Origin of the sequence: Lederbergia wuyishanensis, assembly GCF_022900255.1 — a bacterium.
Classification (GTDB): Bacteria; Bacillota; Bacilli; order Bacillales; family Bacillaceae_C; genus Lederbergia; species Lederbergia wuyishanensis.
Genome location: NZ_JALIRM010000002.1, coordinates 1 through 57,671 on the forward strand (window position 1 = coordinate 1; position 57,671 = coordinate 57,671).

Below are 57,671 nucleotides of genomic sequence, written 5' to 3' on the forward strand. Positions count from 1 at the left end.
AGTATTACAACAATAACCGGATTAAGCAAAAACTGGCTGGCATGAGTCCGGTTCAATACCGTCTTCACACCAGCCAACTAGCTGCGTAATATGAAACTCTAACTTTTAGGGGTCACATCAGGATTTTGATTTCCTTGGGTACATTTTTTATTCTGGAAGATTCAGTTGCCATGAAACACCATATTTATCATTCACCCATGCAAACTTCTTGCTAAATCCATACTCACCCAAAGGCATTAATACAGCTCCACCTTCGGACAGTTTTCCATAAAGCTCGTCGAGTTCATTTTCGGAATCGCAAGTTATAAAGATTGAGAAGGAAGGAGTAAACGTGAAACCATGTTTAATACTGCTATCATTACACATGAATTCTTGGCCTTTTATAGTAAAAGTGGCCTGCATGTTGCTCCCTTCTGGACCTCTACGATTTAAGCTTGTAATTTCAGAATCCTCAAAAATAGAAATGTAAAAATTAATTGCTTCTTCTCCATTTCCCTGGAACATTAGGAATGGTTTGGCGTTTGACATAGTCATCATCTCTCCAATTCAATATATTCTCTTAATAGTTTCCATTCATTATTTTCTTTTCTCCAAACAAACATACATTGAGCAGTATAAGGCAATCCACTAATGACATTTGTTTCTTTCCCTAAGACTAAACATTCCTCACCGTTATTGCGTTCAGTGATAGAGACTGCTTCAAAACTTTTTTCTGCATGGTCCATTTGCTTTAAAACACCGTCGAGATCGTAATCATGATAATAAGGGTCTGGTTGAATAATGTTAGATTGTGCCCAAAAGCCAACAAACTGTTTAGACATGAACCTTCTAATTTCATATCCATTTTTTGTGATAAAGCCTTTATTCCATGCTTTGAAATATTCAACTAATACTTCTTCGATTTCCATGCTATGTTCTCCCGCTAACTTAATTAATCTCATAACATAACCATTCCGATTGTTTTCCACCCATTTTATTATAGAGAGATTGAGCTATGATATTATCTTTTGCTGTTTCCCAAGTCATTGAAGAAAATTGATGTTTCCGAATGTAATCCAAGCATGTTTCAAATAGCTTTTCACCAACTTTTTTTCCTCTTTCTTGCGGGGAAACAAATAAGTCATTTAATACGGCTTGTCTCTTCACTTTTAACGTACTGAAAGTGAAATACAAAGTAGTGAATCCTATTAATCTATCATTTTCTATAGCCACAAACTGCATGCCGCTTGAAGGATGCTCCAATAAGTGCTGAATTAAGCTTTTTAAATCAGTTTCATTGGGTTCTGGTTGTTGATAGAAATCAACGATATACTGTCTCATGATTATGTATAACGCTTGGGTATCATCGTTTGTTGCTGGCCGGATTGTAATATTTTCACTCAACTATAACTCCTCCAACATATGGAATTTAGTCAATTATAGCATTTTTCATTTAAGTATTTTTGAACAATTAACAGCCTTAACAAGAAAAAAGAAATCCTACTCTACTAAGTACTGAAATACTTTTTACTTCTTTATATAAGAGATTTGGTTATTGAATTAGAGTGGAGATATTTTATTAGAAGGCATTCTATAAAACTTGGTATTGATTTTTTAACATATCTGAAGTTTAAGAGTATGGGAATCTACTCTATTACGATAGCCTGGTCTTAGCAAATTTCCGGCTAACAGTGATTTTTAACCTAACATAGTTAAATAAAGATATTGCTCAATCTTCCCCTTTTTCCGGCTACTTTTATTCTTTTTCCTCAAATAAAATAAAGTTTTCTAAAATTGTTGAACAAGGAAAAATAGAAAAAAGCAAGACAAGAGAAGAAATTGGACAGAAAAAGACCCAGAAATCGGAAATGTTTATTTTCACGAAATCAGGGTCGGGTTAAGAAATGTTTTTTTGGGTTATTCACCTACATACGTATGCAATGTACAACACTCGACATGCAAAGTGTGTGGAAATAAAACTACTAGTTGAACGATGTCTAATTTATAACTAAAAGGAATGAGCTTCTTAAGACTTTACGTTTAGCTTCGGAACGACCTATCCTGTGCATAACCTTTCCATTGTTTTATACACAATACTATCGATTACCAGGGGCAGGTTGGTCAACGCCCTTTACATGATGCCTATGTCCAGCGTCTTCGGTTGTGTAAAAATCATAGTAATGGACATGCATACCATTTCCTACTGGAATAGCTGGTCCTGAATAAGCCTTATAATGATGGTTATGCCCATCTTCATAGACAACATATCCCTCAGTATAATGGATATGGCTGCCATCCTGAGTAGGAATTGGAGGAGAAGTGACATCCAAACACTGATGAACATGGCCAGCTTCCATTGAAGTGTAATCAACGGAACCATGATTATGATGCGGGACAAAACCATTGAAAAAATCATCTTTTCCTATCTTAGCCATAATAGATCTCCTTCATTTTAGTAACCTTATATTATAAGTGTTGTTCATTCATCTTTTTTGTATTTAATCTTTCTTCTAAAATATGAATCATATAAAGGAAGTGGTTAGCTTCCCTTAAAACGTGATCAGCTAATAAAGGATTAATCACGTTCCTAATTTGGCAGGATTTAATGAGGTCCAGACCAGCCTGCTTAAAGTCACGGATTTCCTGGGCAGCACTCTCACTATCCTTATTCATTTTTCCGATAATTGGGTAAGTCGGCTGTTTCCGGTATAACATTGATTCCACATCTCTTGCTTGGTTCAACAGTATTTCAAAATCATCCCCAAATTTTAAGGCTGCCTTAACCAAGTTTCTTTCTGACTGATCAAGAAGAGAAGCAATAAAGCGGGAGTGTTCCATCATAATTCGTAACCAAAATATATTTTCACTGATAATTGCATCCTGTATAGGGTCCAATATTCCTTGATTAAACTTTTTGAGTGTCCGCATAAAATATTCGGCTTCCCTTGCAATATGGTCAACAAGCAAAGGGAAATTAAAACCACTTATTTTGCAATTAATGATTAATATAAGGAGGTTCCTTTTAAAATTCCGAAACCCAGAAACCAGCTCTATACTTTCCTCGTTTAATTTCCTCACTAATGTCACATTGTTTGGAACTTGATAAGCCTTTTTTTCTTGTTGTTCAAAGTAATAATGAAACCTATCTGTTTGTTGAATTAGATGAGTATCTTTCCGGTTAAATCCTTCACCCAAAAACAAAGCATGCTCCTTCATGATTCTTAGCCAAAATCTATTTTCAGTGAGTGATCGTTCAATAAATATTTGCTCTGTGAGGGATTCCGGTTGTGCAGCAAACGATTCAGGTGCAATTAACATTTGGTTAAACTGATCCACGCTAACGTGACCTGGCAGTTGAGGCTGATTTTGCATGATAGACCTCCTTTGCTGTAGCTTTAATACCAAGATATTTGCAAGTTATTCCAAATATGCTCCGGACAAGATATATATATTCGTTTTTAACATTTAAACAATCGTCAGTATGTTTGATGGTAAAAAACCAATCACCTGACTTAATTCGAATTTTTCTACTATGTGATTAATATGAAACTCCTCCTAACCCCCTCCCCAATCTCCTATTCCACAATCTCCGTTAAAATAAAGTTACCAGGCAAACCCTCAAAATTGCCGATTTTCGATTCAAATTAGTCGTTTGGTTTTATTTAGTTTTAAAAAAAGTTCTCTCAAAATGTTGGAGATAGGAAAGTGAGACAAGACAAGCGATTGGACAGAAAAAGACCCAGAAATCGGAAAAGTTTATTTTCACGAATTCAGGGTCGGATTGAGAGAGATTATTTTGGTTATTCACCTACATACGTAAGCAAGGCACAACACTCAACATGCCATGTATGTGGAAATAGATCTACTGGTTGAACGACTTCTAATTGATAACCAAAAGGAATGAGCTCCTTAATATCTGTCGCGAACGTATCCGGATTACAAGATACATAGACTATGCGTTCTGGTTTGGAGCGCCCAATTCTGCGCATAACCTTTCCGCCGGCCCCCGAGCGTGGTGGGTCAAGGAGTAGCAATTCCGGTTTTCCAAATGTCTCTAGTACTTGGTCAATCCCTAATCTTGCGTCTTTTGCTAAGAAATATGTGTTGGAAATGCCATTGTCCTCCGCATTTCGTTTTGCAGATTCAATGGAAGTTTCTACAATTTCAATTCCTGCAAGTTTAGCCACCTGGCTTGCAAATGGAAGTGAAAAAGTTCCGACTCCACAAAATAGATCAATCATCTTTTCTGTCTTTTTCGGTTTACCCATTTCCAGTGCAAGTTCAACTAATTTTTGCGCCTGTGTAGGGTTTGTTTGGAAGAAGGTATCAAACCAAAGACGATAACGGTATCCAAGTAACTCATCATAAATAAAATCTCTTCCAGCTAATACATGTGTTTTTTCAGCTTGAGTTCTGTCAGCCCATTGAGTGTTTTCTAGCCACAGTAAGCTTTTCACTTGTGGAAAATTCTTCTCAACTCTTTGAACTAAATCTTTCACTGATCCTTCAAGATGGCCAAAAGGAGCTTCTGTAGCGAACAGCGCTAGCATTATTTCCCCTGTTGCGAAAGATTGTCGAACCATTAAGTGGCGAAGCAAGCCTTCATGTGCATCTTTATCGTACCCACTTAATTTGTGTTCGAGTGCCCACTTTGCTACCTCCATTGCGGCTTCCACCATGTCTTTACCAGCAATGAGACATGTTTCTAATGAAATAATGCTGCGGAAATTTCCTTGTTCATGCAAACCTAGTGTCCCATCCGGAGCAAACGTAAACTCCATTTTATTACGATAATGCCAAGGATCTTCCATGCCAATCGTATCCCGAACAAGAGCTGGATCAAAACCTTGAGCTTCAACTGCTTGTTTTACATGATTCGTTTTTTGCTTCAATTGCCCGGAATAATCCCAATGCTGCCAAACACAGCCTCCACAAAGTTCAAAATGAGGACATGCTGGTCCGATTCTTTCAGGATGAACCTCTAATATTTCATCCGCCTTCGCTTTCCATCTTCTTACCCATGGTCTTTCCACAGTGACACGTACTTTTTCACCTGGAAGAGCGTAAGGAATCGTCAACTTTAATTTCTTCGGATTCCCAAGTTCATTTTCTCGCCACACGACCGCCTGCCCTGAGCCTTTTGCATCTAATTGATGGATATCGGCAATAAAGCTCTCACCTTTTATGTTCGTCATGCTGGTCCCTCCTAAAAAATGTTCCGCTTATATCAAATGATGAAATCATCTATCATTATCAACATACTTACCTATTATAGCGAAACAATGACGGAGTGGGAATAAGGGAGAAATGATTGCCATTGAAAGGGCAATTCGTTGCTCGTTTTACAGGAATCCTTATTCATACATTTAAATTTATCTCAGCCTCATTACCTTTTGACGAGAAATATTTTACCGCACCCAAAAAGGAAACAACCGACGTCGCCAACCAACTTAGTAGAGCAATGACCACTAGCATAGCCAATACACTCATTTCAAATATTGTACGTCCGAGAATTGTTTGAACTCCGATCAGTATAATAGAAATCAACCAAAAGGTACTGCCTACATGTATAAGAACTCGAGCTCGTTTATCGTTAAACTTTGCTCTTTCAGTTAACCATCCCAAGATAGGAAGTGTCTGGAGAGCATGAAATCCTAATCCATGTAAAACGATGAAATTTCCATCCGCTCCCGTATATCGACTTTGAAGAACGGACATGCAAATGCCAGCTGCGAAGGAAACCATTGTAGATAAAAAGGCATAACGGATACTTAGCGTAAGAAATGGATGTTGATTCTCATCCTTTATTCGGAAAAATGAAACAGCAACGATGACGGTCAAGGTAATTAGCACTAAAGATATTATTCCGAAGAACGTCCCGACAAATATATCCATGGTAGTACCAACCTGTGTGTATCTAGGATTAAAACCTCGAAAATGCTGTATCGTTTCGATTCCATATCCTATTAGAGTAGTTACGACTAATCCCCAACGAATCCATCTTCGACTGCTCATGTTCAATCCAGATACTTGTAGCAATGCGGCCATGGACAAGGTAAAGATAGCAATTGCAGCGTTAAAGGAAAATGCACTTTGCATGTTTCCTTCAGGATGGATAGTTGCTCCAAATATAGCGACGTAGGAGGCACAGATTGCAGCTAGTAAAAAGCCAATCATGGATACCGTGACTAACAGCTTTTCTTTACTAATCATTTTGACAAACGATTTTAAAACAGCTTTCATCTTCTTACACCCTCTCAATATTTATTTATCAATCAATAAATAATGCTTTGTAAAAAAAAGACAGAATATATTATTCTGCCTTTATTACTTCATTCAAAACAAAGCAATTGCGGTAATTCCAATACCTGTGCCACTGTAACCAAAAATCCTATACCTAAAAATTGAGTAGCACCTGCTTCGGGATTTGGATAGCCTGCCATTTTTAACTTTTCCGTGACTAATTCATGTACAAGCCGAAATTTTTCCTTAACATGATCACGGATAACTGTTTCTGAAATGGCGTGCGACTGCATCACTAAGATGATTTCATCTTTATGTGTCTTCATCATTTTCATAAATTCATGCCCCATCGTATCCATCAATTGGTCCGCGGGTGCATCCACCCCAGAAAAAGCTTCGTAAATTCGCTTAGATGCCCGATCAATAACCGCAATAAAAAGTTCTTCCTTATTTTTAAAAAAGTGAAAAACGTATGGTTGCGTTACTCCTGCCGCTTTGGCTATAAGGGCGGTAGTTGCTTTGTAATATCCATTTTCCGCAAAAATGCCAACAGCATTATCTAATATAAGTTCTTTTTTGTCTTCACGAGCAACCATTGTATAACTCCTTTTATTTATTGATTAATAAATAAATATTATTTTACATCATAAAAAATGTCAAGGGGCATATTTGTACAAATTGAACACTGTCTTTCGACTTCTTTTATACTCTTTTTAGTTCTATAATAAGTTATAAATAGATAGAACGAGGATATTAAAGATGAAAAAGGCGTACTTACGACTTATCCCCATATTAATTATTATACTAACTTCGCTTGGGTGTTCGAACAATAATTCCCACACATTCGACACGAATGTGGAGCTAACCATTTCAGCTGCAGCAAGTTTACAAAATGCATTAAATGATATCAAACTAATCTTCGAAGAGGAAAATCCTCATATAAAATTAAACTTTAACTTTGGAGCTTCTGGTGCACTTCAACAGCAAATTTCTCAAGGCGCACCTGTAGATCTCATCTTCTCTGCTGCAGAAGACAAGTTTAATAAATTGGTAGAAGACGGACGCATTAATCAAGAGCAAGGAATAGATTTAATTGGAAATGAACTTGTGCTAGTCGTACCAGTGGGTTCAAATAAAGGTATTAAATCTTTTGAAGACCTAGTTAATGCTAAGCAAATTTCCATTGGTACCCCTGAAGCTGTACCTGCTGGACAATATGCAAAGGAAACATTAGTAAACTTAAAACTATGGGGAAAGCTTGAAAAGAAAATCATATATGCCAAAGATGTACGACAGGTTCTTACATATGTAGAAACAAACAATGTTGACGCAGGGATTGTGTATAAAACAGACGCATTCATTTCATCGAAAGTTAACATCGTGGCAACAGCGAAAGAAAGTACTCACGCACCGATTATTTATCCTGTCGGAGTGATTAAGGATAGTCCACACCAAAAAGAAGCACAACGATTATACGAATTTCTTCAAAACGAAACTGCAATCGAAATTTTTGAAAAGTATGGATTTAAAGGACTGAAATAATTAAAATGGCCACCAACTTTTGGGCACCTATTAAACTATCATTAGAAGTCGCTACTTTCTCAGGAATCATCGTACTAATTTTAGGATTACTATTCGGAAAGATGATGTCGAATAAAAATTTTAAAGGGAAGACTTTTTTAGAAACAACATTCCTTCTTCCGTTAGTATTACCGCCTTCTGTTGTTGGGTTCTTACTCATTGTGATATTTGGACGAAATAGCCCTGTTGGACAATTAATAGAAACATTATTTAAACAACCGATTATGTTTACGTGGTGGGCAGCAGTTCTCGCTTCTACCGTTGTCGCATTCCCGCTAATGTATCAATCTGCGAAAGCAGGTTTTGAATCAATAGATTATGATATTGAAAATGCAGCACGTGTAGATGGAGCGAATGAAATCAAACTATTTGCATTTATCACCATTCCTCTTGCACATCGAGCCATTATTTCAGGGGCCATTTTAAGTTTCGCGCGAGGATTAGGTGAGTTTGGAGCGACATTAATGTTTGCTGGAAACATCCCTGGTAAAACCCAAACGATTCCAACTGCGATCTATATTGCGATTGATTCCGGAAATATGCAATTGGCTTGGATGTGGGTCGTAAGTATGGTGGGGATTTCTTTTTTGATGTTATTAGCTGTACACTTAATGAAAGGAACTTCCTAATATGAAGTCATTCCATTAATATGGAGTGACTTTTTTCTTGTTAACAGTTCTTATATCAAGCGCCCCATCCCCACACTCAAGGCTCGTCTGAATTTCTCTTTGTCATCCACTGTCATGTACACTTTCATAATCTCTTGCTTTTTTCCTAGAATACCAGTAGTTGTAATCGGTTGTTTGAGAGTAATTTCAAATTGAGGGGTGTCGAACTCAAGTAAAACCCCTTTAAAGACATCTTTATTCTTTTTTTCTTCAAAAAACTTCCCTCCGCCATTAATAGAGGCAATCTGATTTAAAGGGATTGTAATCTGTCTTCTTGATCCTACTCTAATAAAAAGCTCACTATTTTGAAGTAAAATCGGAAGCTGAACGATTGCACGGTAATCACTAATCAGGTAAAGGACACCGTATACATTTAAGACCACATGAATCCATGAGATGAGTGGACTCCATTTATGAAAAAGGAAAAATAGACCCACACTTTCAAGTAGAATGACGGTTAATAAAACAATTAGAATGCCCTTATACCCGACGTTTTTATGATAAGAATAAGGACTAACCATCCCTTTATTGGACTTCCTTGAAAACAAATAATAAAACATCGTGATTTCTCTAGTTACAATCATCGCCACTGGCTTTGGAAGTGATTCCGAAAGAACCGTTTCGACCTTTTCAATAAAGGATTTTTCCTTTCCAAGCTTCTTATAGCTTTTTGATAGTTTATACACTCTAAAAATTAAGAAACTAATTAATATGATTTCGATGACAATAATATAGACCTTCATTCTAAATCCTCTTTTCGAGTTGATTTATTAAAGTATTTCGTATAACATTTAAGTAAACTTAAATATTTATCTAAGTTAAATATTAACATAATTTAATGATTGGAGGGAATAAAAAATGGACCTGAAAAAAATATTATTAGAGGCCAATCAGTTTTCTGAAGAAATTAAGTCTGTTTTTATAAACGAATACAAAAAAATATTAGACGAGCACGACCTTTCTTCTAAGCAATCGCTCGTTTTAAACATTTTGCATAAACGTAAAAAACTGACAATGAACGAAATTGCAGGAATTATTAATGCTACCCCGAGTGCAGCAAGCCAATTTATTCGAAAACTAGAAAAACAACAGTATGTTAAAAGGGAAGTCAATATAGATAATCGAAGAGAAGTATTTGTTTTGTTAGATAACAAAGGGGACGATTTTTATAAAGAACTAAAGGCAGTAGACGAAATGGTTTTGGAAAAATACTTTTTGCAATTGTCAAAAGAGGATCTTTTAAAATACCATGAAATATTAAAAAAGTTGCACGAAATTGTTGTTAAACAGGAGAAATGAACATGGACATTATTATTTGGCTGGTTATTACATTTCTTTTTCTTTACGAACCTATTTATGGCTACTTTGATTATCAAAAATTTAAAGAAAGAGTCCGTAGGAATCCAAATGAACGTACAAAATATTATAAAAAAGTAATGGTAGGTCTGTGGATTCCCACATTGGTCATACTTGGTTTAGTGATATTTGGACCTTTAACATGGCACGATATTGGCTTAAGGGGCATTACATTGGATACTGATCCATTAGGAACTTGGGTTACCTATATCGTGATTGGCATTGCTATTTTATACACCCTCCTACTTATCTATTATTTTGTAGGTTCTAAAGTAAGTAAAAAAATACAACAAGAAATTATAAAAGCAACAAAGCGAGATTTAGAGAAAAGTAAATTTGCGGATATCATGCCTGTAACGAAAGAAGATAAAAAAGTTTGGACGTTTGTTTCCTGGACGGCGGGAATTACAGAGGAAATCATTTACCGTGGATTTTTAATCTTTGCTATACCTCATTTATTCCCATCATTATCAATATGGGCTGTATTAATCATTTCATCTATAATTTTTGGACTCGCCCATACATACCAAGGTTTCAGTAATGTAGTAAGAACAAGTATCGTTGGTTTGTTTTTTGCTGTTCTGTATATGTGTTTACATTCTATTATCCCTGTAATGCTACTTCATTTTTTTATCGACTATATTGCAAAAATCAGTGATAGCGATGAAACATGATAATTACTTCAAGGTAAGTTAGTTACAAAAAGTATACCTAGACAAAAAGATTTCACTACTTACAATTTTCATAGTTGTCTTATACAATGAAAGGGATTACTTGATGAGGAGGAATAACAATGACTATTCAAAATATCAAGGATTATACGGTTTTAAACAATGGAGTACATATGCCTTGGCTTGGACTCGGCGTCTTTCAAGTAGAGGACGGAGACGAAGTGATTAACTCTGTTCAATATGCATTAGAGGCAGGCTACCGTTCGATTGATACGGCAGCTGGATATCGTAACGAAACTGGAGTTGGAACTGCAATTAAGCAAAGCGGGATTGCGCGTGAGGAGCTTTTTATTACGACAAAGCTAGCAAACTCTGATCAAGGTTACGAATCTACTCTACGTGCTTTTGAAGAAAGTCGCCAGAAGCTTGGTCTTGAATACATTGATTTATATTTAATTCACTGGCCGGGAAAAACGAAGTTCGTTGAAACGTGGAAGGCTTTTGAAAAGCTGCAGAAAGACGGATATATTCGTGCAATCGGCGTGAGTAACTTCAATATTCATCATTTAGAAACGCTTAAACAAAACAGCGATGTTATTCCTGCAGTGAACCAAGTGGAATTCCATCCTTTGCTTAATCAACAGGAGCTTCGTCAATATTGCATAAATGCAGGAATTCAATTAGAAGCTTGGTCTCCAATCATGAAAGGAAACCTAGACCTGCCACAACTTACGGAGTTAGCTGAAAAACATGGTAAAACACCAGCTCAAATCGTCCTTCGCTGGGAGTTGCAACACGGAGTTGTAGTCATTCCTAAGTCTGTACGCAAAGAGCGCATACAAGAGAATGCTAATATTTTCGACTTTACTTTATCTGCAGAAGACATGAAGGCAATTGATCAAATGAATCAAAACCACCGATTTGGATCAGATCCGGATGAGGTAATTTTTTAAAATAAGTTAGCGTAGAGCCCTATTTACAGGTAGGTTGTCTCTACGCTTTTTTAATAAAACACTATATAACTTGGTCATTACAACGGGAGTCGTACATTAAACAATACGATGATAGGATATATTTACATTTCGTATTCTTAATCTCGCCATAACATACCTAAGCCCATTGAGATCCCCAAATCTTCATTTCTTTTAATATTTTATGTAACGCTTGTCCTTTCTCTGTTAAGGAATATTCTACCGTAACAGGAACAGTTGGGGTCACTTTGCGTATGACTACTTCATTTTCTTCTAAGTGGCGCAGCGTATCTGTTAAGGCCTTTGGGCTAATTTTGGGAATTGATTTTTGGATTTCGCCGAAACGTTTTGTTCCTTCGAAAAGCTGCTTCAAAATAAGAAAAGACCATTTGCCGCCAATGATATTTAAAGCCTTTTCAATTGAACATTCTATTACTAGTTCTTCCTTTAATTCCTGCATTACTGCATCCCCCTAAAAGTAAATAGTAACTATAAATATTATAGTAAATAACCTATCTTTTATTATATCAAAAATATTTCACTACTTGTATTAAATGTTATAAACACCTATACTTCGAAGTGAGTAAGCGTTTTAATGTATGCCTAATCGAGAGGTGATCAACATGCCAAAAGTCGTCATAACTGGTGGAAGTGGTCTATTAGGACCTTCAGTAATAAAAGAGTTTTTAAATAACGGCTATGAAGTGGTCAACGCAGACACTAAAAAGCCAAAAGAGGAGCTTTGCAGGACTGTCATTACGGATCTAACAAACCTTGGAGAAGTACACGGGGTTTTGGTTGGAGCAGATGCGGTCGTTCACCTTGCTGCTATTCCGGTCGCGTATTCACATCCGAATGAAGTGACTTTTCAAAACAACGTCATGTCCACGTACAATATTTTAGAAGCTGCTGGTAATTTAGGCATTAAAAAGGCGGTTATCACTTCAAGCGAGTCGTCCTATGGTATCGTTTTTACCAGGAACTCATTAGAGCCAAAATATGTACCAATCGATGAGGAACATCCGCAATTACCAGAAGATAGTTATGGATTATCCAAAATTGTGAATGAACAAACAGCTGATATGATTCATCGGAGAACTGGAATGCAAGTCGTTTCTATGCGTTTAGGAAATGTCATAACTCCTGAGATGTATGCTAACTTCCCAAGCTTTATACGTGTCCCAGAGCAAAGAAAAACGATTCTTTGGAGTTATATTGATTCAAGAGATGCCGCAACAGCGTATCGACTTGCTGTTGAAACGGATGGACTTGGGTCTGTTGCGTTAAATATAGCAAATGATGAATCAAGTATGGATATTGAAAGTAAGCAGTTGATGGAGCTCGTTTATCCAAATGTAAAAGAGTTCAAAAAAGAATTAAATCGTTTTGAAACGCTATTTAGCAATGAAAAGGCAAAAAAGCTATTAAACTGGCAGCCTGTTCATAGATGGAGAAATTATGTGGAAGTCTCCAAATCCTAAACTAAAATGAGAATAAAGGAGAATAATTGATGGTTTATATTGCAGATGACAAAAGATATGACACTATGAAATACAACCGCACAGGAAATTCTGGACTTTTACTTCCAGCCATTTCACTAGGTCTTTGGCATAACTTTGGTGGTGTTGATACATATGAAAATGGCCGCGCTATGCTTAGAAGAGCCTTTGATTTAGGGATCACACACTTTGACCTTGCAAACAATTACGGACCTCCTGCTGGGTCAGCTGAAACAATGTTTGGTCAAATGCTGGCGACAGATTTTAAACCCTACCGTGATGAAATGGTCATTTCTACAAAAGCGGGTTATTGGATGTGGAATGGTCCTTACGGTGAATGGGGATCGAAAAAGTATATGATTTCTAGTCTTGATCAAAGTTTGAAACGAATGGGCTTGGACTATGTTGATATTTTCTATTCTCACCGTCCAGATCCAAACACTCCACTTGAAGAAACAATGGGAGCTCTTCATCAAGTTGTGCAACAAGGTAAAGCATTATATGTTGGAATCTCAAGCTACTCACCAGAGCAAACAGAAGAAGCAGTTCGAATTTTAAATGATTTAGGAACACCATTGTTAATCCACCAACCAAGCTACTCCATGCTAAATCGTTGGATTGAAGATGGCTTGCAAGATGTTTTGGATGAAAGTGGTGTAGGTTCGATTGCATTCTGCCCATTACAACAAGGGCTGTTAACGAACAAATACTTAGGTGGTATTCCTGAAGATTCACGTGCAGCGAACCCAACAAGTTTCTTGAAAAAAGACCACATCACTGAAGATGTGATTCAAAAGGTTCGCCAATTAAATGATATTGCCGCTGAAAGAGGTCAATCGCTTGCTCAAATGTCACTTGCATGGGTACTTCGTGGTGGACGAGTAACATCCGCCCTAATCGGAGCTAGTCGCGTAAGTCAGATTGAAGATAATGTTGCAACATTAAACAATCTTGAATTTAGTGAAGAAGAATTAGCTAAAATTGATGATATTTTAAAAGGTTAATAGTAATGAAAAATTCTTCGAGTAATTGTCGCTCGAAGAATTTTTCATTTAATTTTTACAATAAAATCTAGTAAATGATTATCACTAACAGGAAACTTAGTTTTTACATCAAGACTCTCACTATCTAAAACGATTATATGATTCTTGCTTTTAGCATTACTCATCTCTTTTACATAGATTTCTTTTTCTTCAGCGTTCTGATATAAGAGCTCATACCAGCTGTCCGTATTAGCAAATTCTTGGTTAAATAGCTCAAATACCGGTTCATCTTTTAAATGGAAAATACCTAATGAATGCTTATCTTCTTCACCGCTTAAACAATATAAAATTCTATGTTCATCTAAAGCCAACTGTCCATCTCCATAAATGTAATAATCTTGTGTCGGTTCATTTTTAAAAGGCTCAAATACCTTATACTGAAAATCTTGATCATATACATACATCTTCCCATTTGCTCCGAGTATATAAGCATGATTATCCGTTGAAAAAAGAGGGGTTAAATCAACGTTATCTGCGCTAAAAGTTTCGTATGTAATAGATTCCTTATTTAAGTCTGTAACTCCAATTCCATGATATTCGTATTCATCTTCATCTCCGACTGTCCCTGCTGTCGCATATAAAATCTTTCCTCCAAAATGTAAGATTGGCGAAGAAAGTGGAGACCGATGATAATCTGTTTCGATGCTTTGTTGTGTAGTAGCGTTTGAAATTGACACTTTGAAGCCATCGAAATTTTCATTATAGCGTTGGTCGCCCGTTTTATGTGATGCTAGCGTCTGAAAAACAATATCATCTCCATAGTGCTCTATATGGTCAACTCCAACCTGGTTTTCCAGATAATCAACATTCACTTTTTTAAATATATTTTTTTGAATATCATAGGTAAAATAATATTCACCACCCATACCGCCAAAAAAGGAAATATATAATTGATTCATATCATTCGGTTTCTGGTGTGGAATCATTCTTCCAAAGTCATCATCAAAAATTCTGTACTGTTTTACGACTTCTCCAGTATTGGTCACTTCTTTTACTAATGTAAATCCTTTAGAAAAACGATAATCCGTAGGATAAAAAAGAAGATAATGACCTTGGCTATCTGATGTCTCTGGAGAGAAATGTTCAATCCCATTTATACGATTATACTTATTTTTGCTTTGCCATTGTGTCAAAGGAACAATTAACAAAAATAAAAATGTAGAAAAAACAACTATATACAACCATATTTTTTTATTCATGATTCCTCCGGATTTATAATTGGAAAAATTTAAATTTTATACCAATTATATACATAAACTAGTTTAAAATCCTCTCTATTTCCCCAATAAAAAAAGTACTGCAAAGAGATGTCTCCTTGCAGGACCTTTCCATTAATTTTCTTCTATTTCTTTACGATTTTTCTTAAGCATCTTCGATAGTATTTCATATACAATCGGTACGATAATGAGTGTTAATAATGTCGAGCTTGTTAAACCGCCGATAACTGTAATTGCGAGGCCTTTTGAGATCATACCGCCTCCGCCTTCTGCGCCAATCGCTAATGGAATTAATGCTCCGATTGTGGCAATTGCCGTCATAAGGATAGGACGTAAACGAGTGGCGCCTGCTTCCAATATCGCTTCGCGCATATTCATGCCGCCACGCTCCATTCGAACAATTCGGTCTACGAGTACGATGGCGTTTGTCACGATAATCCCTATTAACATCAGGAGACCCATCATAACCGATACGGAAATCGTTTCACCCGCAATTAGTAGACCGACAAATGAGCCGATGACCGCAAATGGTAGTGAGAACAGAATTGCAAATGGTGCTGTTCCTTCGCCAAATGTAACGACTAGGATGAAGTACACAATGGCAATCGCAGCTAGCATTGCTACACCAAGCTGTGTAAAGGTTTCGGCCATGTCTGCAGCTACACCCGCTACATCCAATGTAACGCCTTTTGGTAAATCTAGCTTTTCAATCTCTTTATCTACTTCTGATGAAGCTTTGGAAACATCATTACCAATGACTGTTCCTGAAACCGATGCGTAGTATTCACCTTTACTGCGCGCAAGTGTATTTAAGGTAGTCCCTTTCTCCACTTTTACAAGATCAGAAAGTTTCATTGTTGTACCCATTGCTGTTCGTATTTCCGTTTTTAAAATATCATCAATTGATTTTGGTTGTTCCTTTTGTTCTTGTTGAACTATTACATTTAATGTCTCGCCGTCTTTTTTAACCGTCGTTAATACATCTTGTGTTTTATTCGGGCTTAACATCATCACAATTTGTCCAGTGGTTAAGCCATATTGGAGCAACTCATCTTGCTCTACTATAAAAGTATATTCAACATAGGCATCTTCTGTACTTGATGTGACTTTTTCTAATCCATCATTTTCTTTCATCACATCTTCGACCATTTTTACAGCTTTATTTAGCTTATCTAAATCTTCACTATAAAAAGTGTAACTGACTTCATTCGATGCCATCGACATTGATGTGAAGTTTTGACTTTTCCATGTTCCTGATTGACCAATATTAGAAAGTTGGTCTTCAATATCTTTGCGAACCTCAGGGAAGTCTTTCATATCAGGGTCAAAAATTAGGTACATTAATGCCCCTTTTCCTCCTCCACCCATCATTGCAGCCATCGGATCGCCACTATTGGTTATCGATAATTGAACGATATCAATATCATCACGTTTTAATAATCTTTGCTCTACAGCTTCAACGTTAGCTAACGTTTCATCCTTTAGCTCACCTGTCGCTGGAGTATATGTTAAATACATGACTTTATCTTCTTCACTGCCCATAAAGCTAAATCCAATGAGTGGAGTTAAACACAAGCTTCCAACTAATAACAAAATCGAAATAATCGATGTAATGACCTTGTGATTTAATGTCCAGTTAAGAATTCCCTTATACCAATTCGATAATTTCCCTGCTTCTTTATGACTCTTTTCTGTTTTCTCACTATATAATTTTTTCTTAAATAAGAAGTGAGAAAGTGCAGGAACAATTGTAATCGCGACAATTAATGAAGCTCCTAACGCAAATGTCATCGTCAATGCGAATGGCATGAATAACTCTCCAACCATTCCACCTACAAAGATAAGTGGCGCAAAAACTGCAACCGTTACGATGGTAGATGACGCAATTGGTCTGAACATCTCAATTGTTGCTTCACGAATGAGTGCGCGTCCCGTTAGTTTCTCTTCTTTTAAATGCAACCTTCGATAAATGTTCTCCACGACAACAATCGAGTCATCAATGACACGGCCAATAGCTACCGTAACTGCTCCCAATGTCATCATATTCAGCGTAATATCCAACCAATTTAAGATCATTAATGCCATAAAAATAGAAACTGGAATGGATACAATGGAAATTATAGTCGATTTAAAATCACGCAAGAATAGGAGGATAATTAATACTGCAATTAATCCACCGAATAACGCTTTTTCGACCATTGTTTTTATCGAATCTTCGATTGGTTTACCTTGGTCAAGTGAAACATCAATGATCAGACCATCAATCTTAGCCTTTTCCTCATCAATTAATTTTTTCACACTGTTTACTACATCCACAGTGTTTGCTTGTTGTCCTTTAACAATTTGAATAGCAATCGCGTCTTTACCATTTGTCCTAGAAACCGATTCTACTTTTCCGACTACCTCAATTTTCGCGATATCATCAAGCTTTACAAATGGAGACGGATTTGTTTCTGATGGGGTAACAGGAATGAGCATGTTCTTTAATTCATTAGCGGTCATAAATTTTCCGTCGACCCGAACGGCTTGTTCCCCTTCTTTAAACTCATATAGACCCAAGGAAACAGACATGTCACTCGCTTGAATCATTTGCTTTACTGAATCTTCAGTAAGTCCAAGCTCAGCCATTTTTTCTTTATTATAAACAAGCTCCACTTCTTCAACATGCTGACCAGTGACGGTTGCTGATGCAACTCCGTCAATCTTCTCGATTTTCGGCAATAAAATATCCTCTACTGTAGAGGTTAATTCAACAATATCTTCTTTTTCACTACTTACGCTGAGTGCCACGACTGGCATCATATTCATATTAATGGATGTAATCGTCGGCTTTTGTACCTCATCTGGTAATGTCACTGCATCCAACGCAGATTGCAACGCACGCTTCGCCTCATCCATATCAATCCCATATTCATATTCCACTTGAATACTTGACATGTTAGAATATGAATTAGAATAGACAGCTTTTATATGCTCCAGATTTTCAGCTGCCTTCTCTAAAGGCATGGACACATCTTTCATTACCTGTTCCGGAGTCGCTCCTGGATAAACACCCGTTACCATTAAATATGGAATGGTTATATCAGGAATTGTCTCTGTTTTCATACGTGTACCTGCATAAATACCAGATACGGTAATAATAATCGTAAGGAGCCACACGGCTAATTTGTTTTTCAATACAAAATTGACTAAACCCTTCACTGCTTACCTATACCCCCAATATTTTCTTTTTCTAAAAAATGCAAACCCACACTAATTGACTTTATTAACCTATTCACTTATAGTAATGACTAATCGGTCATTTGTCAACAATGGAATATAGGAGCGAAAGAATAAAGATGATTAAAAAACAATTAATTATGGAAAAGGCATTGGAACTGTTTGCAAAACAAGGATTTGAAGCTACATCCGTTCAACAAATAACAGATCATTGCGGCATATCAAAAGGTGCTTTTTATCTATCTTTTAAATCAAAGGACGAATTGATTTTAACATTAATCGACCATTTTATGATGCAAATCACCTCAGATATTGACCACATAGTCAAAACATCAAAAGATGACCGCTTGTTATATGACATTTACTATGCATCCTATAGTTATTTTTATAAACATTTGGATTTTGCTAAAATTTTTATAAAGGAACAATCACAGACATTTAATAACGAGTTCATTTTAAAAATGCGCTATTATGATAAATTACATGAAAAAGCGATATTAACGATGATTGAACGTTTATATGGAGAGGAAGTAAAACACACAAAATATGATTTAATTTATTGCATAAAAGCTTTCATGAAAATGTATGGCGAGTTATTCTTCTCCGAACACGAACCATTAGATTTTCACTTGCTCGCTGAATCACTTGTGGAAAAAACAAATATTTTGGCTAAATATATGACGATCTCATTTGTTTCAGAAGATTATAGAAAATTGAATGAATACACGAGCAATGAGGTTGTAACGAAGGAAAAATTGGTTGAAATAATCAATCAAAAAATAGAAGAAATGGAAGAATCCATCGAAAAGGAATCATTAATCCTACTCAAGGAGCAGCTAACAGAACCGACTCTCAGTCCCGCTATCGTCAAAGGTTTAATCGAAAATATTCGTAATCATCCTCATTGTAAATGGATTTCGTATTTGCTAGGAGATTATTATAAATCGATATTTTAAAGTGGTGATCATATGAAAACAAAACTTTATATAAACAATGAAAAGATCGTTGCTGGGATAACGTTAAAGGACGAATCTCAGTTAGAAAGCAATAACATGGCTCTTCATGCTTGTGATAACCTTGAGGATGTGTTGGAAAATCGTAAAAAGTTGGCAGCCTTTTTGGATTGTGGGCTTGATGACTTTGTGTGCGCTAAGCAAACTCATAGTGCGAATTTCCAACAGGTTACTTTTGATGACAAAGGGAGAGGCTCCGACCGAATGGAAACTGCTATTCCGGACACGGATGCCTTGTACACGTATGAGCCAGATGTTTTGTTATGCAGCTTTAATGCTGATTGCGTTCCAGTTACTTTTTATCATGAAGGAACTGGCGTTGTCGGTGTCATTCATTCTGGATGGCAGGGCTCCGTCAAAGAAATCACATTGAAGCTTTTTAAGCATTTAATACAGGAAGAAAATTGTCATCCAAATGATTTCCATGTTCAAATATGTCCTGCATTAAGCCAGGAAAAATTTGAAGTCGATGAAGATGTGTATATAAAATTTAAAGATCTAGGTTATGCTGATGATTTTATTTACTATAACGAACAGACGAACAAATATCACATCGATAATCAGCTAACTGTGAAGAAACAATGTATGCTGGCTGGTATTCCAGAGGAGAATATTTCGATCGACAGAACCTGTACGTATGTAAGTGACGAAGGGTTCTCTCACCGACAAGATAAACGCAGCGGTAGGCATCTTTGTTTTATTATGAAAAAAGAAGGCTAGTTGAATATTATCCCTGTTTTTTAGAAAGCTAAAAAACAGGTGATGTTATGAAGAAGATTTCAATGATATTCATTTTGTTGCTTATGATAAAGTTGCCTCCGACTGCATATGCCGCAACTATAAACGAAACAGATACGGAACTATCCGAATCACTTAAGTATGCATTAATTTTAAGTTTGAGTCAGCCGATAAGTGAAGCGATTGAAGCTATTTATAAGAATGACAAATCAGCACCAAAAGGTCTTACTTGGGCTGCTTATCAAACGGAAATCCTTAAAATCAAACAAGCAAATGGAATTGGCGGGATTTACGAAATTACCTTGAAGGTATACCCTTATTATCGTGCCCACATTACTTATGGTGAGGATATTGTAGTCATAAGAACAGATGGAAAAATAATCGATTATAAACATGTAAAAACATATCCTAAAATTGACTTTAACAAAAAACGCTCAGAGTGAGCGTTTTTTGCTGGAGTTACCACTATTAAGGAGAAGCTGGCAAACAAGAAAACACAGCCTACGTCCCACAATAGGTTCGATAAGGAGTATTTGACTCGGGAACGTTAGCGTATTCTTCTTGCTCATTTGAGTACTCGTAAGGATTTGAAAGTACAGCTAAAAGCCGCTCCATTACACTGTAATCCCCATGGTCTGCAGCCGCTTCTAATGCCGCTTCCACACGGTGGTTTCTAGGTATTACCGCAGGGTTATTGTTTTTCATTAATTCTCTTGAGGACGCTTTTGTTTCTGGCTGCCTTTCTAATCGTGCAAGCCATTTTTCCTTCCACTGAGTGTACTCCGGGGATTCACATGCATCCTTATCCCGTGTATCAAACCACAAAGTGCGGAAAGTATTCGTATAATCAGCTTGTTGATTTTTCATAATGTTGAGCAGGTCCTCGATTAAAGCTTCATCTTCTTTTTCTTCATTAAATATCCCTAATTTTGCTCTCATTCCGGTAAGCCAATATGCATAATACGCAGTACTAAAATTTGAAATCTTTTCCTGAGCTTTTTCAATCGCCTTCTCTTGGTTTTTATCCAATAACGGCAATAGCGTTTCTGCAAACCGCGAGAGATTCCATGCACCTATATACGGCTGATTTCCATAGGCGTATCGCCCTTGAATATCGATTGAACTAAAGACGGTTGCCGGGTCGTACGTATCCATGAAAGCACATGGGCCATAATCAATCGTCTCACCGCTTATCGTCATATTGTCGGTATTCATTACACCATGAATAAATCCAACGAGTTGCCATTTAGCAATTAATTCTGCCTGGCGCTTTATCACTTCTTCAAGAAGGACTATATATCGGTTGTCGTCAGCTTCAATACTCGGATAATGGCGTTCTATCGCATAGTCTGCCAATATTCGAAGGTCTTCTACCGTACCCCATTGCGCTACGTACTCAAAAGTACCAACGCGTAGATGACTAGCTGCTACACGAGTCAAAATTGCTCCCGGCAGCTCAGTCTCTCTAAGGATTGTCTCACCAGTTGTCGCTATCGCTAGGCTCCGTGTAGTAGGAATCCGAAGAGCATGCATCGCTTCACTAATAATATATTCACGTAGCATTGGGCCAAGCGCCGCTCTACCATCGCCACCTCTAGAATAGCGGGTTCTACCTGCACCTTTTAGCTGTATGTCAAACCTTTCACCTTGAGGCGTAATCTGCTCTCCCAACAATACAGCTCGGCCGTCCCCAAGCATAGTAAAATTCCCAAATTGATGCCCTGCGTACGCTTGGGCAATAGGTGAAGCACCTTCAGGAATCTCATTTCCTGCAAGCACCGCTACACTATCTTCGTTTTGCAGTGACTCAATGTTCAAGCCGAGGGATTCAGCCAACGGATGGTTTAGAATGAGTAACTTTGGTGATTGTACGGGCGTTGGGTTGGTAGGTGTAAAAAGTGAATTAGGTAATTTTGAATAGTAGCTGTTGTCAAAGTTCCATCCTACTTTATTAGTCATATTTTCTCCTCTCTTGATTTATTTTTTGGAAATTCATCAAGATATCATCAAGTGCTGTAGTATTCTTACCTTATTCTTTTATAGCATTAATTTTTCCACACTATGGATATGGATTCCTATATATTTGCGTCTTCTGAAACCTCGGAAATTAAATGAATACATTACAATTTTTTGATAACTATATCAATCATGGTTACAAAATCGCTGTCTCAATACTAGTAACAAAAAAGGCGTCAATGGTTATTATCCTGACTAATTACAGATAAAGTCTTACTATTCATTGTACACTACTCTCCTTTTACATAATGTTATTGTGACCTTTTTTTATATTAAGTACCACATAAAATACATTTCCATGTATTCCCACATAACATATAGATGCTCTAATACAAGCAAGGTGTCCTCTAAATTTTTAGAGCACAATAATATAAAAAAAATCGCCCAAAGAAGGACGATTTTATGCATTTAGTTATATTTCTTTAAAAGGTTGATTGTTTTTTGGACCCCTTCTCTTTGGTCTCCAGGACCTTCAAATTCTACTGAGTAGTATCCGTCATAGTTATGTTTTTTAGCGATTTCCATGCACTTTCCAAAATCAAATTGGACATGGCTTCCATCTGCATTGAATTCATATGTTTTGGCATGAACTAAAATTGGATCATTGAAGATCATATCAATTGCTTCGTAACGAACATCTGGCTCAAAGTTTCCAAAGTCAGGACATACTCTGAAATTCGAATGATTAACCATTTCAAAAAGCTTAATTATATTTTTTGGATCGGCAGACATTCCTCCGTGGTTTTCCAATACTAAAGCAACCCCTTTAGTCTCGGCATATTCAGCAAGCTCTCTATATGAGTCAGCTGTAATATTGAGGTCGAAAACACCTTCAGGTTGATGCCCGGTATTGACTCTTGCACCTTTACTTCCTAAATAAGCGGCAATATCAATCCAAGATTTAATAACTTCTAAATCTGATTTGCGTTTTTCTTCGTCCAAACCTGAAATATTGCCGTAGTCGATAGGCATATTAAGTACTTGAACTCCATGTTTTTCAAGGGCAGCCTTTACATCATCCAAATTTTGAGGTTTGTTTAGACTAACATTCTCCATGACTTCCATAAATCCACCAATTGCTTGTTGAATTTTCTCAGGATCTTTATCTGGATTACTAAATTGCTCTAGTGCAAACCTCATTTTTTCTGCACTTCCTGAATCCAAGTCTCCTACCATCCAATGAACCATTTCAACTGCGTCGGCTCCAAACTCCTCTTTCACTACACGAACAAAATCGACCATCGTCATTCCTTTTTCGATAAATTCCTTATTCATACTCCAGCTTGATACACCAATTTTCATACCGCCGTTCCTCCCTTTTATATGTATTTCTAACTCAATCTATCTATTTAAGCGCTTTACTTAGGTCTATCTTATTTTTCATAAATCACGTAAGTTCATAACTTACAAAAGCAAGGTGCTTACTGTCCGGTGACCAAGAATTCACGTTGATTGTACCTTGCCCACCAAATAGTTTTACTAGTAAACGAGAATCACCGCCTGAACTTGGCATTATACGTAGTTCTACGTCTTTATTTGGTGGATGATCGCCAGGCTCAACATCGCCTTTTTGATAAGTAATATAGGCCACACTTTCGCCATCCGGAGAAACATGCGGGAACCAATTATTACTTTCTTCGAATGTCATCTGAGTCTGATCGCTGCCATCCGCATTCATACGCCAAACTTGCATTAGACCTGAGCGCGTTGAGTTAAACCATATGTGTTTGCCATCCGGAGAATATTCTGGTCCATCATCCAGCCCCGGAGTATCCGTTAATTGCTTTTCTTCTCCTCCCGTTGCGGGAATAGTATAAATATCATATTGCCCATTACGCTCAGCGCAGTATGCCAAAGTTGTTCCATCCGGCGACCAGCCGTGCAAATAGGAAGGTGCCATCGGTGTAATCAGTGTCGGATTCCCACCCTCGAATGGCAAAATATATATACGCGAATGTCGATCTTCCAATGTGTGATGGCTCACAGCAATATGGGCCTCATCAGGCGACAATACATGATCGTTATTGCAAAAATTAGCAAACCCCGAATCAATGACAGTGCTTTCAAGAGAATGGATGTCGAAAGAGTAAATAAGACCTCCACTGTTATAAATAAGCTTGTCATCACGCGTCCAATTAGGCGCCTCAATCACATAATCAAACTCTGCCAGTGTTCTTCTCCCGCCGGTTTCTATATTTATTATTTCTAAGAAACTTCTCGTATTTTCCCGCATTTGAAAGCCGGATGGATTTTTTAATGTATCCATCTTCTTCCCCCTTTTAAATTAATTCCGACCATTAATAAATTCAATAAAAAACTCCAAAAACCTTCATTTTATATCAAATTAAGAAGCAACTTTGCATTTATCAAATAACAACTCAATTAGTCCTTATTATTTTCATTTAAAAATTGAGTAATTTGTCTTATGTGGTGATGATCATGATCTGTAAATTCCTTAACAATATATATAAGCGAATATGGAATTCCTGTATGCGGGCAATGGGTTACGCCGTTTGTTGGTAAGTGTTTAGTTAATATTTCAATCGGCATCTCGTTAAGTTCTTTTATTAGTTGTTCTCTACTATCCCTTGTTTCTTCAAGAAGTTTTGATTTTGAAATTCCAGACGTTGCATATTCAGATGCTTTTTTATTAAACGAATCAAAATCAGGAAATTCTATTCCCTTTTCATTTCGTACTGCTGGGAGCACTTCCGTTAAAAGATGATGATCCCAATTCATAATATGAGCTATTATTTCACTAATAGACCATTTACCTTCTGTTATTGGTTTAAGCCATAAAGTTTCTTCCATTCCTTCCAAAGTGTTTAACCATGATGAAAATTGACCATAATCAGCAATTATTTTATCAGGATTCATTTTTTCACACTCCATTAATCAATTAAGAAAAGTATAACATATAACAAACATATGTTCCTTACCACTGAAAAAACATTATAGGGAAACGCTAAAAAGAACCAAGGCTAAGAAGTAATTTCTTTGTACCTTGGCTCTTGAAGAAAATTTAGTTTTCACTTTTCACTGTTTTTAACCTAACCGTCATCCAATCTGTGCGATAAAAACGGATCATCACGCTAATCCCGAACACTGTTAAATACGCGTATAATGAAATCCATGCTCCTACACTGCCTAGATTTAATGTAAAGGTCAGTATATAGCTTAGTGGAACGAATAAAATCCATCCTAGTATCAGTGAAATTTTAAGCAAGAACGAAGTGTCACCTATTCCGCGCAGACCTCCAGCGTAGAAGTTCAATAATCCATCAAAGATTTGTAAAAATGCTGAGATCATAATAAGTTTAGCCGTCAAATGGAAGACCTGTGGATCTTTGGTATAAATCTTTGCAATTTGTTCTGCAAAGAAAAATTCAATAGTACCAAGCAACAATATAAATATACATCCTAAAATGGCCGTGTTTGTACCCGCTCTTCTGCCATTAAGAGGTTTTCCTTTTCCAATCTCTTGCCCCACTAAAATAGTAGCAGTAGACCCGAATGCAAAGGCAGGCATAAAGCCAAAGCTCATCACACTTAAAGCAATCTCGTTTGCGGCCAATGCTTCTGTTCCTAATCTTGTGACAAAGGCTGTAAATACGAACATTGCCATTGCTAAGGAGAATTCCTGGATGCCTAGCTTAGAACTTTCTCCAATGATTAATTTTGATTCTAATCGATTAAAAGCAATTCTTGTGCGCGTTCCATACTCTGGGTGCAATTTTATAAAATAGATATATGCGCAAATTAGAAAAGTAACCACCTCTCCAATTAAAAAAGCAATCGACGCACCAACTAATCCAATTTCAGGAAGCCCCATTTTTCCATATGTTAGTCCATATGTGAAAAAAATCATTAATGCCCCGCCAATTATTGTGCTAATCATTGGCGTTTTTGTATCTCCTATACCACGTAGAAATCCATGAAATACAAATGTAAAAATGGAGAAAGCCATTGCAAAGAAACGAATTTGCAAATAACTTTTACCTTCTTCTATCATTTCAGGTGAACTTCCCAACACCTTAAAAATTCCTTCTGGGAATAGCAATCCAACTAATAAAGTAAAAGCGCTGGCTGCTAAACAAAGATAAAAGGCAATATATGTTCGTTCAATCCCTTTTTTCATGTCGTTCGATCCATAATTTTGTGCAACTAAATAATTCGTGGTATGTCCAATACCCGAAAACAATGCCCAAGCATTATACATTACAATATTCGTGACCCCGACAATGGCAATAGCCATCGCTCCTAAATGACCAACTAAAATTAAATTTATAGTTCCCGTAAGCGTCGATGAAGCAAACGAGGCAATCGACGGAATCGCAAGTAATAATATCTTTTTCCATTCTTTCATCATCGTGTTGTACCCCTATCATAAGTATCAAATCTATTATACTTGTTTTTTTGGAAAAAGATTCTTTTTTTTGATTATTTATGATTCTGGTTTAAGTGAAATTTACAGTATTTTCATATATTTCCTCCTTTCCATGAACATATCCCATTTAAACTTGGAAACTTCCTTATGAAATTAGTGGTCTTAATTACAGCGCTGCTCTTAAGATAGTTACAAAAAACGTGATTCCGACCTTTACCCCGTTATGAAGTCAGGAGCCTATATAGAAGAAAATTCAGGTAAGAACTCTATAGAGATGACTTTGACCTTGGACTTGAACTGATATTAGTTGGGATTGAGCATTATCTTCTAGCAAAATAAAAGGAAGAATAAAGTTCGAACACCTAATTGGAGAGGAACTTGCCAATTTACGAAAATTTCAACAAGTGGATACAAAAATGCTCTTCTATTCATATTCAAGCCTCTATTAAATTATGGCCCCTCTTTGTATACTTAATTTAGGTGATGAACATGTACAAGGTGTTAATTATTGAAGATGATCATAAATTAAGAAACCTAATAGGTCAATATTTAGCAAAGTGGAGTTTCCTGCCCGTGTTGGTTGAAAATTTCGAGTTTATTGATCAAATAGCGTTAAAGGAAAATCCCCACATTATCCTTCTAGATATCAACCTACCTGGAAATGATGGTTTTTATTGGTGCAGTAAGCTTCGTCAACTTTCAGATGTACCGATTATTTTTATTTCATCCCGCTCACAAAGCATGGACATAGTTATTGCAATGAATATGGGTGGGGATGACTATATTCAAAAACCATTTTCACTAGAAGTATTGGTAGCAAAAATGAATGCAGTACTTAGAAGATCGAACTTCTTTCAACATTCGGAAAAAGATATACTTACGGTTGGTGAGCTTACCCTGAACCTGCAAAATTCCTTTGTCGAAAGCAAGGGCAAAAAGGTATCCCTCACTAAAAATGAGTTTCAGATTCTTTACCTCTTGATGAAAAAAACAGGTCAGATTATTTCACGTGATGAAATCATGCGGGCATTGTGGGAGGATGAGCAGTTTATTGATGATAATACTCTTACGGTAAATGTGAATCGGCTACGGAAAAAGCTAGAAGAAATTGGAGTAGCAAATGCTATCACTACTAAAAAAAGACAAGGATACTTATTACAATGAGTTGGAAAAACTACTTTCGTGATAACAGGTTGCTTTTACTCATTTTTTTCTTAGCATTAGCTTTCATATCTATCATTATTTGGCTAGATCCAAACATGCACATTCATCTAAGCAATCTACTCTATTTGTTGTTCATATTGACCCTTCTTTTTTCATTATTTTTTTTATATGATTATCGCAAGAAAAAAGAATTCTATCGTGAATTAAAAGAAAAAATAGAAGGCGGATATATTTTAGAACCTTCACAAAAGAGCAAATCCGAAGAGAAATTATTCATTGAACTATTAAACACTCACAAGCAACAGTATGAACAAAAGATTGAGAGCATAAAAAAGGAACAAAAGGAATTTCATGAATATTTGACATCATGGGTGCATGAAATTAAAACGCCCATCTCTGTCACAAAAATGATGATTGAGACAGACCAGCTTTCAAGTAGTCTAGAAGAGGAAATAGGAAAAATTGACCATTTAGTCGAACAAGCACTGTATTACAATAGAACGAGTGATTTTAGCAAAGATTATTTCATTCAGGAAATTGATGTAGAACAAATCATCAAGGAAGCCATCAAGGGGAATCGAAAGCTATTTTTATCTAAAAAAATCAGAATTCAATTGGACCTAACCTCATTGGAAGTCTTAACGGATAAAAAAGGCCTTCTATTTATCGTTAATCAGTTTTTATCAAACTCCTTAAAGTATACACCTGGTGGCGGGGAAATATCGGTACATATCCAACAAAATGAAAGAAGAATCATCATTCGTGATAACGGAATGGGAGTTCCCTCTGAAGATTTGCCTAGAGTTTTTCAAAAAGGATTTACAGGCAAAAACGGAAGACAGGTTGCCGCCTCGACCGGGATGGGGCTATATCTCGCTAATAAAATCGCTACTAAATTAGGACATCAACTCTCTATTCATTCTAGAGAAGGAAGCTATACTGAAGCCTCTATTTATTTTTCAAAAACCGTTGACTTGTTACGAGAGGAATATAGTCATAGATAAGGACGTGAATAATTGGTTCACGTCCTTACTTTCATATTTTTCCGGATAGGGGATTGGAATCCCTTAAAATTTATAGACTGTTTTGGAGTTACTATTTGTGATTTCACCAGCACATTTGATGTTTGATGTTTCTATTAGATGTTTTACGATTCTATTAGACGTTTTGATTGCTCTATTAGATGTTTTACAATTCAATTAGACGTTTGCTATCCAATACTAGGAGCGATTTACAATTACATTATATTTTCTTAGCGTTATAAAATAGTACACCAAATAAATTGCCATATAAATAGCGATGGTACTTAGAAATGGCAGGAGCAAGTTCATTTCTGAAAACCTGGCAAGTGCGGTAATTAAGAATGAACTATTTGGAATAGCAATCACTAATGGCAGTAAAAAGACAGGTAGCAATTGTTTGGCAATTGTTACTTGAATTTGCTTCGGGCCCATGCCAATTTTTTGCAACACGATATAGCGCCCTTGATCGGCGGTTGCTTCTGTGAGCTGTTTGTAGTGCAACATGCTGCCAGTGGCGAGCAAAAAGACAATACCTAAAAAGCCGCCTATGAAAATGAGCAACCCATATGTTTCCACTCCACGTTGATATTCATGAAAAAAAGAAGAAAATATCATAGAATCTTGATCAACTTCGAAATCTTTAAAAACTACATCTTGAATATCCTTTATTAATGTATCCATGGATTTCTCGTTTTTCACTTTATAAACTTGCAATTCTTTGACGATGGCGTGCTTTTTGATCTGCTCATAGTCAGCATCATTGATGACCATTGGTAAAGCATAATAAGTTTGATTTAGCAGTGGCTTCTCTACATATTTTTGAATCGTAAACGCATGATTCATAATCGTAACCGTTTTGCCTGTATAAGGATCCGTATTTTGATTAATATTTCCATCATTAAAAATAAGGGCTCTATCCTTCCCGACGACCTCGTTATGATTTCCAATTTTTTCAGCTAGACGTTGGTAATCCTTTTCCGATAAAAGCATAACTGGATACTGATTTGACCATCTTCCTATTTCGGAAAGATCAGCTTCAATCTCTATATACTCAACACGAGCCGAAAAGAGAATCTCGTGTTGTCTACTCTCCTTCAATAATCTAGCTATTTCATCATCCATCTCATTATTTTGTGATGTATACATGAGACTTAACGGATAATTGGTTTCAGCCATCGAAGTAACGTTATGATGTAAGCCAAAAATAGCCCCTAAAACAAAAAGAGTAAACGTGCTCAATAACGCAATCATAGATAATATAAGAGTATTTCCTCTCATTCTAAAACGCAGATGGGAAACACTCATTAAATTTGTTCCTCTAAAATAAAGCCTTTTTACTTTCAAGATTCTTTCTAAAAGTACTGCAAATACGGAGCCAATAAAAAGAAAAGACCCAATTAAGATCATTAGCAGGGAAAATAGGACGGCTCCGAATCCATATTCAATATAAATACCTAAATCACTTGGTTGGAGCAAAACATAATATCCTGCTCCAAGTGCCAGTAGAGACGCTATAGCGGCCGCTTTTGATACTTTGAGCTGTTTTTCACCTTGTTTATCAGCTTTTAGCAAATCCAATAACGTATAACGGTAAATCATCCTGTAATTATGAATAGATGTCACGACAATAATCACTATAAAAACAATTAACGTCTGAACGACTGCTACAGAGGATATTTCAAAGTTTGCGATAATTTTGAACCCCATTAGCCTTATCAAAAGCATTGTAAAGAGCTTAGACAAAAGGACGCCAATCGCCATTCCAATCCCAAGAGCGACGATTCCCATAATGAGATTTTCATAAAAAAGGAGTTTTCCAACCTGTTTTTTCCGCATCCCGAATAAGGAATAGAGCGCTACTTCTTTTTTCCGTTTTCTTATAAAAAAGTTATTTGAATACCAAATAAAGATCGCTGAAAACAATAACAGCAAAACAGATGCTGCCATAAAAGCAGGCTGGACTTTCCCAAGGGAAGATGCCGATTCATTAATTTGCTTATTATACTGAAGCGATACAAATGTGAAATAAATGACAATACTGAATACCATCGGATAAAAATACAGTAAATAGTGCTTCGTATTCAGCTTTATATTCTTTTTGGCAAGGTTAAATAACGTCATGGTGCCCACCTCCCCCAAGGGTAGCGAGGATATCAATGATTTGCGCGAAAAATTGCTTGCGGCTACGATCACCTTTTCTGATTTCTGTAAAAATCGATCCATCCTTAATAAATAGAACACGGTTACTAAAGCTCGCTGCGTAAGCATCATGAGTTACCATTAAAATTGTTGCTTTCTCTTGTTCATTTAATTCGGCGAGCGTTCCAAGCAGCATGTAGGCAGACTTAGAATCAAGCGCCCCTGTTGGCTCATCTGCAAAAATCAGGCTTGGGTTTGTAATAATTGCCCGTGCTGTTGCCGTTCTTTGCTGCTGGCCTCCGGAAATGCTATGAGGATAAGATTGTAGAATATTTTCAATGCCGAGCGCTTTAGAAACTCTCTCCACTCTACTTTCGATTTCATAATAAGGTACGTTTGCTAAGGATAGTGGGAGAATGATATTTTCTTTTACTGTTAGAGTATCAATTAAGTTGTAATCCTGAAAAATAAAACCTAATTTATCTCTTCTAAAATCAGCTAATTCTTCTTCTTTTAATGTAAGAATGTTTTGGCCATCTATCGAAATTTTTCCTGAAGTAGGTTCATCAATGGTTGATAAAACATTTAACAAGGTCGATTTCCCCGCTCCTGATGGACCCATAATTCCTACAAATTCACCTTTATACACATCTAACTCGATTTCATCCAATGCAGTGTGTATGTTTCCCTTCGAACCAAAAATCTTTTTAATATTGGCAGCTTCTAAAACAATATGATTTTCCATTTCATCAATCCCTCATTTATCTTATAAACCTACTATAAAAGAAACGAGGAGGCTCAACCATAACTTATCCTTACAATTTATCCTCTAACCTTACAATTTTGTAACTTATTATAAAGTGCGCAAGAGGAGATAAGTAAATGTTCTAAGACAAAGGCGCTCTTTGCCTTTCATTGGCTCAGGTAATTTGACTTCGAGCCACGGCGCCTTGAGCTAGACAATAGAAAAGCCCAAAGCAACCGCTATATTCGATAAGCAAATCTCCTGGTCAACCCAAGTCAGCTCTTTGAATTTTTAGCAGTTCGGGTTATTAGACTCAAATCTCATAGCGCCTGCATTACAGCTAAGCCTAAGTAAAAAAGAATACAAAAAAAATGTCTCAATCAAAGGAAATCACCCATCATGAGACAATTCTTACTTAAACAGTAGCTTTTTCTTTTTGTAATTGCATGGCTGGTCCAAAAAATTCGTAACGAATATTGTTCTCAGGAACACCTAGACTTTCAAGTATATTGACAACAGCTTTCAAAAATGGAACCGGACCGCAAACATAGCAGACTGTATTTTCATCAATTTTATTTTGCAAAAATTCTTTTGTAAGATATCCAGTGAAATGATGATTTCCATTTGGATTCATTGGCTTTTCATAACCAAAATAAAATTCACCATTTTCTAACTTGGAAATCATAGTAGGTACATCCTCTGCGAATGCGTGAACTCCTTCATGTCTTGAAGAATGAATGTAGGTTACCTTTCTTTTCGAATCTGATTGCACCAATGCATCAAGCATACTCATCATCGGCGTTAATCCTACTCCACCACTAATTAATGCGATAGGGGCATCCTCATTTTCATTTAAATGGAAATCGCCAGCAGGTGCACTAACTTCTAATGTATCTCCTTCAGACACATGGTCGTGCAAATAATTCGATACTTTACCATTAGGAACAAAATCTGTTTCTTTTTTAACTGAAATTCTGAAGTATCCCTTATTAGGCGAAACAGAAAGACTGTATTGGCGATTTAATGAATAATGCTCACCTGGAATATGAACTCTGACCGTAATATATTGCCCTGGGTTGAATGTTGGAACCTGATTACCATCCGAAGGTTTTAAATAGAAAGACGTAATGACGTCACTTTCTTTTACCTTTTCGACAACTTCAAAATCCTTGAATCCATCCCAACCACCAGCTTGGTTTTTGGCTTTTTCATAAAGTTCATCTTCTAGGTCAATAAATGCTTGAGCTATGAAGCCATATGCTTCTCCCCATGCTTCCAATATTTCCTCGGTTGCGGCTTCACCAAGTACCTCTTTGATAGCAATAAGGAGGTATTTCCCAACAATCGGATAATGTTCAGGTTTTACCCCTAGCCCGCGATGCTTGTAAGCAACCTGTTGAACTGCAGGTAGAATGTTTTCTAATTGATCTATATGTTTTGCTGCGGTATAAACCATATTCGCAAGTGCGGTTTGCTGACGGCCTTGTGATTGATTTGCATGATTAAATATATTTAATAATTCCGGGTGGGCGGAAAACATCTTTTTATAGAAAACACTCGTGATTTGAACACCATGTACTTCTAATGCAGGGACAGTAGATTTAATAATATCTATCGTTCTTTTTGAGAGTGCCATTTTTAAAACCCCTTTAAACATATATTTAAAATACATCTTTAATGTACATCTTCTCATATACTTTTAACAATCCTCTTGAGAAAGCTTTTATAAAACTGTCACAAAAATTACTTTAAATGTTCAATATTGAACAAACTAAATCATTCCATTTAACCTTTTCTGCAGAAATTGTATAATGAACCCAAGTAGGTGAATACATGAGACTGACAAATTATACAGATTATTCCTTAAGAGTGCTTATTTTTCTTGCCTCAAAGCCTAAAGGGAATCTATCCAATATTTCAGAAATTGCTGCGGCTTATCAAATTTCGAAAAACCATCTAATGAAAATTATTCACGAACTAGGAAAAATGGGAGTGATTACTACGATCCGCGGTCGTGGTGGCGGCATTAAGTTGGCTGTCCCCCCAAGTGAAATCAATATCGGGACAATCGTCCGGAAAACAGAGGAAGATTTTCACCTTGTTCCTTGCTTTGAAAAGGGAGATGCCTATTGTGCTATTTCTCCAGTTTGTGGTTTAAAACATGTACTATATAAAGCCTTAGATGCTTACCTTGCTGTTTTAGATGAATATTCATTAGCTGACTTAGTAGTAAAGCCCGAAAACTATAGAACCCTTTTGGGGATTGGAGATATTGACCTTTCATCCACAAAAAAAAATAAAGATAATTAACTTTAAATGCTCCTTTTTGTAGATAAATCTTTCTACAAAGGAGCATTCTTTATGTCTGACGGACTTTTCCTATCCAGCTGTTATCGCATAATTTATATATACTTTGGAAAAATATCCTTAATATTCGTGATAAATAACTATTACTCAACGATATTTAATAAAAGATCCGGGTAAAGAACTTACATAGCAACAGATTGATAAAAATCAACTTGATCGCTACATATTTTATTTTTAATAATAGGAGGGAAATCATTCATGCTAGGTTTTTTACAAAGGATTGGTAAGGCATTAATGCTTCCAATTGCTGTTTTGCCAGCGGCAGGGCTGCTTTTGCGATTTGGACAACCTGATTTATTGGATATACCGTTTATAGCCAATTCCGGAAACGCTGTTTTTAATAATTTAGCTTTAATCTTTGCGATTGGCGTTGCCATTGGCTTTTCTAAGGATAACAATGGAGCCGCCGCTTTAGCAGGAGCCATTGGGTATTTGGTGCTGACAGAAGGGGCAAAAGCGCTTAATGAATCAATTAATATGGGCGTTCTTGGTGGAATCATTGCAGGAATCATTGCCGGTTCATTGTACAATCGTTACCATGATATAAAATTACCTGATTGGTTAGGATTTTTCGGTGGCAGGCGCTTTGTACCGATAATCACCTCTCTTGTTATGGTTGTATTAGCGTTTATCGCTGGATTTGGATGGCCCCCTATTCAAAATGCTATTGATGGTTTAGGAAACTGGATTATTGGACTTGGTGCAGCTGGAGCAGGATTGTTCGGATTCTTCAATCGCTTGCTCATCCCGCTAGGTCTTCACCACGTGTTAAATAGTTTATTTTGGTTCCAATTCGGAGAATTTAATGGGAAAACCGGGGACATTGCAAGGTTCTTTGCTGGTGACCCGACAGCGGGAACTTATATGACAGGATTCTTCCCGATTATGATGTTTGGTTTGCCGGCAGCCGCTTTTGCCATCATTGCGGCAGCCAAACCTGAGAGAAGGAAAGCCGTTTTTGGGATGTTCATTAGTCTTGCGCTAACTTCCTTTATTACAGGGATTACAGAACCAATTGAATTTTCCTTTATGTATGTAGCACCGTTACTATATGGAGTTCATGCTGTTTTAACTGGGGTTTCTTTATGGCTAACAACTGCACTTGGTATAAAAGATGGATTTACGTTCTCAGCAGGGGGAATCGACTATTTACTAAACTTTAATATTGCTACAAAACCGGTACTTTTATTGCTTATCGGATTAATTTATGCAGCCATCTATTTCATCATCTTCTATTTCTTAATTAAAGCACTAAATCTTAAAACACCAGGACGTGAGGATGAAGAAATCGTTGAGGACACAGATGAAGTTGTAAGTCCATCCGGCAATAAGTATGAACGGATGGCATATCAATTCATCCATGACCTTGGTGGCCGTGATAATATAACCGCTATCGACAACTGTACAACTCGCCTCCGTTTGAACATAAGAGACATGGACAAAGTCCAGGATAGCGCCCTTAAAGCACATGGTGCAAAGGGAATTTCTAAACTAAGCAAAACAAATCTTCAAGTCGTTGTTGGAACTGATGTTGAATTTGTTGCGGATGCAATGAAAAAGATGGATATGGACAATGTAAAGTTTACCGAATCTGATTCCTGCGATGTTGCTCCTGATACGAATAACCTTTTACCGCTAACAGAAAAGGATTTTGTGATGCCAATTACTGGAGAGGTAATTCCTCTTACGGATGTTCCAGATCAAGTCTTCTCTCAAAAAATGATGGGCGATGGTTTTGCAATTATCCCTGAAAAAGGAACGGTCGTATCACCTGTAGATGGGGAAATAATGAATGTCTTCCCGACAAAGCACGCCATCGGAATTATGTCTAAACAAGGCTATGAAATCTTGATCCATGTCGGAATTGATACCGTCAACTTAAAAGGAGAAGGGTTTACTTTACATGTAAAAGATGGCGATTCCGTATCAAAAGGACAAGAAATTCTTACTTTTGATTTGGACTATATTAAAAAGAACGCAACATCCACAATTACGCCGATTATTTTTACAAATTTAACGAAGATAAACGTAAAGAAAAAAGGAATAGTAGAGCAAGGAAATGAAGGGATTATTTCGATTGAATAATGATCAACTTGATTGGAATTTCTATACAATCTAGATGAAGTGTGCAAAACGCCTGCTACCTTCGACAAGCAAATGTTCTGAGCCACCAAAAGTTACTTTTTAGTGGCTCGGGTTTTTGATCTCGAGTCGATGGCGCCTGGATCTTAACAATGAAAGCCTTCGGAATCCTTCTGAAGGCTTTTCGCTTTCAAAAATCACCTTATTTTTTTGTATATGATAAACTAGGTAAAATCACTTTCTGTATACAAAGGTGTTGAACATATTGAAAACGACATACTTAGAGTACTTTATGGAAGTAGCCCGGACTGGCAGTTTTACCGAGGCAGCTGAAAATTTATATATTACACAACCTGCGCTTAGCAGAATTATAAAATCATTGGAGGATGAATTAAGCACACCTCTTTTTGTCCGTTCTCGTAAAAAGCTAATTCTGACAGATGCAGGTCACGTTCTATTCAAACATGCCCACATCATTGTGAAACAAGTTGATTTGCTTAAAACGGAGCTTGGCAATTTACTTACTCCGAAAAAAGGACATATACGCATCGGGTTGCCTACCATTACTAATTCTTTCTTTTTTTCCGAACTTCTCGCCTCCTTCCATCATGAGTATCCCGACGTGACGTTTCAATTAGAAGAAGATGGATCGAAGTTAATTGAGGAAAAGATTATCGACAATCGACTAGATATAGGGGTCATCGTTCTTCCTGACGATCATAATCAACTTGATTACTTTTCATTTATTAATGAGACTTTAAAGCTTGTTGTTCCTTCCTCCCATCCTCTTGTTAAAAAAGAGGAAATAACACTAGATGAACTAAAAAAAGAAAAATTCATTATGTTTAATCAGGATTTCGAGCTAAGAAATTTAATTTTAACAGCCTGTCTGGAAACAGGTTTTCAACCTAATATAATCTCAGAAACATCACAATTAGATTTTATTGAAGAAATGGTCGCTTCTAATCTTGGCATTACACTACTGCCGGAAAGTACATGTGCTGAATTAACTAGCCATTTACATACTATTACTATTACGAATCCCACGATTGAGTGGAATCTGGCACTCATATGGAAAAAAGATGCGTACTTACCTCAGATTGCCAAGGAATTTATCCGCTTCGCTAAATCAAAGCTCACAAATCTTAATGAAAACAGTTCAACATAAGCTTTCCTTATAGGCAGCTTTTTTATTTTTCCCTAACCGCTTTCATGTTAAATCGTTATGAACCCTATGTAGGATTGGCATTGTACATTCTTAATCAACAGAACTATAATTGCCGATGTGAAACGTTACATCACCATATTTTCGAAATACATTCTAATAAAAGGGTGATATCTTCATGGAAGCAAAAAAAATGAAAGAAACACGTGTTGTTCAAACTGATCAGGTTCTAATTAATGATTTGAACAATTATCATACATTATTCGGCGGAGTCTTAATGAAAAAGATGGACGCCTGTGCAACTTTATCTGCTCGCAGACACTCAAGGGTGAAGGAATGTGTTACCGCCTCAACTGATTCGGTCAATTTTATCGAGCCAATCAGACAAAGTGATTCCGTTTGTATCGAATCATTTGTAAGTTATACAGGAAAAACATCAATGGAGATTTTTTGCAAGGTCATTGCCGAAGATTTAGAAACAGGAAAACGTAGAATTGCCACTACTGCCTTCCTCACTTTCGTTCCACTCGATGAAAATAAAAGACCGATTGAAGTACCAGGCATTATTCCAGAGACTGAAGAGGAAAAATATCTTTTTGAAACTGGAAAAGAACGTGAAAAAATACGGAAATTAAAAAGGCAACAAAATAAAGAACTTGTATCCAATCTTGTATTGGACAAGCCTTGGGATTAACCATTTTTTGAAAGGAGAAATAACATGCTTGTAGCACCATGCTTAAACGAATTATTAGACACTAAGCAGGAAATTGAAAAATTAAATCAAACAAAACCAACTCTTTTTCAAAAGTTCATCAACGTCATCCAGCTTACTCGACAACTACAATACGGCTATCAGTTCATGGGTGCCTTGCTGATGGATGAAGATCCAAGTAATTTCTATCCAGCATCCCAAGATGATTACGTATTGTCTGTCTATAGACAGGAAATTGAGAAATTAAAAACCGACAGCAGATTCCAAGAACTAAAACAAATACTGGCCAAATATCGAGAAATAAGTTACGTAAATATAAGTAAATTGGCATTAGGTACTAACCCAAGAGTATTAGTTGGTCCGACTTTAATTCGCTAATAAAGTGTTCCCTTTGAATAGGAACTACTATTATATAAATCTAAAAATCCTAGAGACTTTCTTTGGGATTTTTTTATATTGTTAAATAGGATATTTTTTGCTACCTTCCTTTTATTAATACTTCTTATGTTGATTTTTGAGTTTAATGGGGTCCATGTTTCATTACATCAGAGATAATGAAATCCTGCTTCCCGTTCGATAAAACATTTAAAATGGAACGATTCATTCAAGAATCGTCCCTGATAGTGAAGTAATCATTTTTTTTTAACCACGTCCGGTCCAGTTATATTTCATTCAGTCTTTTTCATATAGACAGAAATCATAATCATTTTTTATATATCAAAAAGCATAAAAGTGATGATAAAATGAAATCGATTACATTATTTCGGATTAAATAATAAAGGAGAGATTTACATAAAGAGGAAAAGATATATTTATATGTTCATTGTTTTATTGTTTATCGTTTTTGTGATTTGGTACCATATGCCAATACATATTAATAAGTCGGTTTCCCTTAGTACTTTAGATGGTAGTAAGCAGGCTGAGGCTAAAATTGATGTTACTTGGCATAGATACTTCTTTAGTCCAACTGAATTGAAAGGCACCATTATTTTAGACGGTACCGAATATGTGAGTATCAATAAATTAATAAATGTGCAATATGGAAATGGTTTTTTTGATCAACTACCAAGTAAGTTTCGAAATGAGAGAAATGTTGTAGATTTCGTCATTCCACAAAAAAATATGGCTGAACCCACTAAAGAGGATATAAGAATTGGTGGTGTAGGGGACAAATTTGAAGTCATATTTTTGATAGTATCTAAAGACCGTGAAGATCTATATGAATTTTACGGACCAGCCAAAACATCCGAAGAAGCTCATAATGTTCTAGAAAGAATGAAAAAAATAAAAAACTTATATTAATATACAGGGTGTGGCATTTATGATGAGAAAGATGTTCTTCTTATTATTTTCAGTATAGTCTCCTAAATATTTATAAAGGTCACATATCTTTCGCTATAACATCGTTAATATTTGGATAAAGTCACTTTATAATCGAACTATTAAAATTTATACATAGTATGTGAGCATCTGATATATCTTATTTCATGATGGTTAAGTATGGGGGCCCATCCGAAATATCCCTTTTAAAAAAAGACAAAACGGCCACCAATACACTCCGTGACCGTTTTTAACGTTTTTCATCTAACCTGTTTTCGCCTTTGCTTTCGTCATATTCCGCTGGGACATAATTAAGCCATAATAGATTCCCTGTTTTTGCATCAGTTCTTGGTGAGTTCCGACTTCTGCGACTTTACCTTTCTCAAGAACAAACAATCGATCAGCATTCTTGAGTGTCGATAGCCTGTGTGCGATTGCTATGGTTGTGCGATTTTTCGTTATTCGTTGCAATGCTTCCTGAATGGCTGATTCGGTGTCAATGTCAAGGGATGCTGTCGCTTCATCCAATATTAAGATGCGTGGATTATGGAGTACCGCTCGAGCAATTGTAATTCGTTGCCGCTCTCCTCCAGATAAATTATTTCCGTTTTCTTCTAATCTGGTGTCATAGCCATCAGGTAATTTAATAATAAATTCATGGGCGTTCGCAATCCTAGCCGCCTGAATAACCTCTTCCATCGTTGCGTCTGGCTTGGAATATCGTATATTTTCCATAATGGAACCCCTGAACAGCATTGTTTCCTGAAGAACAACACCTATTTGTGATCGCAAAACTTCTTGCTTAATTGTCCTAATATCAATTCCATCTATTAAAATCTGCCCCTCGTTCACATCATAGAAGCGAGAAACTAAATTAATAAACGTGGATTTTCCTGAACCTGAATGCCCAACTAGACCAATCATTTCTCCCGGCTTAATCTCAACATTAATATCCTTTAGTACAGGTTCATATGACTTATAACCAAATGTTACGTCGTTAAATTGAATCGTACCATGGATAGAATGCTGTATGGATGTATCCTTATCTAAAATCTCCGGATCTTCGTCGATCACTGAAAAAATACGGTCAATCGCGATCACTGCATTTGCGACCCATCTTGGCATATTCATCATCCAGGCTAGAGGTCCAAAAATCATACTCGCATACCCTGTAAATTGGACAAGTTCACCAAGGTTGAGATTGCCTTTTAAAATCATATTACAACCTACTAATAAAACAAAATAAGTACTAATTTGGAGTAAATACGTTGAGATTGGTGTTAATACAGCATATACTTTTTCTGCTTTAAAGGCCGCCGCCGCATAATCCGTATTATATTGTCTAAATCGCTTTATTTCGCGCTCTTCCTTACCAAATGTTTTGACGACCCTAATCCCGCTCAGTACGTCATGCAGATAAGAGTTCGCCTTATCAAATATCCTCCATTGCTTCGTGAAGAGTCTTCTGACGATCACCCGCCACGTCATAAACTGCAAATAGGCAACAAACGGTGCAGGCAATAACACGATTAAGGCTAAACGCCAGTCCGTCATTAATAGGAGAACCGTTACCGCTATGAGCATAATCATCTGATAGATTGCCGTTGTGAAGACCTCTTCAATCAGCCTTCTAATTCGATTCGTGTCTGATGTGACACGGTTCATTAGGTCGCCTGCCCTTTGTGATGTTAAAAAGCCAAGCGAAAGATTTTGAATCTTTTCATAGACAAGCTTTCTTAAATCCGCAGCAATCGTTGAACCTACTGTAGCCATGACACGACCTTTTGCTACATTTAGAAGCTCCCCACCAACTAGCGAAAAAAGTATTCCGCCTATTGCAATAAAAAACATGGGCAAGCTTGGACTCTGCCCTTCCGGTGGCTGAAGCGATGAGTTAACAAGCAGCTTTTGAAAATATGGGCCTAATAAAGTAATTGCTGAAGTAAAAAATAATATTATTAATCCTAATACAAGCATTCTCCAGTGTGATTTAGACACACCTAAAAGCCTTTTCAGTACAGCTGCTTTGTTCATACACTTGGGACAAACTCTTGTAGCTTGATGAAGTCTATTCCCACAATTCGAGCATACTCGTTCTTCTTCCTCATTGTAGATTCGAATATCACTGTTCGTGGCCATATAGTTTAAGATTTGAGCGATATAAGAAAAACGTGCAATGTGTTCCATCGAAACTCTTACAATGATTCGTTTCCCAAGCTCATCAGTTGCTTCAAGAATGGCATTTCCAACAAGCGGAACCACTTTGTAGTCTTGCGCTTCCGCTATATGGCCACTTTCTTTTACATTTCCAGCTTCAACATAGGCCCACTTTTCATCACCAATTACAAAGTATCCTAAGGTTCTTCGTCCGGTCAAAGATAGATCGGCCGGCACACAATAGCGGATCCGTTCGCCTATCTCTTCGTGGACAGCTAACCGATCTTCATTTGAAAGTTCATAGTTTAAATTCATAATAGCTCCCTTTTAAAATTGGATCTTTTAAACTTTCCTACTGTCTAGCTACGACGCACAGGATGTGCTAGTGCAGGCGTTGCCACAGGACGTGGCGCCCTTAGCCTGCTAAGTCGCCTTCGCTCTTCCTTAGGCCATTAACATTTCGACCATTCGGTATTCTTTTTCTGTAAGGTCGTTTAGGTCTTTAATGATAAAGCGATTTCCGTCTACATCTGTTACTAGCACTCTATTTGCTGTAACGACTGTGACGTTTCCTCTCCCGGAACGCACTGTAAAATAGCAGGTTCCGGATCTTGTTTCTGTATCCCAATAGGAATAACCGAATTCCTCGTTTATTTTATTTATTTTTGTAATTTCTGGAGCGAAATAGCGCAAGTGGATATGTTCTTCAAGCAAAGTTACAGTATCACTTGGGAATTCATCCAAAGATTTTATCATGCCAATTTCTTCGTTCTCACCTGTTCTTACAGAAATAAATATTCTATTATTCATATGGGGAAAAGAGCAATGTAAAAAGACTGCAGGATAGATTTCCCCATCAACATGAACAGTCAACATATGACCTTCCGTCTCCAAAAAGACAGTATTTTCTTTCGTTAAATATTTCATTTTAGCCGCTTCAGCTAAGTCCGATTTCGTTTCGACTAGGTCGTGACCAGTGAGTTCGATATTAAGCTTTGTCATTTAAATCACCTCTTTCATCTTCAAGGCTTCTTCGTGCTTTTTCACCATGCCTGCATACTTCGCATCTAAATTCATAAGCTCTTCATGGGTTCCGTCCTCTACGACCTTCCCATTTTCCATTACATATAGATAGTCAGCATTTCGTAATGTCGATAATCGATGAGCAATTGCGATTGTCGTTCTTCCCTTTGCGAGTGATTCTAGCGCTTCCTGGATTTGTAATTCCGTCTTCGTATCCAGTGAAGCAGTAGCTTCATCCAATATTAAAATTCTTGGATCATGTAAAATGGCTCTTGCAATCGAGATCCGCTGCTTTTCACCGCCTGACAGACTATATCCGCCAGTGCCTACGACCGTGTCATAGCCTTCAGGAAGATTTTCAATAAAATCATGAGCGTTCGCAATTTTAGCTGCATAAATAATATCTTCAAGTGAACAATCTGGATTTGCATAAGCGATGTTTTCCGCAATTGTTCCAATAAAAACATACACTTCCTGAGAAACAATCCCTATATTTCTTCGTATCGTATCCGTTGATAGGTCTTTTACATTGATCCCATCAATCTTTATTTCACCTTCATTAACATCGTAAAGTCGCGAAATTAAGTTAACGAGTGTGGATTTACCAGCTCCAGAAGGACCGACTATTCCAATCATCTGCCCTTGTTCCGCAACGAGCGATACGTCCTGCAGTATCGGTTTATTGGGCTCATAATTAAAGGAAATGTTGGAAATCGTGATATCCCCTCTGAGCTTCTCCAATTGTAAAGCATCTTCTTTTTCGGTAACTTCTGGAACAGCATCCTGAATTTCAAAGATCCGCTGTGCGGCCGACATACAGTAAGACCACCAGCCGGCAATGTTATTCATGAATTGGATTGGACCAAATAGCATGTAAATATATGTAATGAATGTCATGATTTCTCCGAAAGTCATTTCACCACCCATTACTTTCCAGCCACCAAAAGCCCAAATCAATACTCCGCCTATTTGGGTTAACATATTTATGATAGGAAAAATAGTGCTGCTCGTTTTGTTAAATCTTTGTTCCGCATTGGAAAAAGAAACATTCGCTCCCTGAAAGCGATTAATCTCTACCTTTTCTTTACCAAACGCCTTCACGATTCTTGCGCTACGTACTGTGTCACTAATAATAGAGTTCATGGCACTTGCCCTTCTATGCCTTTTCCATGACATACGCCATAATTTTGGAAAAACCCATCGAATGAGTAAAATGACAAATGGCAAAGGAATTAAACAAATAAGTGTAAGCTTCCAATCCATCACGAGTAGTATTGCTGTAACCCCAATAATATTTATCGCGTTTACAACAAAATACGGAATACCGTCAACAAAGAAAAATTGAAGCTCATTCGCATCGTCGTTTACTCTCGTCATCAGTTGTCCTGTTTGCCTTTTTTGAAAAAACGATAAAGAAAGCCTCTGCATAGATGTAAAAATATTAGACTTTAAATCGAACACAATATTCGCGGCCATGCGGGCGTTGATTACCCCGAACAGTACACCAAAAACGAGTGACAATGTCCGGAAAATGATGATGATCAGAATGACAAGAGCGATTTTTCCAGCAAACTGCCCTGTCCCACCTAGCGCTTGGTCAAATAGTACAGTACCTTGGAAATAAGGGATGACAAGCCCGGTTGCTGAATTTAATAACATGAAAAAGATAATGAAGAAAATGGACCACTTATGATTCACTGTAAATCCTAACAGCCTTACAAAAATGGCACCCTTCTTTAAACATTTCGGACATACTTGCCGACCTTGTTCAGGATAAACCCTCCCACATTTAGGGCAGGCACCTTTATTCGTTTCATCATCTTCAAGGATTTCAATCGTTTCATTATTTTTTAGTTTTGTTATAGTGGATACGAATTTCGTTGCATCCCCCATGTAACCATTTGTAATTCCTGCTATAGCTATTTCCTCTGGAGCCTTTATGACAATAAGTCCTGAGGCAATAAGGTTTACCGTGTAAGCACTCTCAATTTCTTCAAGCAAAAATTGTTCCACATTGAATTTGTTTGTTTCTATAAAACTAGAACTCTTCTTTTTCTTGTCAACAACCTGATATCCTTTAAAAACTTTTTCTTTTTTCTTATACTCATCATTTGATAATCGATAAAGCGAATCATTTGTAAGAATTAAATATGTATCAACAAAACCACCATCAATACCACGGTCACAGTAAATCCAATCAATGATGTCCTCTTTCAATAAACTTTTTTCTTCCAATAACATTTTTAGTTCTTCTGACAATTTTTTCATACCTTTACACTCATGCACCTCACACAGAACGCATCAAATTTTTATCGGTCTCTATAAAATATCATATATTATCAGGCAAATTGAACAATTCGTACTAAAGTATGAGATTTTTATTACCATCGCCTTATATGAACAAATACACTAGGGCTTTTCAAGTGACGTACTTGTTCACCATTGGGATTTCACAACCTTTTTAAGAAATTAAGGAATTGCTCTTGAAGACGACATACAAAGAAAGAGCAGTTATAACTTACATTTTTTATTCTTCACTTTAATTCAACTATCCTGCTAATGATAAAAATTCATATTATGAATAACTATAAAAATATAAAGATAAAATAAAGGATTTTCTCTATACGAGATGGAACAAGTAATCAACCAACAAAAAGGAGTGAGATGGCATTGAGTCGATTAGAGTCAAAGCTTAAGCCGTTATTAAGAAGTTTTGTTGAAAACGGACCGCCGGGTTGTGCGCTTTCCGTTTCTCGCAATGGTGAAATGATTTTTGAAGATTATGTTGGGCTCTCGGACATTGATACACAAAAGGAGATAAAGCCTGATACGATTTATAGAATTTACTCCATGACCAAAGTTGTTACATGTACAGCTGCTCTCATGTTATTTGAAAGAGGACTATTTTTATTGAATGATCCTTTAGAGGAATATTTGCCGGAATTCAAAGATCCTCTCGTTTATCGAACTAATGAAAAAGGAGAAATATATACATCACCTGCTGCAAGATCGATTACAGTTAAGGATCTTTTTACGATGACATCCGGTTTAACCTATCCTGGAGAAGGAAACGAAACGGAGCGTCAAGTTGGGAAAGCAATGCAAGAGTTACACAAACAAGGAGAAAAGTTAACGAACCGGGCGCTTGCAAAATCATTAGCTTCCATTCCTTTAGCTTTTGATCCCGGGACGAAGTGGCAATACGGATTAAGCCATGATGTATTGGGTGCTTTCATTGAAGTTATCACAGGTAAAAGTTTTGGCCAATTTTTAAAAGATGAAATTTTTGAACCGCTACATATGAAAGATACATTTTTTCGCATACCTGAAGAGAAAAGAGACCGCCTATCAAGCAACTATACTTGGGATGAGAACGGCAAGTTAAGAAAAAACACAGACATGGATTCGCACATCCAACCTGATGCAACATTTGAAAGCGGTGGGGGTGGCCTATTATCGACATTAGGTGATTATAGCCGCTTTGCACAGATGTTAGCTAATGGCGGTGAATTAGATGGCGAGCGAATTATCGGACGAAAAACTATTGAGCTTATGTCTTCTAACCATCTAACACCGGAAAACAATCATAATTATAATTGGGGTTATCTTTCCGGATACGGGTACGGACTAGGTGTTAGGACATTGGTAGACCCAGCATTAGGAGGAATCAATAGTTCAATTGGAGAGTTTGGATGGTCAGGATTATTGGGGACTTGGGTATTAATCGACCCTAAGGAAAATCTATCCGCAGTGTACATGCAACAAATGCTTCCTAACTTAGAAGCTTACCATCAACCTAGATTAAGAGCAGTCATTTATGGGGAAGTCTAGTAAAAGTTAAAAGCCAATATTTTCTGTACACTACAGATTAGCATCAGAATTATAAATTTAATACGTTTTTCAAATATAAAAGCCCAATCTATCTATATCTAATAAATAAATTGGGCTCCTTTTCGTTATTTGATTAAAATGCTTGATTTAGGTAGATTAATAGAAGGTTTTCACGAATGCACCCGTTACTTAACAAGTCTTTGTTCTAACTCATCCTTTTGACGTAAGTGATGGCGAAAATGCATACCAACCAAATCATACCATTCTCTTGCGTTCAGCCAGCCGAATCCTCCATGCTCAACCTTATAATTTGGGTTTATATTATCCACTTTCGATTCCCATTTGCCTAGCCTTAGAATTACTTGTTCCATTCTGCTAATAAGCTCGTCCTTGCTATCCGAATTATTAGGTGGAGCATTTAATTCATCCGGTAATTTAATTTTAATAGGAGGAAATCCTCCGTTCTTAAATAAATGTTCACCAAACTCGGTTTTCCCCAGGGGTTGTTCATCATTTGAGATAGCACATGTTTCCATATTATCTAGATACTCATGAGCAACAAGAATTAAATGGTCATACATTTGTCCAATAGACCAAACCCCTTCTTCCGAAATATACCTTAGCTGTTCCAATGAATATTTTTGAAGCTCATTTTTGTAAGTATTAATCAGTTTAAATTCGGTCAATTTAATTCCTCCTTTATATTTTCAACTTTAATCTCTGAAATTTTATATATAGCTCATTTAAAAGTTCAATTTACTTGTTAACCATAGACAGCAATACTTTTTCCATTTCTTCTTTTGACAAATTATCTGCAATTAATGTGACTTTGTAGCGTTTTTCTGGTACAAATACCCTCATACCCGTTTTGTTCATTTCTTCCGAGTATACATAAATAAATTCAAATCCATTTAGAGAATAAGATTCAATTTCCTCAAAATTCTCCCACAAAGATTCTAAATCATTTGTTTGATTTAGTTCCTGCTGAGATGTCGAAAACCCAAATTCGCCTTCTTTATACTCTAAATTAACAATTGGTTCCTCACCCTTATTTTCAATATAGAAGAATTCATCAACTTGTTTATAATCTTTAGGTATATATGTTGGCTTTGCAATAGGGAAACTTGCCATCTGTTGAGCTAGAATTGGTGCATATTTTTTTTCGTAAGTCCGCATTGATTCTGTAAGTTGATGTAATCTCTTTGCTTCTTTTGAAGTGGGCTCTCTACTTTCTTCTTCTACTTTACTTTTTATCTCAACCAGTTCCTTTAATAATAGAGTATAGTTAGAAAACTCCTCTTCAGTTAAGTTCTCTTCTGCTACCACTAAAGATTGTTCCATCACATCGAACTTTTCTGGATCCTCATCAGGATACGTTTGCATTAAATTTTCTTTCGAACCAAATAATTGACTGATTAATGATTGAGCAGCATCTACAATGTATGAACTACCAAAAGTAAAACCTGTACCTATTAAAATGACTGAAGCAACTGCAATATTACGCCAAACAGGCGATTTTTTTCGTTTTTTTAGTACATGTTGTTTGACGCGTGCCTTTTCGATATCTGTTACCTCTAGTAACTCAAGATTATCGATGTCTAAATCCATCCATTCCTTCATACTCATAAAAATTGCTCCTTCAATTTCGTGTTTGTAGCTAATCTCTTCTTTCCTCTATATAGGCGATTATCAACGGCAGCTTTGGATAAACCTAAGTTTTCTGCTATTTCATTGTTCGGAAGCTCCATATAATACTTCATCACAAAAATATTACGGTCAATTTCCTCTAATTGACTAATAGCCAGTAATAATTCACTTTTTTCTTCTTGCTGCAAAATGAATCTATCTGTTTGTAAAAAACTAGCTTTTTGCTCTAGTAACTCATCCGATTGTTCACGTGCGAATTGTTTTTCAGCTTGGCGATATCGGTCGATTGCTTTATATTTCGTAATTATGCCAATCCATTTTTTAAAGTCTTTTGTATCACCTTGAAATTGATGAGCATTTTGCCAAACCGTTAGAAAAACGTCATTAATACATTCATCAATGTCTTCACGCTTCATATTATTTAAAATTTTTGTAGCGATTGTTTTCACGAGCGGCATATATGCGTTAATAATGTAATCGAGCGCATCTTCTTTTTGTTTTTTTATTCTCGTGATAAAGTTGGCTGAGGAACTTTTCATTTATTTCTCTCCTTATATAATTGAAAAAGCTTTTTCATAAAGTACAACGAACAATCAAACAGTTTATTCTCAAAAAACATTTTTTATTTACTCATTAATTTTACAATACCAAAAAAGGGTGTTCCTATATTCAAGGACCTTACCCTTTCACGTAACAAAGGACGCTAATCCTTTTTCGAAAAAGATTGTGAAAAAGATCATTTGAATATCCCGCCAACAAAATTTTTTCATTGGATAAAATTTTTTTGAATTTCCTATTGATATTTTTACTACATGTTGTTAATCTAAGAAAGAATTAATTTGGAAAGCTGCTATTCAATATTCTAGAGTCTTTCCAAGCAGATAATGTTTTGACCACTTCCTAAAGAAGTTAAGGCCATACGGACAGCCGGGTCAAATGCCGATTGGCGACTTTCGTTGCCTTATTGATTGAGTTAAAAGCTCAACTTTTATAAGTTGGTTACTTTACAACCAGTGCATATGCACACAACTTGTGAAACGGTCAATAAGAGTGGTAAAAGTAATTATTTGCTATATAGACTCTGATCCCATGATGATATATTGAATAGTAAAAAGCTCTCTACCATAATGACTTTTATGGAGATTGTATACGTATGGCTTTTAGTCATAGGTATACTTGTGCCTTTTATATTTGATATGTATTCTAAGCAAGTGTGTTGTGCGCAGTTAATGCGTTCTTTCGCACTTGCTTTTTTGTCGTTTCGCAACTGTAGGGATGAATTTCTCTTAGTACCACCAAATCTACTTAGTAAGGGGAGTAATAAAATGGGAAAAGCGCTTATTATCGGTTGTGGTGGAGTGGCATCCGTTGCTATTCACAAATGTGTTCAAAACAGTGAGGTATTTGAAGAAATTTGTATTGCAAGTCGTACAAAATCAAAATGTGATGCTTTAAAAGCGAAACTAGATGGCGGCAAAACGAAAATTACAACTGCACAAGTTGATGCAGATAACGTAGATGAGTTAATTGCTTTAATTGAAGAAGTTAAACCGGATATCGTAATGAACTTAGCATTGCCATATCAAGATTTAACAATTATGGATGCTTGTCTTGCAACAAAAACACATTATATGGACACAGCTAACTATGAGCCGGAAGATACGGCAAAATTTGAATATAAATGGCAATGGGAATACCGCGAACGCTTTGAAAAAGCTGGAATTACAGCTCTTTTAGGCAGCGGCTTCGACCCTGGTGTGACAGGAGTATTCTCTGCTTATGCCCTTAAACATCATTTTGATGAAATTGAATATATCGATATCCTAGACTGTAACGCTGGTGATCATGGTTACCCTTTTGCAACAAACTTCAACCCTGAAATCAATATTCGTGAAGTCTCTGCAAACGGAAGATACTGGGAAAACGGCGAGTGGATTGAAACGCAGCCAATGGAAATCAAACGCGTATATGACTTCCCTGAAGTTGGGGAAAAAGACATGTACTTACTATATCATGAAGAGCTTGAGTCTCTTGCAGTCAACATTCCTGGAATCAAACGTATCCGTTTCTTCATGACATTTGGCCAAAGCTATCTTACACATTTAAAGTGTCTTGAAAACGTCGGAATGACTTCAATTGAACCAATTGAATATGAAGGAAAACAAATTATTCCACTTCAATTCTTGAAAGCTGTATTGCCAGATCCAGCATCCCTTGGACCACGTACAAAAGGTAAAACAAACATCGGCTGTATTTTCAAAGGTAAAAAAGACGGAAAAGACAAAACGTACTATGTGTACAATGTTTGTGATCATGAAGAATGCTACAAAGAAGTTGGCTCTCAAGCAGTTTCTTATACAACAGGCGTTCCTGCTATGATTGGTGCAATGATGTTATTGACTGGAAAATGGAATAAACCAGGCGTTTACAATATTGAAGAATTCGATCCAGATCCATTTATGGAAGCACTAAATATTTGGGGACTTCCATGGAAAGAAGATTTAAATCCTGAACTTGTTGACAATGAGCCGATCAAAGAAAAAGAATTGGAGCTCGTCAGATAATATGCGCTTTGAAGAACTACCTACACCTAGCTATATAATTGATGAAGATTTACTTGAAAAAAACCTAAAAATTCTACACGGTGTTATTGAACGGACAGGATGCAAGATTATTTTGGCTCAAAAAGCTTTTTCAATGTTTAAATTGTATCCGTTGATCGGAAAGTATTTAAACGGAGCAACTGCAAGTGGTATATACGAAGCACGATTAGGCTACGAAGAAATGGGAAAAGAAAACCACGTCTTTTCCCCTGCCTATCGTGAGGATGAAATGGACGAAATCATCGAGATTTGTGACCATATCATCTTTAACTCCTTTTCACAGGTAGAAAAGTTTAAAGACAAGGTCTTAAAAGCGGGTAAAAAAGTGGGCTTGCGCATCAACCCTGAATGCTCTACTCAAGTTGGGCATGCGATCTATGATCCTTGTTCACCAGGTTCTAGATTTGGTGTTAAACAAGAACATTTCCGTCCCGATTTACTAGAAGGTATTTCTGGGCTCCATTTCCACACACTTTGCCAGCAAAACTCAGATGACTTGGAAACGACTCTTAATGCAGTGGAAGAAAAGTTTGGTCCATGGCTATCACAAATGGAATGGATTAACTTTGGCGGCGGCCACCATATTACGAGAGAAGATTACGATATTCCATTACTTGAAAAGTGCATCAAGAGAATGCAAGACAAGTATGGATTAGAAGTATATCTTGAACCTGGTGAAGCTGTTGCACTAAATGCAGGATTCCTTGTGACGACGGTTCTTGACACACTTGAAAATGGTGTGGAAATTGCGATTCTTGATACTTCCGCAACATGTCATATGCCGGACGTATTGGAAATGCCTTATCGCCCACCACTTCAAGGATCAGGAGAAATAGGAGAAAAGCCGTTCACATATCGACTCGGCGGACAAACATGCCTTGCCGGCGATGTAATTGGTGACTATTCATTTGACCAGCCATTAAAAAGCGGTGACCGTCTCGTTTTTGAAGATATGGCGATCTATTCCATGGTGAAGAACACTACTTTCAACGGCATGGCATTGCCAGCCATTGTTGTAAAGGATAAAAGTGGTGATTACCAGGTTGTACATGAATTTGGGTACCAGGATTTTAAGATGAGACTAGCATAGAATCGCTCTAGAATACTATGAAAAGAACCAGACTTCTGTAGATAAGAGTCTGGTTTTTTGTGATAATAGGTAATAGAATTAAATATTTCCATTATATATGGGACAAAGTTCTTCTATTCCATTTGCATTGCCAGCATATAGTCTTTATGGACAGTTTTCATAAATCCATGTTCGACAATTTTTTCAATTCCACGAAGAATATTAATTAGTAAAAAAGCAATATCTTTAAAACACTCCATATACGTTACATAGTATTATATTGGCAAATTCATTTATATTGAGAGGAAAAATTACATGACCAGGCGAAAAGCATTATTATTCGTTTTTGAGGGTTATTGCGAGTTTGAAATTGCGGTGGCTATCTCTATGTTAAGGAGTTCTCTTGATTTATTTACCTTTGGTCTTGAGAAAAAAGCAATTAAATCAGAAGCGGGATTGACAACTTTACCAGACTTAATAGTAGATGAGATAACAGTTGATGAGTATGATTTCCTCATCATACCTGGCGGGGATTTAAGACCTATTGCCGAGTTTGAGTCTAACCAATTATATGAAGTGACAAAACAATTTGTAGAGGCTGGTAAAGTAACTGCGGCGATTTGCAGCGGCGTCTACGTACTTGCTAAAGCTGGCGTTTTAACAGAATCTCCGTATACCGTTACATGGGCAAAAGAACAACGATCATTTCTAGGTTGCTTCGAGGAGGACAATTATTGTTACGCTCCAACTGTTAAGCATAAAAATATCCTAACTGCTCAAGGTCATGCCTTTGTTTCTTTTGGCATCGAGTTAAGTAAAATGGTTAGGGATGTCAGTCAAGAGACTCTCGACTTTTACAGTGGGAAGAGAAATAAAATGATGGAGTTAGGATAAGATTCTATTATAGGAAAAAGTGACAAATCGTATTTTCGAAATGTCACTTTTTCATTTGATTCAACCAATCGAAATCATACGCTCAATGGCAAGTTTTGCTTTTTCCGCTGTCTCCTCTGGAACCGTGATCACGTGCTTGTTTTCTTTTAACGCGGCCAATACTTTCTCTAACGTAATCATTTTCATAAAAGGACAAACGGCTGTACGATTGGCTGGGATAAATCGTTTTTCAGGATTTTGTTTTTGCATTTGATGAATAATCCCTACTTCAGTTGCTACGATAAATTCACTTGCCTCAGACGTTTTAGAGTGTTTGAGCATATTGCCCGTTGATAGAATATGAGTTTTATTTTTAGGCAAAATACCCTCTGACATTAAATACATACTAGATGTAGAGCAGCCACACTCTGGATGGACAAGCAGCTCTGCTTCAGGATGCTGTGTAAGAACATCGTCTACATGCTCTGGAGCAATCCCAGCGTGTACGTGACATTCTCCCATCCAAATGTGCATGTTTTCACGACCTGTTTCGCGCTGTACGAATGACCCTAGGAACATATCCGGTAAGAAAAGAATCTCTTGATCTTCGGGGATTGATCTGACAATGTCAACAGCATTGGAAGACGTGCAACAATAATCGCTTAATGCCTTCACTTCAGCAGTTGTATTGACATACGCGACGACAACGGCACCAGGGTGCTCTGCTTTCCACTCGCGAAGCTGGTCTGCGGTGATAGAATCGGCTAGAGAGCAGCCTGCTTCAAGATCTGGAAGGAGCACCGTTTTCTCAGGGTTTAACATTGCAGCTGTTTCTGCCATAAAATGCACACCGCAGAACACAATCACATCAGCGGTTGTTTCCGCAGCAGCACGAGCGAGAGCAAGGGAATCTCCCAACACGTCTGCAATATCTTGAATTTCTGGAAGTTCATAATTATGAGCGAGTAAAATGGCATTACGTTTTTTCTTCCATTCTTGAATTTCTGCAACAATATGGCTTTTTGTTTCAGTCATTGTCATTTTGAAACTTCCCTTCTAATATTATTTTTCAACTGCGACTTTGACGCTAATATCAAGCGCTTTAAATGAATGGGTTAAAAATCCTAAAGAAATATAATGTACTCCCGAATCGCGATAAGTAGCTAAATTGTTTAATGTTATCCCGCCGGATGCTTCTGTAACAATATGCGGAGGTACTAACTTGATCAATTCTTTTATTTCATTAGGTGTACGATTATCAAACATGATGACGTCTGCACCTGCTTCTACCGCTTCGATTACTTGTTCTTTTGACTCTGTTTCCACTTCGATTTTGACCATATGTCCTACATTCTCCCGAACTAACTCAACTGCACGTCTGATAGAGCCTGCAAAAGATATATGGTTGTCTTTAATCATGACACCATCATAAAGACCGAGACGATGATTATATCCTCCGCCAGTACGGACAGCATATTTTTCAAGCATTCGTAGTCCTGGTGTTGTTTTCCTCGTATCGCAAATCCTTGTAAAGGAACTGTCCAGCGTCTCTACTGCTTTTCGAGTTAATGTAGCAATTCCACTCATACGTTGAACAAGATTGAGGACAACCCGCTCTCCTTTCAAAAGAGCTGTAACTTCACCTGAGACGATTGCTAATTGCTGCCCTAATTCGATTGAATCACCATCTTTTACGAATAACTGAATTTCAATTTGGGAATCTAAAACGTGAAAACCCGTCTTAATGATGTCCTCCCCACAAAAAACTCCTGCTTCTTTTGATAGAAAAACAATCTCTCCTCTTGGATTGTCAGCAAAAATTAAATCCGTTGTGACATCCCGCTCTCCAATATCTTCAATGAAAAATTGCTCAATTAACGAGCGCAACTTCACCTTATTCATGGCTGATTCCCACTTCCCTTTTACGATTTTGGATGATTATTTTCTTGCACCAATTGGCATTTTCATATGGAAAATCACTTCTATAATGTCCACCGCGGCTCTCTGTCCGAGTTAACGCTGCTTCCGTGATTAGGGAAGCATTGATATACATAAAAATAGCTTGAATATCTTGAATTGAATACGAATCAAGGCTTGTTAAATCATTAACATTTAACTCCTTAATCCAATGTTTCTGTTCTTCTAAAAGTTCCTTTGACCGTACGATGCCAACTCTTTTCATCATCGTATCCTTTAGGATTTGAAGATCCGGTAGGAATGTCTTTTTTACATGAGTTTCTATTGTTCTAGGAAACTCTGAAATTGTGTATTTTTTTGAATCCGAATTAATAAATTGTGAGAGCTTTTTTCCCTGATAAAGACCCTCTAATAGAGAATTACTTGCCAACCGATTAGCGCCATGGAGTCCTGTACAAGAAGCCTCACCAATTGCAAACAGTCCTTCTAAAGACGAGCGACCAATCAAATCCGTTTTAATTCCCCCCATTAAAAAATGGCTCCCGGGAACGATTGGAATTTTTCCTTCTGATAGATCAATTCCATGATTCTGGCACATTGCAGTTATGGAAGGAAATCTATCTTCAAAATGCTTGATATTCCGAATATCCAGGTATACTAGATGTCCCTTTTCGATAAAATTTAAAATCGTTTGAGAAACAACATGCCTTGGAGCAAGGTCTGTTAAAGGGTGGACGCCTTCCATAATGGGAGTTCCATCCTCCGTTACTAAAATAGCTCCTTCCCCTCTTACCGCTTCTGAAATTAGCCCTTTCGTCATCCCGTCTTTATATAAAAGCGTTGGATGAAATTGAACAAATTCCATATCTGCGATGTCTGCTCCAGCCATATACGCCATCGCAATCCCGTCGCCCGTGATAGTCGGGGCATTCGAGGTAAAGGAGTAAATTTGTCCGCATCCCCCGGTTGCGAGAACTACATAATTAGCATAATAATTGCGGATAGTGCCATCTTCATCTTTAGTTTTTACGCCAATACAGCGCTTCTGTTTTTGATCTACGATTAACTTGTAAGCAAAAACGTTCTCTTCAACCTTTATATTTTCTGTTAGATTACTAATCAAATACTCTATTACATGCTTTCCCGTTGCATCTCCACCGCTATGAACGATTCGATTTTCACTATGAGCTCCCTCTAATCCAAGGTGTAAATTTCCATTTGTATCCTTGTCAAAAAGATTAAAGAAGTCGCGAATTAGTGAAGGTGCTTCGTTCAATACTTCACGTACTGAGGCATCGTTATTGTGAAATCTTCCTGCTTCAAGAGTATCGGCATAATGCTTCGAAGGATCGTCCCCTAGCCCAATAGCGGCCGCTATGCCACCTTGCGCCAAATAGGAATTGGCATTTCTTATCTTTGACTTTGTGAGAATCCTCACTTTCTTATCACAGCTTAATAAAGTGGCCAGTTGTAAAGCCGCAACTCCACTACCTACAATCAGCACATCATTCATTTCCATGATGAAAGCCCCCAAATATTTTACAGGTGTCTTGACATATATATTTACACATATTGAATTTAAAAACAATATATTTTTGAATAAATTATAAAAGGAAAAAGTGGATCGAGTGGATAATCCTTTGGGGGATTGAGTAATTATGATGTAATGTATTAATTTTCGATATTACTTCCATAATCGGCAATGATTCAAGAAAAACTTGTCAACCTTTTATTATTGTGAATATCGTCTTTATTCTCGATGAAACGTAGCAGCCTTCTATTCTCGTTGGGAATTCCGCCTTTATTATCGATGAAACTTGACAACCTTCTGTTTTCATCGAGAATTCCGCCTCTATTCTCGAGGAAACTTGACAACCCGCTATTTTCATCGAGAATCCTCCCACTATTATCGAGGAAACTTAACAACCTGCTATTTTCATCGAGAATCCTCCCACTATTATCGAGGAAACTTGACAACCTGCTATTTTCATCGAGAATGCTCCCACTATTATCGAGGAAACTTAACAACCTGCTATTTTCATCGGGAATTCCGCTTTTACTTTCGATGAAGTATCGGTCGATCACTATTTAAAACAAATAAAAAGAGCAAAGACCTCCCCTCAAGAGAGAGGTGTTCTTCGCCCAAGAGTAATATTGGTTTATAGTTTGTTTTTCATTACATGGAGGCTTTAGCTCCTTGTACCTCTAGCATTAGATTTGCCTTTTTTCTTTTGTTGTTCATCTGGTCGTTTTTCTTTACCATTTCGATTTTCTTTTTGCGCTTCTGAGTCTTTAACCACGTTATTCCCTCCATTGTCACTTTAAAATAGTTTCACTAAGATCATTTGCTGCTACATACAGTTTATTTTTATTTTGGCTTTACCTTTTAGCCAATATTATCGTAACCGGAATATGGTAATTTATTCAGCATGTCCATCATCGGCATTTTTCTCCTTGTTTCCGTTTTATCTTTTATCAAAAAGGTCTGAAAAAGAAGAAGGTTTATGAACTAATATTGTGGAATACATTGTATGAGACACCATGGAGATAACACCATCTTGAACGACTATTTAATAATGGAGGTATGTTCATGAGCAAAAAAGTGTTAATCATTACAGGTGATGCAGTAGAGGCACTAGAAGTATTCTATCCTTATTATCGTTGTTTGGAAGAGGGATTCGAAACAACCATTTCCTCACCTTCTGTTAAAAAACTTTATACGGTGAGTCATGATTTTGTTGAAGGAACGGAAACGTATGTCGAGAAGCCAGCATATGGTTTAGATTCTCACGTTGCTTTTGCAGATGTCGATCCTGGAGAATACGATGGGTTGATTATTCCTGGAGGACGAGCTCCGGAATATATTCGATTAGACGAATCTGTTCCAGCTATAGTCCGCCATTTCTTTGAGGAGAATAAGCCAGTAGGCGCTATCTGTCATGCAGCGCAGGTCCTTTCTGTCGTTCCTGATTTGATGAAAGGAAAAGAATATACAGCTTATATTGCCTGTAAACCGGATGTACAAGCGTGCGGCGCAACGTATATTGATGAGCACTTGCATGTACATGAAAACCTTGTTTCCGGACATGCTTGGCCCGATTTGCCAGGATTTATGCGCGAATTTATCCGTCTATTAAACAATTAAGTGCAATAGCATTCTTTCAGGCTTTACTAGCAGCTTACTAACATTTTTTTATTCCTAGGCTAGACAAGACATCTATGAAATACCTTGTC

Annotated in this window: 53 protein-coding genes; 24 read left to right on the forward strand and 29 right to left on the reverse strand. The window is 36.9% G+C overall.

What is annotated here, in order from left to right:
- A partial coding sequence (locus tag MT489_RS22410) for an IS3 family transposase (RefSeq protein ID WP_425311309.1) occupies window positions 1–89 on the forward strand: 89 nt, incomplete at its 5' end.
- A 58-nt stretch (window positions 90–147) separates the two neighbouring features.
- On the opposite strand, the gene MT489_RS06140 is transcribed toward MT489_RS22410, so the two are convergent.
- The 8 genes from MT489_RS06140 to MT489_RS06175 all read right to left on the reverse strand — a co-directional run bounded on the left by MT489_RS06140 (window position 148) and on the right by MT489_RS06175 (window position 6,818).
- Window positions 148–528 carry a VOC family protein gene (locus MT489_RS06140; protein WP_244680656.1) on the reverse strand — a complete coding sequence of 127 codons (381 nt, stop codon included), beginning with the start codon at window positions 526–528 and terminating at the stop codon, window positions 148–150.
- Between the two features lie 5 nt (window positions 529–533).
- Window positions 534–908, reverse strand: a complete 375-nt coding sequence (locus MT489_RS06145) for a nuclear transport factor 2 family protein (RefSeq protein ID WP_244680657.1) — start codon at window positions 906–908, stop codon at window positions 534–536.
- Between the two features lie 19 nt (window positions 909–927).
- Window positions 928–1,383, reverse strand: coding sequence for a GNAT family N-acetyltransferase (locus MT489_RS06150; RefSeq protein WP_280518532.1), 456 nt, complete (start codon window positions 1,381–1,383; stop codon window positions 928–930).
- A 692-nt stretch (window positions 1,384–2,075) separates the two neighbouring features.
- A complete protein-coding gene (locus MT489_RS06155) occupies window positions 2,076–2,414 on the reverse strand; it encodes a YmaF family protein (protein ID WP_244680658.1) in 339 nt (112 codons plus the stop codon).
- Between the two features lie 31 nt (window positions 2,415–2,445).
- Entirely contained in the window at window positions 2,446–3,351 is a 906-nt protein-coding gene (locus MT489_RS06160; RefSeq protein ID WP_244680659.1) for a DUF2935 domain-containing protein, read from the reverse strand.
- A 428-nt stretch (window positions 3,352–3,779) separates the two neighbouring features.
- Window positions 3,780–5,174, reverse strand: coding sequence for a 23S rRNA (uracil(1939)-C(5))-methyltransferase RlmD (rlmD, locus tag MT489_RS06165; protein ID WP_244680660.1), 1,395 nt, complete (start codon window positions 5,172–5,174; stop codon window positions 3,780–3,782).
- 163 nt (window positions 5,175–5,337) lie between these two features.
- Window positions 5,338–6,222: a hypothetical protein gene (locus MT489_RS06170; protein ID WP_244680661.1), complete on the reverse strand. Its 885-nt coding sequence runs from the start codon at window positions 6,220–6,222 to the stop codon at window positions 5,338–5,340.
- A gap of 89 nt (window positions 6,223–6,311) precedes the next feature.
- Complete coding sequence (locus MT489_RS06175; RefSeq protein WP_244680662.1) at window positions 6,312–6,818, reverse strand: TetR/AcrR family transcriptional regulator; 507 nt, start codon at window positions 6,816–6,818, stop codon at window positions 6,312–6,314.
- Window positions 6,819–6,981: 163 nt separating this feature from the next.
- Between MT489_RS06175 and modA the strand changes: the two genes are divergently transcribed.
- On the forward strand, window positions 6,982–7,764 hold the full coding sequence (modA, locus tag MT489_RS06180; RefSeq protein WP_244680663.1) for a molybdate ABC transporter substrate-binding protein: 783 nt from the start codon (window positions 6,982–6,984) through the stop codon (window positions 7,762–7,764).
- A gap of 5 nt (window positions 7,765–7,769) precedes the next feature.
- Window positions 7,770–8,432 carry a molybdate ABC transporter permease subunit gene (gene modB / locus MT489_RS06185; RefSeq protein WP_244680664.1) on the forward strand — a complete coding sequence of 221 codons (663 nt, stop codon included), beginning with the start codon at window positions 7,770–7,772 and terminating at the stop codon, window positions 8,430–8,432.
- Window positions 8,433–8,482: 50 nt separating this feature from the next.
- Here modB and MT489_RS06190 read toward each other — a convergent pair whose 3' ends face one another.
- Window positions 8,483–9,214 carry a hypothetical protein gene (locus tag MT489_RS06190; RefSeq protein ID WP_244680665.1) on the reverse strand — a complete coding sequence of 244 codons (732 nt, stop codon included), beginning with the start codon at window positions 9,212–9,214 and terminating at the stop codon, window positions 8,483–8,485.
- 115 nt (window positions 9,215–9,329) lie between these two features.
- Between MT489_RS06190 and MT489_RS06195 the strand changes: the two genes are divergently transcribed.
- The 3 genes from MT489_RS06195 (at window position 9,330) to MT489_RS06205 (ending at window position 11,451) form a co-directional block, all read left to right on the forward strand.
- Window positions 9,330–9,770, forward strand: coding sequence for a MarR family winged helix-turn-helix transcriptional regulator (locus MT489_RS06195; RefSeq protein WP_244680666.1), 441 nt, complete (start codon window positions 9,330–9,332; stop codon window positions 9,768–9,770).
- A 2-nt stretch (window positions 9,771–9,772) separates the two neighbouring features.
- Entirely contained in the window at window positions 9,773–10,501 is a 729-nt protein-coding gene (locus MT489_RS06200; protein ID WP_244680667.1) for a CPBP family intramembrane glutamic endopeptidase, read from the forward strand.
- A gap of 119 nt (window positions 10,502–10,620) precedes the next feature.
- The gene (locus MT489_RS06205) at window positions 10,621–11,451 is read left to right on the forward strand and encodes an aldo/keto reductase (RefSeq protein ID WP_244680668.1); all 831 of its coding nucleotides are present in this window, start codon (window positions 10,621–10,623) and stop codon (window positions 11,449–11,451) included.
- Between the two features lie 157 nt (window positions 11,452–11,608).
- Here the strand turns inward: MT489_RS06205 and MT489_RS06210 are convergent, their stop codons facing one another.
- Complete coding sequence (locus MT489_RS06210) at window positions 11,609–11,929, reverse strand: winged helix-turn-helix transcriptional regulator (protein ID WP_244680669.1); 321 nt, start codon at window positions 11,927–11,929, stop codon at window positions 11,609–11,611.
- A 163-nt stretch (window positions 11,930–12,092) separates the two neighbouring features.
- Here MT489_RS06210 and MT489_RS06215 point away from each other — a divergent pair, with 163 nt between their 5' ends.
- Window positions 12,093–12,950: an NAD-dependent epimerase/dehydratase family protein gene (locus MT489_RS06215; protein ID WP_244680670.1), complete on the forward strand. Its 858-nt coding sequence runs from the start codon at window positions 12,093–12,095 to the stop codon at window positions 12,948–12,950.
- Between the two features lie 29 nt (window positions 12,951–12,979).
- On the forward strand, window positions 12,980–13,972 hold the full coding sequence (gene mgrA, locus MT489_RS06220) for an L-glyceraldehyde 3-phosphate reductase (RefSeq protein ID WP_244680671.1): 993 nt from the start codon (window positions 12,980–12,982) through the stop codon (window positions 13,970–13,972).
- Between the two features lie 44 nt (window positions 13,973–14,016).
- Here mgrA and MT489_RS06225 read toward each other — a convergent pair whose 3' ends face one another.
- Together MT489_RS06225 and MT489_RS06230 are read right to left on the reverse strand one after the other, a co-directional pair.
- On the reverse strand, window positions 14,017–15,210 hold the full coding sequence (locus MT489_RS06225) for a hypothetical protein (RefSeq protein ID WP_244680672.1): 1,194 nt from the start codon (window positions 15,208–15,210) through the stop codon (window positions 14,017–14,019).
- Between the two features lie 132 nt (window positions 15,211–15,342).
- Window positions 15,343–18,429, reverse strand: a complete 3,087-nt coding sequence (locus MT489_RS06230; protein WP_244680673.1) for an efflux RND transporter permease subunit — start codon at window positions 18,427–18,429, stop codon at window positions 15,343–15,345.
- Between the two features lie 137 nt (window positions 18,430–18,566).
- Here MT489_RS06230 and MT489_RS06235 point away from each other — a divergent pair, with 137 nt between their 5' ends.
- The 3 genes from MT489_RS06235 to MT489_RS06245 are packed head-to-tail and all read left to right on the forward strand — an operon-like array spanning window position 18,567 to window position 20,641.
- Entirely contained in the window at window positions 18,567–19,403 is an 837-nt protein-coding gene (locus tag MT489_RS06235; protein WP_244680674.1) for a TetR/AcrR family transcriptional regulator, read from the forward strand.
- A 12-nt stretch (window positions 19,404–19,415) separates the two neighbouring features.
- Entirely contained in the window at window positions 19,416–20,180 is a 765-nt protein-coding gene (pgeF, locus tag MT489_RS06240; RefSeq protein ID WP_244680675.1) for a peptidoglycan editing factor PgeF, read from the forward strand.
- A gap of 47 nt (window positions 20,181–20,227) precedes the next feature.
- A complete protein-coding gene (locus tag MT489_RS06245) occupies window positions 20,228–20,641 on the forward strand; it encodes a DUF3888 domain-containing protein (RefSeq protein WP_244680676.1) in 414 nt (137 codons plus the stop codon).
- Between the two features lie 58 nt (window positions 20,642–20,699).
- On the opposite strand, the gene MT489_RS06250 is transcribed toward MT489_RS06245, so the two are convergent.
- From MT489_RS06250 to MT489_RS06270, 5 genes are all read right to left on the reverse strand, one after another.
- A complete protein-coding gene (locus MT489_RS06250) occupies window positions 20,700–22,157 on the reverse strand; it encodes a protein adenylyltransferase SelO (protein WP_244680677.1) in 1,458 nt (485 codons plus the stop codon).
- A gap of 465 nt (window positions 22,158–22,622) precedes the next feature.
- Window positions 22,623–23,516, reverse strand: a complete 894-nt coding sequence (locus MT489_RS06255) for a sugar phosphate isomerase/epimerase family protein (protein WP_244680678.1) — start codon at window positions 23,514–23,516, stop codon at window positions 22,623–22,625.
- A gap of 85 nt (window positions 23,517–23,601) precedes the next feature.
- On the reverse strand, window positions 23,602–24,366 hold the full coding sequence (locus tag MT489_RS06260) for a TolB family protein (protein WP_244680679.1): 765 nt from the start codon (window positions 24,364–24,366) through the stop codon (window positions 23,602–23,604).
- A 230-nt stretch (window positions 24,367–24,596) separates the two neighbouring features.
- Window positions 24,597–25,091, reverse strand: a complete 495-nt coding sequence (locus MT489_RS06265; RefSeq protein WP_244680680.1) for a DinB family protein — start codon at window positions 25,089–25,091, stop codon at window positions 24,597–24,599.
- Window positions 25,092–25,236: 145 nt separating this feature from the next.
- Window positions 25,237–26,583 (reverse strand): MATE family efflux transporter, encoded by a 1,347-nt coding sequence (locus MT489_RS06270; protein ID WP_244680681.1) that lies wholly within the window; start codon window positions 26,581–26,583, stop codon window positions 25,237–25,239.
- A gap of 507 nt (window positions 26,584–27,090) precedes the next feature.
- Between MT489_RS06270 and MT489_RS06275 the strand changes: the two genes are divergently transcribed.
- Entirely contained in the window at window positions 27,091–27,765 is a 675-nt protein-coding gene (locus MT489_RS06275; protein ID WP_244680682.1) for a response regulator transcription factor, read from the forward strand.
- Window positions 27,762–28,769, forward strand: a complete 1,008-nt coding sequence (locus MT489_RS06280) for a sensor histidine kinase (protein WP_244680683.1) — start codon at window positions 27,762–27,764, stop codon at window positions 28,767–28,769. Before MT489_RS06275 ends, MT489_RS06280 begins: the two co-directional genes overlap by 4 nt.
- A 216-nt stretch (window positions 28,770–28,985) precedes the next feature.
- Here the strand turns inward: MT489_RS06280 and MT489_RS06285 are convergent, their stop codons facing one another.
- From MT489_RS06285 to hmpA, 3 genes are all read right to left on the reverse strand, one after another.
- Window positions 28,986–30,908, reverse strand: coding sequence for an FtsX-like permease family protein (locus tag MT489_RS06285; RefSeq protein WP_244680684.1), 1,923 nt, complete (start codon window positions 30,906–30,908; stop codon window positions 28,986–28,988).
- Entirely contained in the window at window positions 30,895–31,671 is a 777-nt protein-coding gene (locus tag MT489_RS06290; protein ID WP_244680685.1) for an ABC transporter ATP-binding protein, read from the reverse strand. Before MT489_RS06290 ends, MT489_RS06285 begins: the two co-directional genes overlap by 14 nt.
- Window positions 31,672–32,086: 415 nt before the next feature.
- Window positions 32,087–33,307, reverse strand: coding sequence for an NO-inducible flavohemoprotein (hmpA, locus tag MT489_RS06295; RefSeq protein WP_244680686.1), 1,221 nt, complete (start codon window positions 33,305–33,307; stop codon window positions 32,087–32,089).
- A 197-nt stretch (window positions 33,308–33,504) separates the two neighbouring features.
- On the opposite strand from hmpA, the gene MT489_RS06300 reads away from it, so the two are divergent.
- The 6 genes from MT489_RS06300 (at window position 33,505) to MT489_RS06325 (ending at window position 39,299) form a co-directional block, all read left to right on the forward strand.
- Window positions 33,505–33,981, forward strand: coding sequence for an RrF2 family transcriptional regulator (locus tag MT489_RS06300; protein WP_244680687.1), 477 nt, complete (start codon window positions 33,505–33,507; stop codon window positions 33,979–33,981).
- A gap of 255 nt (window positions 33,982–34,236) precedes the next feature.
- Window positions 34,237–36,123, forward strand: a complete 1,887-nt coding sequence (gene nagE / locus MT489_RS06305) for an N-acetylglucosamine-specific PTS transporter subunit IIBC (RefSeq protein ID WP_244680688.1) — start codon at window positions 34,237–34,239, stop codon at window positions 36,121–36,123.
- Window positions 36,124–36,412: 289 nt separating this feature from the next.
- Complete coding sequence (locus MT489_RS06310) at window positions 36,413–37,288, forward strand: LysR family transcriptional regulator (protein WP_370876376.1); 876 nt, start codon at window positions 36,413–36,415, stop codon at window positions 37,286–37,288.
- Between the two features lie 175 nt (window positions 37,289–37,463).
- Complete coding sequence (locus tag MT489_RS06315) at window positions 37,464–37,979, forward strand: acyl-CoA thioesterase (protein WP_244680690.1); 516 nt, start codon at window positions 37,464–37,466, stop codon at window positions 37,977–37,979.
- A 24-nt stretch (window positions 37,980–38,003) separates the two neighbouring features.
- On the forward strand, window positions 38,004–38,375 hold the full coding sequence (locus MT489_RS06320) for a hypothetical protein (protein ID WP_244680691.1): 372 nt from the start codon (window positions 38,004–38,006) through the stop codon (window positions 38,373–38,375).
- A 438-nt stretch (window positions 38,376–38,813) separates the two neighbouring features.
- Window positions 38,814–39,299, forward strand: a complete 486-nt coding sequence (locus MT489_RS06325; protein ID WP_244680692.1) for a hypothetical protein — start codon at window positions 38,814–38,816, stop codon at window positions 39,297–39,299.
- A 282-nt stretch (window positions 39,300–39,581) separates the two neighbouring features.
- Here MT489_RS06325 and MT489_RS06330 read toward each other — a convergent pair whose 3' ends face one another.
- The 3 genes from MT489_RS06330 to MT489_RS06340 form a co-directional block, all read right to left on the reverse strand.
- Window positions 39,582–41,789, reverse strand: a complete 2,208-nt coding sequence (locus MT489_RS06330) for an ABC transporter ATP-binding protein (protein ID WP_244680693.1) — start codon at window positions 41,787–41,789, stop codon at window positions 39,582–39,584.
- Between the two features lie 129 nt (window positions 41,790–41,918).
- On the reverse strand, window positions 41,919–42,476 hold the full coding sequence (locus MT489_RS06335; RefSeq protein ID WP_244680694.1) for a DUF1854 domain-containing protein: 558 nt from the start codon (window positions 42,474–42,476) through the stop codon (window positions 41,919–41,921).
- On the reverse strand, window positions 42,477–44,765 hold the full coding sequence (locus MT489_RS06340; protein WP_244680695.1) for an ABC transporter ATP-binding protein: 2,289 nt from the start codon (window positions 44,763–44,765) through the stop codon (window positions 42,477–42,479). It lies immediately after the preceding gene.
- A 402-nt stretch (window positions 44,766–45,167) separates the two neighbouring features.
- Here MT489_RS06340 and MT489_RS06345 point away from each other — a divergent pair, with 402 nt between their 5' ends.
- Window positions 45,168–46,328, forward strand: coding sequence for a serine hydrolase domain-containing protein (locus tag MT489_RS06345; RefSeq protein WP_244680696.1), 1,161 nt, complete (start codon window positions 45,168–45,170; stop codon window positions 46,326–46,328).
- Between the two features lie 185 nt (window positions 46,329–46,513).
- Here MT489_RS06345 and MT489_RS06350 read toward each other — a convergent pair whose 3' ends face one another.
- From MT489_RS06350 to MT489_RS06360, 3 genes are all read right to left on the reverse strand, one after another.
- Complete coding sequence (locus tag MT489_RS06350; protein ID WP_244680697.1) at window positions 46,514–47,014, reverse strand: DinB family protein; 501 nt, start codon at window positions 47,012–47,014, stop codon at window positions 46,514–46,516.
- A gap of 70 nt (window positions 47,015–47,084) precedes the next feature.
- A complete protein-coding gene (locus MT489_RS06355) occupies window positions 47,085–47,954 on the reverse strand; it encodes a hypothetical protein (RefSeq protein ID WP_244680698.1) in 870 nt (289 codons plus the stop codon).
- Window positions 47,951–48,514 (reverse strand): sigma-70 family RNA polymerase sigma factor, encoded by a 564-nt coding sequence (locus MT489_RS06360; protein WP_244680699.1) that lies wholly within the window; start codon window positions 48,512–48,514, stop codon window positions 47,951–47,953. Before MT489_RS06360 ends, MT489_RS06355 begins: the two co-directional genes overlap by 4 nt.
- A gap of 786 nt (window positions 48,515–49,300) precedes the next feature.
- Here MT489_RS06360 and MT489_RS06365 point away from each other — a divergent pair.
- The 3 genes from MT489_RS06365 to MT489_RS06375 all read left to right on the forward strand — a co-directional run bounded on the left by MT489_RS06365 (window position 49,301) and on the right by MT489_RS06375 (window position 52,541).
- Entirely contained in the window at window positions 49,301–50,539 is a 1,239-nt protein-coding gene (locus tag MT489_RS06365; RefSeq protein WP_244680700.1) for a saccharopine dehydrogenase family protein, read from the forward strand.
- A gap of 1 nt (window position 50,540) precedes the next feature.
- On the forward strand, window positions 50,541–51,668 hold the full coding sequence (nspC, locus tag MT489_RS06370) for a carboxynorspermidine decarboxylase (RefSeq protein ID WP_244680701.1): 1,128 nt from the start codon (window positions 50,541–50,543) through the stop codon (window positions 51,666–51,668).
- A 294-nt stretch (window positions 51,669–51,962) separates the two neighbouring features.
- The gene (locus tag MT489_RS06375) at window positions 51,963–52,541 is read left to right on the forward strand and encodes a DJ-1/PfpI family protein (protein WP_244680702.1); all 579 of its coding nucleotides are present in this window, start codon (window positions 51,963–51,965) and stop codon (window positions 52,539–52,541) included.
- Between the two features lie 60 nt (window positions 52,542–52,601).
- Here the strand turns inward: MT489_RS06375 and nadA are convergent, their stop codons facing one another.
- Genes nadA through nadB form a run of 3 tightly spaced genes read right to left on the reverse strand, consistent with a single transcriptional unit; the run spans window position 52,602 to window position 55,956 of the window.
- A complete protein-coding gene (nadA, locus tag MT489_RS06380) occupies window positions 52,602–53,561 on the reverse strand; it encodes a quinolinate synthase NadA (protein ID WP_244680703.1) in 960 nt (319 codons plus the stop codon).
- A 21-nt stretch (window positions 53,562–53,582) separates the two neighbouring features.
- Complete coding sequence (gene nadC / locus MT489_RS06385) at window positions 53,583–54,422, reverse strand: carboxylating nicotinate-nucleotide diphosphorylase (RefSeq protein WP_244680704.1); 840 nt, start codon at window positions 54,420–54,422, stop codon at window positions 53,583–53,585.
- Window positions 54,415–55,956: an L-aspartate oxidase gene (nadB, locus tag MT489_RS06390; RefSeq protein WP_244680705.1), complete on the reverse strand. Its 1,542-nt coding sequence runs from the start codon at window positions 55,954–55,956 to the stop codon at window positions 54,415–54,417. Before nadB ends, nadC begins: the two co-directional genes overlap by 8 nt.
- A 1,071-nt stretch (window positions 55,957–57,027) precedes the next feature.
- On the opposite strand from nadB, the gene MT489_RS06395 reads away from it, so the two are divergent.
- Entirely contained in the window at window positions 57,028–57,582 is a 555-nt protein-coding gene (locus MT489_RS06395; protein ID WP_244680706.1) for a DJ-1/PfpI family protein, read from the forward strand.
- Window positions 57,583–57,671 lie beyond the last annotated feature (89 nt).

Excerpts from the sequence above, each read along its gene's own strand:
- hmpA (WP_244680686.1), bottom strand. The coding sequence starts at position 33,307 with ATGGCACTCTCAAAAAGAACGATAGATATTATTAAATCTACTGTCCCT.
- MT489_RS06330 (WP_244680693.1), bottom strand. The coding sequence starts at position 41,789 with ATGAATTTAAACTATGAACTTTCAAATGAAGATCGGTTAGCTGTCCAC.
- MT489_RS06210 (WP_244680669.1), bottom strand. The coding sequence starts at position 11,929 with ATGCAGGAATTAAAGGAAGAACTAGTAATAGAATGTTCAATTGAAAAG.
- MT489_RS06175 (WP_244680662.1), bottom strand. The coding sequence starts at position 6,818 with ATGGTTGCTCGTGAAGACAAAAAAGAACTTATATTAGATAATGCTGTT.
- MT489_RS06270 (WP_244680681.1), bottom strand. The coding sequence starts at position 26,583 with ATGATGAAAGAATGGAAAAAGATATTATTACTTGCGATTCCGTCGATT.
- MT489_RS06365 (WP_244680700.1), top strand. The coding sequence starts at position 49,301 with ATGGGAAAAGCGCTTATTATCGGTTGTGGTGGAGTGGCATCCGTTGCT.
- MT489_RS06255 (WP_244680678.1), bottom strand. The coding sequence starts at position 23,516 with ATGAAAATTGGTGTATCAAGCTGGAGTATGAATAAGGAATTTATCGAA.
- MT489_RS06310 (WP_370876376.1), top strand. The coding sequence starts at position 36,413 with ATGGAAGTAGCCCGGACTGGCAGTTTTACCGAGGCAGCTGAAAATTTA.
- mgrA (WP_244680671.1), top strand. The coding sequence starts at position 12,980 with ATGGTTTATATTGCAGATGACAAAAGATATGACACTATGAAATACAAC.
- pgeF (WP_244680675.1), top strand. The coding sequence starts at position 19,416 with ATGAAAACAAAACTTTATATAAACAATGAAAAGATCGTTGCTGGGATA.
- MT489_RS06160 (WP_244680659.1), bottom strand. The coding sequence starts at position 3,351 with ATGCAAAATCAGCCTCAACTGCCAGGTCACGTTAGCGTGGATCAGTTT.
- MT489_RS06200 (WP_244680667.1), top strand. The coding sequence starts at position 9,773 with ATGGACATTATTATTTGGCTGGTTATTACATTTCTTTTTCTTTACGAA.
- MT489_RS06340 (WP_244680695.1), bottom strand. The coding sequence starts at position 44,765 with ATGAAAAAATTGTCAGAAGAACTAAAAATGTTATTGGAAGAAAAAAGT.
- MT489_RS06285 (WP_244680684.1), bottom strand. The coding sequence starts at position 30,908 with ATGACGTTATTTAACCTTGCCAAAAAGAATATAAAGCTGAATACGAAG.
- MT489_RS06280 (WP_244680683.1), top strand. The coding sequence starts at position 27,762 with ATGAGTTGGAAAAACTACTTTCGTGATAACAGGTTGCTTTTACTCATT.
- MT489_RS06275 (WP_244680682.1), top strand. The coding sequence starts at position 27,091 with ATGTACAAGGTGTTAATTATTGAAGATGATCATAAATTAAGAAACCTA.
- MT489_RS06155 (WP_244680658.1), bottom strand. The coding sequence starts at position 2,414 with ATGGCTAAGATAGGAAAAGATGATTTTTTCAATGGTTTTGTCCCGCAT.
- MT489_RS06320 (WP_244680691.1), top strand. The coding sequence starts at position 38,004 with ATGCTTGTAGCACCATGCTTAAACGAATTATTAGACACTAAGCAGGAA.
- MT489_RS06335 (WP_244680694.1), bottom strand. The coding sequence starts at position 42,476 with ATGACAAAGCTTAATATCGAACTCACTGGTCACGACCTAGTCGAAACG.
- nadB (WP_244680705.1), bottom strand. The coding sequence starts at position 55,956 with ATGGAAATGAATGATGTGCTGATTGTAGGTAGTGGAGTTGCGGCTTTA.
- MT489_RS06360 (WP_244680699.1), bottom strand. The coding sequence starts at position 48,514 with ATGAAAAGTTCCTCAGCCAACTTTATCACGAGAATAAAAAAACAAAAA.
- MT489_RS06215 (WP_244680670.1), top strand. The coding sequence starts at position 12,093 with ATGCCAAAAGTCGTCATAACTGGTGGAAGTGGTCTATTAGGACCTTCA.
- nadC (WP_244680704.1), bottom strand. The coding sequence starts at position 54,422 with ATGAATAAGGTGAAGTTGCGCTCGTTAATTGAGCAATTTTTCATTGAA.
- rlmD (WP_244680660.1), bottom strand. The coding sequence starts at position 5,174 with ATGACGAACATAAAAGGTGAGAGCTTTATTGCCGATATCCATCAATTA.
- nagE (WP_244680688.1), top strand. The coding sequence starts at position 34,237 with ATGCTAGGTTTTTTACAAAGGATTGGTAAGGCATTAATGCTTCCAATT.
- MT489_RS06325 (WP_244680692.1), top strand. The coding sequence starts at position 38,814 with ATGTTCATTGTTTTATTGTTTATCGTTTTTGTGATTTGGTACCATATG.
- MT489_RS06145 (WP_244680657.1), bottom strand. The coding sequence starts at position 908 with ATGGAAATCGAAGAAGTATTAGTTGAATATTTCAAAGCATGGAATAAA.
- MT489_RS06235 (WP_244680674.1), top strand. The coding sequence starts at position 18,567 with ATGATTAAAAAACAATTAATTATGGAAAAGGCATTGGAACTGTTTGCA.
- MT489_RS06315 (WP_244680690.1), top strand. The coding sequence starts at position 37,464 with ATGGAAGCAAAAAAAATGAAAGAAACACGTGTTGTTCAAACTGATCAG.
- MT489_RS06265 (WP_244680680.1), bottom strand. The coding sequence starts at position 25,091 with ATGAATCCTGATAAAATAATTGCTGATTATGGTCAATTTTCATCATGG.
- MT489_RS06250 (WP_244680677.1), bottom strand. The coding sequence starts at position 22,157 with ATGACTAATAAAGTAGGATGGAACTTTGACAACAGCTACTATTCAAAA.
- MT489_RS06355 (WP_244680698.1), bottom strand. The coding sequence starts at position 47,954 with ATGAGTATGAAGGAATGGATGGATTTAGACATCGATAATCTTGAGTTA.
- nadA (WP_244680703.1), bottom strand. The coding sequence starts at position 53,561 with ATGACAATGACTGAAACAAAAAGCCATATTGTTGCAGAAATTCAAGAA.
- MT489_RS06195 (WP_244680666.1), top strand. The coding sequence starts at position 9,330 with ATGGACCTGAAAAAAATATTATTAGAGGCCAATCAGTTTTCTGAAGAA.
- modB (WP_244680664.1), top strand. The coding sequence starts at position 7,770 with ATGGCCACCAACTTTTGGGCACCTATTAAACTATCATTAGAAGTCGCT.
- MT489_RS06375 (WP_244680702.1), top strand. The coding sequence starts at position 51,963 with ATGACCAGGCGAAAAGCATTATTATTCGTTTTTGAGGGTTATTGCGAG.
- MT489_RS06290 (WP_244680685.1), bottom strand. The coding sequence starts at position 31,671 with ATGGAAAATCATATTGTTTTAGAAGCTGCCAATATTAAAAAGATTTTT.
- modA (WP_244680663.1), top strand. The coding sequence starts at position 6,982 with ATGAAAAAGGCGTACTTACGACTTATCCCCATATTAATTATTATACTA.
- MT489_RS06245 (WP_244680676.1), top strand. The coding sequence starts at position 20,228 with ATGAAGAAGATTTCAATGATATTCATTTTGTTGCTTATGATAAAGTTG.
- MT489_RS06205 (WP_244680668.1), top strand. The coding sequence starts at position 10,621 with ATGACTATTCAAAATATCAAGGATTATACGGTTTTAAACAATGGAGTA.
- MT489_RS06300 (WP_244680687.1), top strand. The coding sequence starts at position 33,505 with ATGAGACTGACAAATTATACAGATTATTCCTTAAGAGTGCTTATTTTT.
- nspC (WP_244680701.1), top strand. The coding sequence starts at position 50,541 with ATGCGCTTTGAAGAACTACCTACACCTAGCTATATAATTGATGAAGAT.
- MT489_RS06170 (WP_244680661.1), bottom strand. The coding sequence starts at position 6,222 with ATGAAAGCTGTTTTAAAATCGTTTGTCAAAATGATTAGTAAAGAAAAG.
- MT489_RS06225 (WP_244680672.1), bottom strand. The coding sequence starts at position 15,210 with ATGAATAAAAAAATATGGTTGTATATAGTTGTTTTTTCTACATTTTTA.
- MT489_RS06190 (WP_244680665.1), bottom strand. The coding sequence starts at position 9,214 with ATGAAGGTCTATATTATTGTCATCGAAATCATATTAATTAGTTTCTTA.
- MT489_RS06395 (WP_244680706.1), top strand. The coding sequence starts at position 57,028 with ATGAGCAAAAAAGTGTTAATCATTACAGGTGATGCAGTAGAGGCACTA.
- MT489_RS06140 (WP_244680656.1), bottom strand. The coding sequence starts at position 528 with ATGTCAAACGCCAAACCATTCCTAATGTTCCAGGGAAATGGAGAAGAA.